Source organism: Paenibacillus typhae, from assembly GCF_900099765.1.
GTDB lineage: Bacteria > Bacillota > Bacilli > Paenibacillales > Paenibacillaceae > Paenibacillus_AQ > Paenibacillus_AQ typhae.
This window is the reverse complement of record NZ_FNDX01000050.1, coordinates 1-42,776: the sequence shown is the minus strand read 5'-3', so window position 1 is coordinate 42,776 and position 42,776 is coordinate 1. Positions and strand designations below refer to the sequence as shown.

The 42,776-nt window shown below is 50.9% G+C and carries 45 protein-coding genes and 1 riboswitch; of the genes, 39 read left to right on the top strand and 6 right to left on the bottom strand.

Annotated elements, in window-relative coordinates; translation table 11 throughout:
• The first annotated feature begins 4 nt into the window (after positions 1-4).
• The 29 genes from BLR64_RS26035 to BLR64_RS25895 all read left to right on the top strand — a co-directional run bounded on the left by BLR64_RS26035 (position 5) and on the right by BLR64_RS25895 (position 23,226).
• Positions 5-238, top strand: coding sequence for a group II intron maturase-specific domain-containing protein (locus BLR64_RS26035; RefSeq protein WP_090718575.1), 234 nt, complete (start codon positions 5-7; stop codon positions 236-238).
• A 168-nt stretch (positions 239-406) separates the two neighbouring features.
• Positions 407-1,621 (top strand): D-alanyl-D-alanine carboxypeptidase family protein, encoded by a 1,215-nt coding sequence (locus BLR64_RS26030; RefSeq protein ID WP_415841192.1) that lies wholly within the window; start codon positions 407-409, stop codon positions 1,619-1,621.
• 171 nt (positions 1,622-1,792) lie between these two features.
• Positions 1,793-2,146 carry an anti-sigma F factor antagonist gene (spoIIAA, locus tag BLR64_RS26025; protein ID WP_090719102.1) on the top strand — a complete coding sequence of 118 codons (354 nt, stop codon included), beginning with the start codon at positions 1,793-1,795 and terminating at the stop codon, positions 2,144-2,146.
• Positions 2,143-2,598: an anti-sigma F factor gene (gene spoIIAB / locus BLR64_RS26020; protein ID WP_090719100.1), complete on the top strand. Its 456-nt coding sequence runs from the start codon at positions 2,143-2,145 to the stop codon at positions 2,596-2,598. Before spoIIAA ends, spoIIAB begins: the two co-directional genes overlap by 4 nt.
• A gap of 11 nt (positions 2,599-2,609) precedes the next feature.
• Positions 2,610-3,365, top strand: a complete 756-nt coding sequence (gene sigF, locus BLR64_RS26015; RefSeq protein WP_090719098.1) for an RNA polymerase sporulation sigma factor SigF — start codon at positions 2,610-2,612, stop codon at positions 3,363-3,365.
• A 455-nt stretch (positions 3,366-3,820) separates the two neighbouring features.
• Complete coding sequence (locus BLR64_RS26010; protein WP_090719095.1) at positions 3,821-4,267, top strand: hypothetical protein; 447 nt, start codon at positions 3,821-3,823, stop codon at positions 4,265-4,267.
• 479 nt (positions 4,268-4,746) lie between these two features.
• Positions 4,747-5,115, top strand: coding sequence for a DUF7674 family protein (locus BLR64_RS26005; protein ID WP_090719093.1), 369 nt, complete (start codon positions 4,747-4,749; stop codon positions 5,113-5,115).
• Positions 5,116-5,225: 110 nt separating this feature from the next.
• Positions 5,226-5,687, top strand: a complete 462-nt coding sequence (locus BLR64_RS26000) for a hypothetical protein (RefSeq protein ID WP_090719091.1) — start codon at positions 5,226-5,228, stop codon at positions 5,685-5,687.
• Between the two features lie 88 nt (positions 5,688-5,775).
• Complete coding sequence (locus BLR64_RS25995) at positions 5,776-6,090, top strand: hypothetical protein (RefSeq protein WP_090719089.1); 315 nt, start codon at positions 5,776-5,778, stop codon at positions 6,088-6,090.
• Positions 6,091-6,116: 26 nt separating this feature from the next.
• Positions 6,117-6,500 carry a 1,4-dihydroxy-6-naphthoate synthase gene (locus BLR64_RS25990; RefSeq protein WP_090719087.1) on the top strand — a complete coding sequence of 128 codons (384 nt, stop codon included), beginning with the start codon at positions 6,117-6,119 and terminating at the stop codon, positions 6,498-6,500.
• Positions 6,501-6,531: 31 nt separating this feature from the next.
• A complete protein-coding gene (locus BLR64_RS25985) occupies positions 6,532-7,107 on the top strand; it encodes a hypothetical protein (protein WP_090719086.1) in 576 nt (191 codons plus the stop codon).
• On the top strand, positions 7,104-7,595 hold the full coding sequence (locus BLR64_RS25980; RefSeq protein WP_090719085.1) for a pentapeptide repeat-containing protein: 492 nt from the start codon (positions 7,104-7,106) through the stop codon (positions 7,593-7,595). Before BLR64_RS25985 ends, BLR64_RS25980 begins: the two co-directional genes overlap by 4 nt.
• Positions 7,596-7,863: 268 nt before the next feature.
• Positions 7,864-8,268: an Imm10 family immunity protein gene (locus BLR64_RS25975; RefSeq protein ID WP_090719083.1), complete on the top strand. Its 405-nt coding sequence runs from the start codon at positions 7,864-7,866 to the stop codon at positions 8,266-8,268.
• Entirely contained in the window at positions 8,265-9,161 is an 897-nt protein-coding gene (locus BLR64_RS25970; protein WP_090719081.1) for a YxiJ family protein, read from the top strand. The genes BLR64_RS25975 and BLR64_RS25970 overlap by 4 nt, the downstream gene beginning before the upstream one ends.
• Positions 9,162-9,189: 28 nt before the next feature.
• Positions 9,190-9,645, top strand: a complete 456-nt coding sequence (locus BLR64_RS25965; RefSeq protein ID WP_090719079.1) for a hypothetical protein — start codon at positions 9,190-9,192, stop codon at positions 9,643-9,645.
• A 585-nt stretch (positions 9,646-10,230) separates the two neighbouring features.
• A protein-coding gene (locus tag BLR64_RS25960) for an IS5 family transposase (protein ID WP_090719077.1) occupies positions 10,231-11,006 on the top strand; the annotation gives its coding sequence in 2 pieces (ribosomal slippage) (positions 10,231-10,555 and positions 10,555-11,006; 777 coding nt in all).
• Positions 11,007-11,108: 102 nt separating this feature from the next.
• Positions 11,109-11,432, top strand: coding sequence for a hypothetical protein (locus BLR64_RS25955; protein WP_090719075.1), 324 nt, complete (start codon positions 11,109-11,111; stop codon positions 11,430-11,432).
• Entirely contained in the window at positions 11,429-11,869 is a 441-nt protein-coding gene (locus BLR64_RS25950; protein WP_090719073.1) for a hypothetical protein, read from the top strand. Before BLR64_RS25955 ends, BLR64_RS25950 begins: the two co-directional genes overlap by 4 nt.
• A gap of 312 nt (positions 11,870-12,181) precedes the next feature.
• The gene (locus BLR64_RS25945; protein ID WP_090719071.1) at positions 12,182-13,765 is read left to right on the top strand and encodes a sigma-70 family RNA polymerase sigma factor; all 1,584 of its coding nucleotides are present in this window, start codon (positions 12,182-12,184) and stop codon (positions 13,763-13,765) included.
• A 28-nt stretch (positions 13,766-13,793) separates the two neighbouring features.
• Entirely contained in the window at positions 13,794-14,558 is a 765-nt protein-coding gene (locus BLR64_RS25940; RefSeq protein ID WP_090719069.1) for a metallophosphoesterase family protein, read from the top strand.
• Positions 14,559-14,596: 38 nt separating this feature from the next.
• Positions 14,597-15,106 (top strand): hypothetical protein, encoded by a 510-nt coding sequence (locus BLR64_RS25935; protein WP_090719067.1) that lies wholly within the window; start codon positions 14,597-14,599, stop codon positions 15,104-15,106.
• A 30-nt stretch (positions 15,107-15,136) separates the two neighbouring features.
• A complete protein-coding gene (locus tag BLR64_RS25930; RefSeq protein WP_090719065.1) occupies positions 15,137-15,373 on the top strand; it encodes a hypothetical protein in 237 nt (78 codons plus the stop codon).
• 111 nt (positions 15,374-15,484) lie between these two features.
• Positions 15,485-15,796, top strand: a complete 312-nt coding sequence (locus tag BLR64_RS25925) for a hypothetical protein (RefSeq protein ID WP_090719063.1) — start codon at positions 15,485-15,487, stop codon at positions 15,794-15,796.
• Positions 15,797-16,004: 208 nt separating this feature from the next.
• Positions 16,005-17,063, top strand: a complete 1,059-nt coding sequence (locus BLR64_RS25920; protein WP_208607236.1) for a FecCD family ABC transporter permease — start codon at positions 16,005-16,007, stop codon at positions 17,061-17,063.
• 2 nt (positions 17,064-17,065) lie between these two features.
• A complete protein-coding gene (locus BLR64_RS25915) occupies positions 17,066-18,103 on the top strand; it encodes a FecCD family ABC transporter permease (RefSeq protein ID WP_090719059.1) in 1,038 nt (345 codons plus the stop codon).
• 37 nt (positions 18,104-18,140) lie between these two features.
• Positions 18,141-19,181, top strand: a complete 1,041-nt coding sequence (locus tag BLR64_RS25910) for an NAD(P)/FAD-dependent oxidoreductase (protein ID WP_090719105.1) — start codon at positions 18,141-18,143, stop codon at positions 19,179-19,181.
• Positions 19,182-19,344: 163 nt separating this feature from the next.
• On the top strand, positions 19,345-20,904 hold the full coding sequence (locus tag BLR64_RS25905) for a spore germination protein (protein WP_090719057.1): 1,560 nt from the start codon (positions 19,345-19,347) through the stop codon (positions 20,902-20,904).
• On the top strand, positions 20,894-22,099 hold the full coding sequence (locus tag BLR64_RS25900) for a Ger(x)C family spore germination protein (RefSeq protein WP_090719055.1): 1,206 nt from the start codon (positions 20,894-20,896) through the stop codon (positions 22,097-22,099). The genes BLR64_RS25905 and BLR64_RS25900 overlap by 11 nt, the downstream gene beginning before the upstream one ends.
• 29 nt (positions 22,100-22,128) lie before the next feature.
• Positions 22,129-23,226, top strand: a complete 1,098-nt coding sequence (locus tag BLR64_RS25895; protein ID WP_090719053.1) for a GerAB/ArcD/ProY family transporter — start codon at positions 22,129-22,131, stop codon at positions 23,224-23,226.
• A gap of 5 nt (positions 23,227-23,231) precedes the next feature.
• Here BLR64_RS25895 and BLR64_RS25890 read toward each other — a convergent pair whose 3' ends face one another.
• Positions 23,232-23,459, bottom strand: coding sequence for a YczF family membrane protein (locus BLR64_RS25890; protein ID WP_090719051.1), 228 nt, complete (start codon positions 23,457-23,459; stop codon positions 23,232-23,234).
• A 147-nt stretch (positions 23,460-23,606) separates the two neighbouring features.
• Here BLR64_RS25890 and BLR64_RS25885 point away from each other — a divergent pair, with 147 nt between their 5' ends.
• From BLR64_RS25885 to BLR64_RS25875, 3 genes are all read left to right on the top strand, one after another.
• Positions 23,607-23,966 (top strand): (2Fe-2S) ferredoxin domain-containing protein, encoded by a 360-nt coding sequence (locus BLR64_RS25885; protein WP_090719049.1) that lies wholly within the window; start codon positions 23,607-23,609, stop codon positions 23,964-23,966.
• Positions 23,967-24,157: 191 nt separating this feature from the next.
• Complete coding sequence (locus BLR64_RS25880) at positions 24,158-25,333, top strand: AI-2E family transporter (RefSeq protein ID WP_090719047.1); 1,176 nt, start codon at positions 24,158-24,160, stop codon at positions 25,331-25,333.
• A 21-nt stretch (positions 25,334-25,354) separates the two neighbouring features.
• Positions 25,355-26,839 (top strand): carboxylesterase/lipase family protein, encoded by a 1,485-nt coding sequence (locus tag BLR64_RS25875; RefSeq protein WP_090719044.1) that lies wholly within the window; start codon positions 25,355-25,357, stop codon positions 26,837-26,839.
• A gap of 124 nt (positions 26,840-26,963) precedes the next feature.
• On the opposite strand, the gene BLR64_RS25870 is transcribed toward BLR64_RS25875, so the two are convergent.
• The 3 genes from BLR64_RS25870 to BLR64_RS25860 all read right to left on the bottom strand — a co-directional run bounded on the left by BLR64_RS25870 (position 26,964) and on the right by BLR64_RS25860 (position 30,278).
• A complete protein-coding gene (locus BLR64_RS25870) occupies positions 26,964-27,842 on the bottom strand; it encodes a formylglycine-generating enzyme family protein (RefSeq protein ID WP_090719042.1) in 879 nt (292 codons plus the stop codon).
• Positions 27,843-27,944: 102 nt separating this feature from the next.
• Entirely contained in the window at positions 27,945-28,580 is a 636-nt protein-coding gene (locus BLR64_RS25865; protein ID WP_090719040.1) for a glycoside hydrolase family 11 protein, read from the bottom strand.
• Between the two features lie 525 nt (positions 28,581-29,105).
• Entirely contained in the window at positions 29,106-30,278 is a 1,173-nt protein-coding gene (locus BLR64_RS25860) for a substrate-binding domain-containing protein (protein ID WP_090719038.1), read from the bottom strand.
• A 203-nt stretch (positions 30,279-30,481) separates the two neighbouring features.
• Positions 30,482-30,631, top strand: a riboswitch (FMN riboswitch).
• A gap of 125 nt (positions 30,632-30,756) precedes the next feature.
• Between BLR64_RS25860 and BLR64_RS25855 the strand changes: the two genes are divergently transcribed.
• The 6 genes from BLR64_RS25855 (at position 30,757) to BLR64_RS25830 (ending at position 37,599) form a co-directional block, all read left to right on the top strand.
• Complete coding sequence (locus BLR64_RS25855) at positions 30,757-31,725, top strand: DMT family transporter (RefSeq protein WP_090719036.1); 969 nt, start codon at positions 30,757-30,759, stop codon at positions 31,723-31,725.
• Between the two features lie 192 nt (positions 31,726-31,917).
• Positions 31,918-32,577, top strand: coding sequence for a stage V sporulation protein AA (locus tag BLR64_RS25850; protein WP_090719034.1), 660 nt, complete (start codon positions 31,918-31,920; stop codon positions 32,575-32,577).
• Entirely contained in the window at positions 32,574-32,999 is a 426-nt protein-coding gene (locus BLR64_RS25845) for a stage V sporulation protein AB (protein WP_090719032.1), read from the top strand. Before BLR64_RS25850 ends, BLR64_RS25845 begins: the two co-directional genes overlap by 4 nt.
• 813 nt (positions 33,000-33,812) lie before the next feature.
• Positions 33,813-35,489 carry a spore germination protein gene (locus BLR64_RS25840; protein WP_415841194.1) on the top strand — a complete coding sequence of 559 codons (1,677 nt, stop codon included), beginning with the start codon at positions 33,813-33,815 and terminating at the stop codon, positions 35,487-35,489.
• Positions 35,490-35,686: 197 nt separating this feature from the next.
• On the top strand, positions 35,687-37,021 hold the full coding sequence (gene lysA, locus BLR64_RS25835; RefSeq protein WP_090719030.1) for a diaminopimelate decarboxylase: 1,335 nt from the start codon (positions 35,687-35,689) through the stop codon (positions 37,019-37,021).
• A 146-nt stretch (positions 37,022-37,167) separates the two neighbouring features.
• A complete protein-coding gene (locus BLR64_RS25830; protein ID WP_090719028.1) occupies positions 37,168-37,599 on the top strand; it encodes a peptidylprolyl isomerase in 432 nt (143 codons plus the stop codon).
• A gap of 92 nt (positions 37,600-37,691) precedes the next feature.
• Here BLR64_RS25830 and BLR64_RS25825 read toward each other — a convergent pair whose 3' ends face one another.
• On the bottom strand, positions 37,692-38,447 hold the full coding sequence (locus BLR64_RS25825; protein ID WP_090719026.1) for a YwaF family protein: 756 nt from the start codon (positions 38,445-38,447) through the stop codon (positions 37,692-37,694).
• A gap of 287 nt (positions 38,448-38,734) precedes the next feature.
• Here BLR64_RS25825 and BLR64_RS25820 point away from each other — a divergent pair, with 287 nt between their 5' ends.
• Positions 38,735-42,343, top strand: coding sequence for an LPXTG cell wall anchor domain-containing protein (locus tag BLR64_RS25820; RefSeq protein ID WP_167360783.1), 3,609 nt, complete (start codon positions 38,735-38,737; stop codon positions 42,341-42,343).
• A 155-nt stretch (positions 42,344-42,498) separates the two neighbouring features.
• On the opposite strand, the gene BLR64_RS25815 is transcribed toward BLR64_RS25820, so the two are convergent.
• On the bottom strand, positions 42,499-42,776 hold a 278-nt coding region (locus BLR64_RS25815), incomplete at its 5' end, for a transposase (RefSeq protein WP_208607235.1).

Here is a 42,776-nt window from a genome sequence, read left to right as displayed (position 1 = left end):
GAGCATGCGCTTAAGATCGTTCGCGGAGCATGTAGAATGGCTCAATCCGAAGATTCAAGGATGGAGAAATTATTACTACACGAACTACAGCCAAAAGAGATTAGCGAAACTGGATTGGTATATTCTGCAACGCTTAACCCGGTGGTACGCAAAGAAGAGACAACGCGGGAGATGGATAAGTTCACGATCTGAGGTTAAGTATATGGCCAATAGGTATGGACTAAAAACGCTATTGTGATCTGCATGCACATGAATGACGAACATCGGAAAGCCGTATGAGGGAAAACCTCACGTACGGTTTGATGAGGAGGGGCTGGTTTAAACCCAGCCCTTTACTCTAGTCTAACTGGAATAATTTCCTGCTTTTCTGACCAGACTGGAATACAGTACCTGTGAGTTGAAGGTAATGTTCAGGAGGGGAACTATTTTGAGAAAAATACGTATATTGACGCTTGTGCTGTGTATGGCTGTTTCTGTACTGGGAGCGGCTGCGGGAGCATCGGCAGAGGAAAAAGCAAAAAGTACCGGCAATACCGCTGCTGCTGATCTCGCCCCGAATGCGCGTTCTGCCATCCTGATGGATGCGGGCACCGGCACTATCATTTATGAAAAGAACAGTCACGACAAGCTGCCGCCGGCCAGTATTACCAAAATCATGACAATGCTCCTGACGGTAGAGGCGTTGGATGAAGGAAGGCTGCAGCTGACCGACATGGTGCGGACCAGTGAATATGCCGCTTCGATGGGCGGTTCGCAAATCTTTCTGGAGCCGGGCGAAGAAATGAGCGTTGACGAGATGCTCAAGGGCATCGCGATGGCTTCCGGCAATGATGCCTCCGTGGCGATGGCAGAGAAGATTGCCGGGTCGGAGAGCGCTTTTGTCGACATGATGAACAGCAAGGCAGAGGAGCTCGGCCTGAAGGACACCCATTTTGCCAACTGTAACGGGCTGCCTGCGGAGAACCACTATTCTTCCGCCCACGACATCGCCGTTATCAGCCGCGAGCTGCTGAAGCATGAACGGATTATCAAATATACCGGCTCCTACCAGGACTATCTGCGCAAGGATACCGAGAAGCCGTTCTGGCTGGTTAACACGAACAAGCTGGTGCGCTTCTATACCGGCGCTGACGGCCTCAAGACCGGATATACGTCTGAAGCCAAGTTCTGCCTCTCGGCCACTGCGTCCAGAGACGGGCTGCGCGCCGTTGCCGTGGTGCTGGGTGAACCGAACACCAAGACCCGCAACAGCGAGGTGTCGGGCATGTTCGACTACCTTTTTTCCCAGTACAAGGTGCACACGATCTATAAACCCGGAGATGCCATCGGCACCCTGAAGATTGAAAAAGGCGTGAAAAAAGAGCTGCCGATTACCGCCAAGGAAACGTACAGCGTGCTGCTCAAAAAAGGCGTGACCCAGGAAGGCATCCGCAACGAAGTGGTGCTGCAGAAAGACATCAAGGCGCCCGTTGCCGCAGATCAGAGCATCGGCAAGCTGGTCGTCTACCAGGGAACGAATGTCATCAAGGAATATGAGCTGAAGGCGGGCGAGGCTGTACCGAAGGCCGGCTTCTGGAAGCTGTTCAAACGTACAGCGGGCTCGCTGTTTACGATTGATTAATAGCTTGGATTTTGTAGATTCCCCCTGTGACTTCTGTAGATTCATGGGGGTTTTCTTCTAGTTTTGTCGTGAGGCAGGAATCACTCTTTGCCGTGTAGAAAACCTTGTCCTTGTAGGGGAAAGAAGTCGTTACAGGGTGGTTTGAAAGCAACGAAGAGGAGAGTGGCAAGTATGAATTCCCATGTGGAGATGGAGCATCACCGGGGCGTGCTGATTGTCCGTTTGTATGGAGAGCTGGATCATCATGCAGCCGATTATGTTCGGATGGAAATGGATGAAGCCATTATGCGGGGCCAGGTCGAGCATCTGATTCTCAGCCTGAAGGAGCTGCAGTTCATGGACAGCTCAGGTCTCGGTGTTATTCTTGGAAGGTACAAGCTAATCCGCAGCAAGGGCGGCAAAATGGCGGTCTGCGATGCCACCGCACCTGTGAAGCGGCTGCTGGAAATGTCGGGCCTGTTCAAAATCATGTCCCTATATGACGACGAGAGTGCTGCACTCTCGGATTTGGAGGTTGCGTTATGACAAAGAATGAAGCTGCTAACTTCATGAGTGTCCAGTTTGCCGCCCTCTCGGAGAACGAATCGTTCGCGCGCGTGGTGGTTGCGGCCTTCGTCTCACGGCTTGATCCGACCATGGATGAACTGAATGACCTGAAGACGGTCGTATCGGAAGCGGTCACCAACTGCATCATCCACGGCTATGACAGCAATCCGGAAGGGATTGTCAGCATCTCGGCGAGAATCGAGCACGAAACCGTACATTTGACCATTGAGGATCAGGGTAACGGGATTGAGGACCTGGAGCTGGCACAGCAGCCGCTGTATACGTCCAAGCCGGAGCTGGAGCGGTCGGGAATGGGCTTTACGATTATGGAGAACTTCATGGATGCCTTCGAAGTGACCAGCGAGCCGGGCCGGGGCACCTCCATTTCCATGAAGAAAACAATCGTCTCCAAAAAAGCTTTATACAATTAGGGGTTGGAGCCATGGAAGCAGAATCAAAAAAAGCTCCGCCGACCTATTTGGACGATGCGGAGGTCAAACGTCTTATCGCGCTCAGTCAGGCCGGGGATAATCTGGCCCGCGACACGCTCGTAAGCTGCAACATCCGGCTCGTCTGGTCGGTGGTGCAGCGGTTTATGAACCGCGGATACGAGCCGGATGATTTGTTTCAGATCGGTTGTATCGGACTGCTCAAGTCCGTCGACAAATTCGACCTCAGCTATGAGGTCAAATTCTCTACCTATGCCGTGCCGATGATCATCGGCGAGATCCAGCGCTTCCTGCGCGACGACGGGACCCTGAAGGTCAGCCGCTCCCTCAAGGAGATGGCCAACAAGGTGCGCAAGATGAAGGACGAGATGTCCAAAACGCTGGACCGCCTGCCGACCATCGGCGAGGTTGCCGAGGCACTTGGTGTAACACCGGAAGAAATCGTGTTTGCCCAGGAGGCGAACAAGCCGCCGACCTCGATCCACGAGACCGTCTTCGAGAACGACGGCGACCCGATCACCCTGATCGACCAGATCGCCGACGAGACGCAGGAGCGCTGGTTCGACAAGCTCGCGCTGAGCGAAGCCATCGGCGCGCTCACCGAGCGTGAGCGCCTGATCGTCTACCTGCGCTACTACCGCGACCAGACCCAGTCCGAAGTCGCCAGCCGCCTCGGCATCTCGCAGGTGCAGGTGTCGAGGCTGGAGAAGAAGATCCTCGCGAACATCCGGGAGCAGATTGCCCAGTAGGCGGGGCATGGAGCGTAACGGGGTGGGAGCCGACAGGAAAAAATGTAAAAGTGGCATGTGAATGCAGGGTTGGGGCAGTGCGTTCAGGTGAGTCTAGTGCTTGTAACAACGATAATTCGAGTTGTAACGACAGGAAATACGGTATCCGGATTTGGTAGAGTGTGAGCTACCAGCAGGGGATAGGCTAAGACGCTTAAGTGATCAGCGCGTAAGTGTTAAGTCTAAAGGCAAACTGCAACTGCAAGCTGAATGAAGCAAGGTTTGGGATTTCTGTGACGGGTGCAGTATACGGTATGGTTTAAGCCGCCTCGGGAGGGGCGGTTTTTTTTGCTTTTTGGGAGCTTGATGGAGGATCAGGAATACTGCCTTTAAGGAGGATGATCAGCAAAAGGAAGGGAAAATACATTTCTTGTTGAAAAAAGTATGAAGAAAAAGAGAATTGATGAGGTGAAAGAATGACTTCTTTAATAAGGTTTATTGAAACGGGTACACTTGGTGAGATTACAATAGGAATGGAGAGGAAGGCTTTAGAACGTTTATTGGGAAAGCCGCAGGCCATCTCTTTATCCAAGAAACCAACCATTGTGAAATACGGTTCATTACAATTTTCATTTACTAGCGACAAAACAACTGAAAAACTTGTTTCCATACACATATACTTTGATGAAGTTATGGAAATTCCGGAGCAATTACTGCTTGAAGGGTGGCTACCAAATAAAAGTACAAGTCTAAAGGAGTTTGTTGGGGAAACTGAAATTTCTAATGTCAGATTTATAGAAGATAAAAAGCACACTATCAAGAATCTTCAAATAGGGCTCAAGTCAGAAGCAAACGTAATCATAATATTTATTCTTGAAGAAGGAATAGAAAAACTTAATAGCATACATTTAAGTAAACATTAATCCCCGAATGAATTGTCGGATTTTAAAAATTAAAAAAGTACCCGATAGATTTATAGATTTATCGGAGCAAATTTTAATGATCGGGTTACTACTAATAGTGTCGTACGAGGGTGAGTAAATTGTGGTAAGAGACGCCTGGGGAGGGGCGTTTTTTTTGCTTTTGGAATGAAGAGAATGGAGTTAAAGCTACCGGTTACACGCCTGGTACCTGATTCCACGCTGCATCCGCACTGATTTGACTGCTCCAGTAGCTGAAGAAGGTGCCGGAGACTGCTAACGGACCGTACAGCCCTTATTTTTACTCTGGACCACTATTCAGATTTCTAACGGACCCCAGCGCCGTTATTTCCTCCCAAACAGACGTTTTTGGCGTAAATCACCGCTGATAAGAGCATCTGAGTCCATTAGAGCTATATTATTTGCAGATACAGTATTATGATTCAAGTATTGGCAGTAAATTAACTGTGGAGTCGGTGTTAATGAATGAAAAATCAGAAGAATTTATGAGAAAAATGTTAGAGCTCTTACCGTCAACTGAGGCTACGTATAGAGAATCCATTACGTTACACGATGAGGTACTAGAAACTGTCATAATCGAGGACATCTTCATGCCTGAAATAATAAAATTGTTAAAAGAGGAGAGGAACATCAATCTGTTAGAAATCATTTTTGAATTTTTTGAAGGAATATCCAATGATGAAGATGCTCACTTAATAAACGTTTTTTCAGTTACCGTGTTAGAAATTCTCGGAAATGACAAGTTGATTTTAGAAACTGCGCGGAAATACATGGGAACTAAGACGTATCAGCTTCAAATAGAAGCTGATAAAGCATTAGGCAGAATCTAGCAGCGTTAATCCGTAAGCGAGAGTGACTCATTACACTGAAAATTTAAACTGTTGGATTGTGGACGAATGTAAGCAAACGTTGGGTAAATAAACTTGCAGGAGGCTTAAAATTGCTACTGAACAAACTAATGAAGAGCTATATAAAAGGTATTAATAAAAGCGATCACATCCAGCAAGTCGCACCCACTTGGTGTTCGTTCACACTATGGGAGGATTGTGTATTACTTGAGAACAGTCTAAAGAATGTAACCTTACCGGAGAGTTTTAGCGCGATGCGTTACGATGACCGGACATCTATAGAAGCAGATTTCAACCATCTCCATATGAATACACTATTTACGCAGGAAGTAACGCCGGTATCTTTATTACAATCAGCGCTGAGCCTATTAAATGAATGGGAGCGAAAACTAAAAGCAGAGTATCCTGAAAGAAGTTTTCATTTAATATTGTCGTACGATGGTGATGATGTTGTGGTAAGGTTTTACGGCTTAAGAGAATCTGAGTTACCATGGATAGATATTGATAATTTGGAGAATTACAAACTGGAAGGTGTGCTGGTGAAGATTATTTAAAGGAAGGTTGAACAGAACAATTCAGATGCATCGGTGTTAGGCGAGGGGAAGATAAGTGCAGCGAAGAAGGTTGCTTTGGGGGTGGATTATGATAAATATAATGAACAGGCGGATTTGGAATAAACAGAGGCGCATAAGGAAGGAAACGGAAACTAAAATAATCTCACTGCTTAAAGAACTGAACTACAAAGAAATAATAATCAATAATACCGTCGTTTATACATCTGAAGGAAAGTATTTAAAGCTAACCTTTATTAGGGGATTAAAATCATACGTTTTAGAACACGCAGACGGTTATGACGAAGCTGAGAAGAATCTTTTTGAAGATGGTGATTTGTTTCCGTTAACAATGAATGAAGCGGAGCTGCTATGTAAGATGCGTGATGAAATTATTAACTTATAATCGGACGTTGATCATGAGGTGATAAGATGCCACATCACAACTTAAATCTGTTTTGCAAAATTTATTTGGATACTGACCTTGATAGAGCTATTGTATTATCTGATATTAGCCGAGCTATTGGTGGCCAACCGGGGCCGTATTCGAGTTTAGTCCATGGTATTTGTGACCTCGATGTTATAAGAAATGATGATTTTAACGAACAAAAAAGGAAAGTACTCCCTGACGGATTTTTGTTCTCAAAATATTTAATTGAAATTGAACCGAGTAAAGGTATTCGCACAGAAACATATATTACTACAATATCACGCCTGCTCGAAAGGTTATGGGAAAGAGGTTATAAAGCAGTGGCCTCGTGTGATTTTGAAGAGTTGTTGCTTAATAAAGGCGGATACAACCAACTACAAGAATGAATGCATTCAACAACTTCCCGGAGGAACCCATATGCTGATGAACTTCAAAGACCTTGGCAGTTATCGACGTGCCCGAGTTTGGCTGGATGAACCTCCGTTTGAGGCCTACCCAGCGAGGGAGAGAGTCGAGCGCACCTTTCCCTTGATAAACTATACATGTACAAAACAATGCACGCTCACAGTAGAGCTTGTACTAGCTGCCCGGATGGTTAGCAATTACGCCTGTATAGTTATTACCTATTTTCCGTCTGATGCTGGCGAACTGGTGGTTCAAGCCGGGATCGGCTGCAACGATGATGAGATCATTGAAGATGTAATTGCTTTACAGCCAGAAGTAGTCAGACGCGGAATTCCGGAGGAGTATATTGTTGCAATGTTCGATGAAATACATACGTTATCTAAAGATCCCGCTATTCTCCTGCCATCAGGAACGATAGGAATTTATACCGGGGCTCACGGGGAAGTGGGATCAAGTCCGGTCAGCTTCCGGCAGACAATGAGTGTGCTTTTGCGGCTTATAACACTGGAAAATAAAACTCCTGAGTCAGTGCGAGAGACTATTGTAGATGAGCTCGGCAGAATGAGTCAAAGGAGGAGGGAGACATAGTAAAGATACATACATTAGCTAACGAAAATCCAATTACCGTAAATGCAGATTCACTTGTTGAAGCAAATTTAGATGGCTATGATTTGCACAGGGCAATTTTGAACAATTGTGATTTGAGGAGAGCGAGTTTCCGTAAAGCAATTTTAAGAAATGCTGATCTAGGCGGCACCAATCTTTCACAAGCGGATCTTAGCGGGGCCGCACTGATTATGTGTGAAATGAGCAATACGGTCTTGGATGGTGCCAAACTAATAAATGCAGCATGCCTCTACGCTATCTTTAAAAATGCAAGTTTGATAAAAGCAGATTTAACTGGCGCAAATGTTAGAGATGCTGATTTTCAGGGAGCGGTGCTGTTTGGCACTGTACTCAGATGTAGCGGGTTAGATCGTGCGAACCTGCGAGAAGCTTTTTTCGATGAATCGACTATTTGGCCTGAGGGATTTAACCCGTTGCAGCAAGGTGCTATTTATAAAAAGAACTTATAATGAGCCGGATCAGCTGCATGAACTAATGCAGGAGTGTGTTGATTTTATCAGAATGAGGCTGGAAACAGAACGGAAAAATTAGATGTGTCATAACAGAGCAGTGTTTTCCTTAATTGGAGAAACGCTGCTCTTTTTCTGCATACTTATCCCCATTCCCCATAATCTGACTACAAATACGAACAAGAGAAGGGTTATCCTGTATGGATGTTGAAATTATTTACAATGAATCTTTTATTTGAATAAATTAGGAACCGTGGAGGCGGAGAGGATGAGCACATTTACGGCAAACTTTATATACGCACAGGCTGATGACGAGAATGATGTTCTAATGATAGGCTTCGCTGACGACCAATATGAGCCCCAAGAGTATATTCTCCTCCAAAAAACAATGCATCCCGATGAACAGGACCTGGCGCTGGGCTTTGATAAAATCCATATTACTTACAGAGATGAATCTCAGTCGCAATACGGCGGAATCGAAAAGGTGCTGCTAAAACCTGACTCAATCGAATTTTGCCTGGACGAAACGGCTGCTGAGGTATTGGAATGTGAAACAGCTATGGTGCGGGTTCATTTTGATCCGGGGGCACTTAAATTAGAAGAGCGTAGAGTACTTTTTAAGCAGATGTTTGGAGAACTGCTTGAAATAAACGCTGAAGCAGGGCTGACATGATCTACTTTCTGTACGATTCAGACGGGCAAAAATGGTATTTTGAAGCAGATGACGAAGGCGTAGTCTATAGACAAATGCTTTTGGAAGAGGGCAAGGCGAGTCGGATTTCTAATGTGAAAAAAGATGAGTTTTTCCTGGCAGAGCATAAATTGGCTTTAGATGATCCTGAACTTGGGCCCATCCCCAAAGCCACATTCGAGGCAATCTGGGACGAACTGATCAAGGAGCAGCTGCCGGATTGGCTCGAAACCAAACGTACCTTTCCACGGGGCACCAAAGTGATTGGCTACTTAGAAGTGTTTTATCCGCATGGAGTTATTGTAAGCATTCCAGATACTAAAGCCCTTGGACTTGCCGGTTATGACGAATGTGCTGCACATGCCGGTCACCGCAGTATTCATAAAGGCTTGTTAGTTGAAGCAACGGTCAGCGGATATGATGAGGTTCATTTTTGGCTTTTATTGGAGGAGCCGCGTGTATGGGGATTTAGAGAGGAGTATAGTATGTCAGACCAATCAGCAGCTAGTAAAGAGCTGACACTAGTCTATAAAACGTTACACCGCTCATTTCCTTATCAGGATTCAGCACGCTTGAAGGAGGATTTTGCAGAAGCTTTTGCACAATTAAAAGAGGGATGGTTCGACGGAGAATTCAGTGAATATTGTTCGTTAATCGCCGGAACGGTCAGTTATGTTATGCATAACTCGATTGCTGAGATTCCTGAGAGGCAGCGTGCTTTGTTACAAAAAAGCTTTTTTGAGCGCTATCCGGCATATGCTTTTATCCAGCCAAGATTGTCAGATTATCCGACGATTTCAGCAAATCTGGAGGATCATGAGCGTGCCAGGGGGATGCTGCTTAGTCTAATACACGATATTGATGGTGGGACCTAACCGATTCGAATAAAAGGAGGCAGAGAAAGTGAATATAAAAGTTCACACGATGCAAAAGCTGCTCTCATTAAGTGTCATACTTGTTCTGCTTATCGGTATTTCACTGTACTCCGGGTATTCTTCAAGCCAAGCCGAAATAAGCTATCGGACCGATATTAAACCGATCAGCGAGCGTTTCCCAAATCTGACAGGCATCGATAAAGTTTATTGGAGCGGAAGCACCATCGGCGGTGATTTTGGGCCGACTAATTATGTGCTGCGGGGCTATGTGTTTTTGAGCCAGGCTGCCGCTGCAGCGCTTAAACAGGACTATGTCTGGGAGAACGAGCTGATCATTCCTAAACTTCAGTATGATTTTAAAGGCAGGCTTCAGCATTGGAGCAGCAGCGATGATTTTGATGCCTATATTAAGAGTTCCAGCTACACGGGCCATTTTTATTTTGACCAGAAGCAGAATGTACTTTATTTCGATGTGGAGCGGTAATATCATGAGGTACAGTTTACACATAGTTAGGAATATCGGAGGTGTAGGGAATTAAGGAGAGACTTAAATATTACGTTCCGGTGTATTTATTCGGATATTGCATATCCATATGGGGCACGGGCGTTCCTCAATGGTATTACCTGCTTCCGGTTAAACTGATCCCGTTATGCTTTATGATGATTGCAGGAAACTGCTTATATCATATCACTGTTAAAAAAATGCCTCTATACGCTGTTAAGCTCCTTATCTTAAAATACGTATTTATATCCATGCTGCTTCTGTTTACTTTTGCTTTGTTTTATCAGCTTCTGTTGACCTATTCAATTGATATATCTCCAATAATTGGAGTGTAGGTCATTATTATTAGTCTTTGCGCAAAAATAACTCATAAGAGGAAGATAATGAAGTTATATAACCTTCTAAAAGTATCTGCAGCATTAGTAACTATCTGTTTATGCACATCCTTTGGATTGATTACTGAGAGCATTCATATCAGAAAAATAAATGAAAATAACTATTCATTAGAACGTGTCTGAAAACTAAAAATTATGGGAAGATTTGAGAAAAACGAATGGAGCAGCAAACATGAGTCAAAGACGGTACGAAATAAGCGATGAACAGTGGGATCAAATTAAGGATATGTTTCCACCCTACACCACAGGACGTCCGTCAAAATTAAATGAACGAACCATGTTTAACGCTTTTCTATGGATCGCTCGAAGTGGCGCTGCCTGGCGCGATCTACCGGAAGAACGCTATGGTTCATGGAAAACGGTGTACAGTCGCTTCTGCAAGTGGCGGGATAGCGGACTGCTTGTTGCGATCTTCCAAGCCCTTCAGGTCGAACCTGATTTTGAGAACCTGAGCATTGATTCGACATCGGTCAAAGCCCATCAACACAGTGCCGGTGCAAAAAAAACGCAGACGGACACGAAGTAAATCAGCACATCGGCGTCAGCCGTGGCGGCAAGACAACCAAACTGCACACTATCGTCGATGGATTAGGAAACCCTCTGACTTTTCTTCTAACGGGAGGTCAAGTCTATGATTGCGTTCCAGCGATCGAATTGCTCCAGGAGCTAGATATTACGGGAAGTCATATTCTTGGCGACAAAGCCTATGGCTCCGAAGCGATTCGGAATTGGATTACAGCTAAACAAGCATCCTACACCATCCCGCCTAAAGCGAATAGTCAAAACCCATGGAACGTCGATTGGTATCGGTATAAAGAACGCCACTTAGTGGAGTGCTTTTTCAATAAAATCAAACACTTTCGCCGTGTGGCTACTCGCTACGATAAACTAGCCAAGTCATTCTTGGCATTTGTATACGTGGCTTCCATTTTTAAATTGACTCAATGAAGAGTTTTCAGACACGACCTAGTACTTTTTAATAAAACACACCAACCCATTTTTGAAGCAGAATACCCGGTAGAACCGACGGCCGAGCTTCTGGGCTCCCATTTGATTCAGATTACACAAAGTCTGGGCAATCCTAACCGCTATGTGTTTTATTTTGATACAGAGAATATGCGGATTTCAGATGTTTACTATAATCCGATTCTGACTGAGGATACTAATATTTTGTATGTAGATGATGAACGAAGATTGATCTATCAAGATATCTTTGATACCTCTGAAATGTACAGGGAATTCATTAGGGATTTCTCTTTGACGGCTGTTGATTCGAATGCAGTGTATCAGGCGGATATCGTAAATAACACTCTGCATATTAAATATTTTGAAGGACCGGATCTAGCAGAAAGGGAGGAAGAAATACCGCTGTGAAAAAAGCATTCATCACCTTCAGCGGGATTGTCCTGACTCTTTTCTTGCTAACTGCCTGTCAATCCAATCCACAACCGGCCGAAGAGGTGCGGATGAGCCTGAGCGATGTCAACAAGCTGCTGGATGAACACAAAATGATTTTTAAAGAAGCAAGTGCTGCGAACCCCGCCGCAATCATCAGCCAAACTGCGACTGCACAAGTCACCTTTATTTTCCCTCTTACCTACCAGACCCTGCATGTGTACGAGTTTGAGAATGCGCAGGAATTGGCCGATGAGCGGGAGGCTTTGCTTGAACGGTTTGAAGAAGCTTATTTTGACGCAGAGGTTGTGGAGATCGTACATAATAATGTGTACATGGTCACAGCTAAAGATTTAGGGGAAGAGGAGTCGGAGCTGGAGCGGCAGGTTAGGGAGATTTTTGAAGGAGAGAAGTAAGGGAGGCGTGTATGGACGAAACGATTCTAACACAAGGCTGACCGGATTGATCCGGAGCATCTAGCCGGGTTAGAGAACCTCTTTTCCGGAAAAACATTTCGCAAAGAAGCAGCTGCTTTAAGATGCAGGAAGATTAACACTACCTCCCGCGATGCAACCCCATGACCCCGGTTCACCCTGCCCCCGTTCCGTTCGCTTGCAAACTCTTTTGCCCATCCCATTCCATATGCTACATTTATTCAACACAAGGTAACCTTTTAGCCCCTAAACGGCACTTATAGATAAGAACATGTGAAAAGAGGTCCGTCAGGCATGGAAACGCGGTGGATTGAGGAAGCTCAGCAAGGGGATACGGAAGCGTTCGGGCGGCTGGTGGCGCATTTTCGCGGGATGGCGTTTGCAGTGGCGTATGACAGGCTGAGGGATACGCATCTGGCGGAGGATGCCGTGCAGGAGGCGTTTCTGGAAGCCTATACGCATATCGGCAGGCTTGAACAGCCGGCTGCTTTTCCGGGATGGTTCAAGACGATTGTTGTCAGACAGTGCCAGCGGGTGCTGCGGCGTAAACGGTATGCCAGTCTTCCACTGGAAGAGGCAGCCCATCTTACGGACGGGTCACAGACGGTAGCTGAGCTTGCCGAGCAAAAAGAGGGCGCACGGATTATCCAGCAATCGGTGGCTGAACTGAGTGACCGGCTGCGGGTGCCGCTGCAGCTCTTCTATTTCTACGGCTACTCTCTGCCGGAAATCTCCGCTTACCTGGACATCCCGCAATCCGCGCTCAAAAAGCGGCTCTTCGATGCCCGGCGCAAGCTCCGCGGAGCGCTGCCTGTCATCGACCTGGCTTCGGTGTTCAACAGCTTATATGAAGGAGGCAGGAATATGCTGCATATTGTGAACGGAGATAGTGTGGGGAATATGCTGAAACAGGGCATCGTACAGGGGGATGTGCTGGTCTGGAGGGAAGTGTATTCGGCCGGGCCGAATTTTGTGAATCCTGCAGGTGAACAGGAGCGTGCCTTCCGCGCCAAAATACTCGAACAGTCCATGGGCATCCCGTCAGCGGAATATATGGCAGGCTGTGCGGAGCAGGAGAAGAGACTACAGGATTACAGCCGCTATGAGGAAGTGGTGCTGTGGTTCGAGCATGATCTGTTTGACCAGAGCATGCTGGCCTATCTGCTGCACTGGTTCAAGGGCAAAAGTCTTGGCCGGACGAGACTCAGCCTGCTCTGCATCGGGGAATTTCCCGGAATAGAGCTGTTTCACGGGCTGGGCCAGCTGACTCCGGAGCAGCTCAGCACGTTGAATGGAACATGGCGGAGCATCGGGCCTAAGGAACTGGAGCTGGGCAGTGAGCTATGGCAAGCCTATGCCGCTTCTTCCCCTGAGCCGATGGCCGATCTGCTTGAGCTGAGAAAAGAAGAGCTGCAGGCATCTGCTCTCCCTTTTGCCTATGCAGCATTCCAGGCCCATCTGTCGCGCCTGCCTTCGGTGAAGAACGGACTGGGCATAGTGGAGCAGACAACCTTGCTCAAGATGCGATGCGGAGCTGACACTCCAATGAAGCTGTTCCGGCAGGTGACCGATGAGCTGCATGTGCTCGGAATGGGCGATCTGGAATACTGGCTTTATCTGCGGGGGATGGTTCAAGGAGCAAATCCGCTAATTCAAATTGCCGGTGCGGAGGCTGCGGACAATTGGGATTTCCGGCAGGTGCCGGATTTTCTGAACCGCAAAGTAACAGCTACAACGCTGGGCGAACAGGTGCTGGACGGTATAGAGGACCGGGTAGCTGCGCAGGGGCTTGATGTGTGGTACGGCGGACTGCATCTGCATGGCCATTCGGTACCTTGGCGGTGGGACAGCCTGGCGCAAAGACCCGTGTGCATGTAGCTTTTGATGGTATAATAAGGTTCTGATAATGACTGGGAAGGAGTGGAAGATCATCAGAACCTTAGTGATCAGCGATATTCATGGCTGTTACCGGGAATTTAACGCGCTTTTGCGAAAAGCGGGCTATAACCCGGAGCGGGACAAGCTGGTGCTAATCGGCGATTATGTGGACCGGGGGCCGAATAGCAAGGCCATAGTGGATCAGGTGATGTCCCTCCACGCGGAATATGGAGCTGTGGTCCTGAAGGGTAACCACGACAAAATGGCCTGTGATGCGCTGCTAAGTGACGATGAGGACAAGCTCGACCTGCACTGGCTGAACAACGGCGGATTTTATACGCTCGCTAGCTACGTAGGGGCAGATGCGGATTTTGTGCAGCAGGATCTGGGCTGGGCGGAGTATATCCGGATCAAGCACTGGATCAGGCAGGCGTACAAGCATCATCTGGATTTTTTGAGCTCACTGCCGCTGTATCATGAGACGGAGGACCATCTGTTTGTGCACGCGGGAATCGACCCGGCGCTGACGGACTGGAGGACGCAGAGGGAGTATGATTTTATCTGGATCAGGGAGCCGTTCTACAATCATCCGGTAACGAATACCGGCAAAACCGTTGTGTTCGGCCACACCCCAACCTTACAGTTCCAGGACGAGCCCGGCATATGGTTCAGTTCGCATGGCGACAAAATCGGTATCGACGGCGGCTGTGCTTACGGAGAGCAGATGAACTGCCTGGAGATTGGTGAGGAAGGGTATAAGAACCACAGTGTGCGGCTGGGTGAGAGCGGTTGAGCAAGGGTAACGCGATATCCATTAACAAGGAGATGAACATGGACAACCAGGTAACCGGCAATATTACATATTTCAGTGTGCTAAAGATCTGCTACAGGATCTACGGAGTCTATTTATTCGTATCGGGATTTCTGGATCTAATAAGTTATGGAGCATATTTCATTAATCTTGAGGTGTTTCTTCAGCTGCTGGTAATGGCAAAAATAGAAGATTTGATTACAGCAGTACTTACTTTGTTGAGCGGTATTGTTATAGTGGTGCTTAGCGGGAAATTAAGCGCAAGGATTGCAGATAAGCAGCAGGAGCTCTCACTGGCAGCGGAGCAGCTTCAGCATATCGTGTATTATGCGCTGCATTTCGTGCTGACTTTGGTGCTGGTTCCTTTAACCGTCTATATTTTGGCCGGAATAGCGGTTCTTTTTTACGGGGCAGCCGAAGGATTGGATTGGAGTCAAATCACTATAATTGTCATGATGCTTATCTTATGGTGCTTTTTGATTCTGGCAAAGAAAAGCTGCCGCAGGCTTGTACGGTTCTTCATGAAGTAAGCTTGCAACCAATAAACGGAGGTCATGCTGATGAAAAAAATACTGTCCCGCATCGGGCTCGGACTGCTGGTTCTGCTCATCGTATCCATCGGGGTCTGCTTTTATATCGGTGCATTTACATATGCCTTCAGGCTTATGATACTGCTGCTGTTTGTGTTTGGCGGCATGGGTGCCATTTATAAATTGAAGAATGACGAATATATGTATAACGGATATACAGGCAGCAGACGCAGTGACAGGGATGAATACGAAGAATATACACGGTAACGGACTGTACATGACAGACGGAGCAGGGGCAGGCCGATGGTCTGCCCGGGCCACGGCGTACATAGAATGGTAGAAATCATCATCTACTCTGCTGCAGCAGGAGGCTTGCGTATGGATGAGAAGATCCGGGCTCTTATGGAGTCCGTTGATGCACTTGTAACCGATATCATGGAGCCGCTGCGCCGGAAAATAATCAATGAGCCCGCCTTTGCCAGGCTCTATGCCGCGCTTGAGGAAGTAGAGCTAGTAATCAGGGAGCAGCAGCAGATTGACAGGCAATTGGCAGCACAGCTGTTTCTGGTCTACTCGCAGCTGGTCACCCAGTCCAATTATGTGTATGATAAAAGCCCCTTTGTCCCGCATATCGGCAAACTGCAGGGGATGATCCGCAAAATATTCGGCGGCGCTCTGCAAAATGTATAAGGCCCGCGCTTTACAGTGCCCCATTGTCCTCTCTGCGGCAGAGAACAATGGGGCTTGTTCGTATGCAGAGCAGCAGAAGAAACGCTGGCAATAGATTTTTTTGGGAGGACATTTGGATTTGTCCATTGCCAAACCATGGCAATCTATCTTACAATACAATACTATAATGATAATGAGAATCAATTTCAAGAGAATGGGTGAGAGGGTAATGAATCAACAGGCAACTGCCGGACAAGGGCAGACCCGGACTGCGGATCCTGTGAAGTTTCGTTCACGCCCGTGGGCGGCAACGCTGATTTTGATATGCGGTTTGATTGCCCTGGTATTCGGCATTGCCGTTTCGGTGTCATTTGGAGCGGCGGATATCAGGCTGTCCGTGGTATGGACCGCTGTATTTCATTTTAATCCGGATCTGACAGATCATCAGATTATCCGCGAGCTGCGGATGCCCCGTGTGCTCGGCGCTGCGATGGTCGGTGCAAGCTTTGCCGTTGCTGGCGCTATTATGCAGGGGATGACCCGTAATCCGCTTGCGGACTCGGGGCTTATGGGGATTAACTCCGGAGCCGGATTCGCGCTGGCGGTATGTTTTGTTTTTTTCCCGCACCTTCCGTTTATGTATCTGATTCTGTATTCCTTTATTGGCGCAGGCATGGGGGCGGGAATTGTCTATGGGATTGGCTCCCTATCCAGGGGCGGGCTGACTCCAGCCAGGCTGGTGCTGGCCGGCGCGGCCTTCAGTGCGCTGCTATCCGCGCTCAGTGAAGGGATCGCGTTATATTTTAACATCGGACAAGACCTGGCCTTCTGGTATGCCGGAGGGGTAGCCGGAACGAAATGGTTCCAGCTCAAGATTATGCTTCCTTGGATCGGCGCAGCGATGATCGGTGCAATCGTCCTGTCCAGATCAATCTCTATGCTTAGTCTCGGTGAAGATGTCGCCAGAGGGCTTGGACAGCGTACAGGGCTGGTCAAGCTGGCAGGGGCATTAATCGTGCTGATTCTGGCGGGGGCTTCGGTATCGGTCGTCGGGGCAGTGGGCTTCATTGGCCTGATTATCCCCCATCTGACGCGTTATCTGGTCGGGGTGGATTACAAGTGGATTATTCCCTGCTCGGCAGTGCTCGGCAGTCTGCTGGCGATATTTGCCGATCTGACGGCACGAATGATTATTCCCAAGCATGAGACCCCATTCGGTGCCATAATCGCCCTGATCGGCGTACCTTTCTTCCTGTATCTGGCCCGCAAGGAAAGAAGGGAGCTGTAGTCATGCAGAGAACAACAACCGTACCCTCCTACGAATCCGCCAGACGCAGGCGCGGGCTGACGATTCTGTCAGCGATAGCTGTACTTATTCTTATTGCCTTTATTATTAGTGTGAACACAGGATACATACGATTAACACCGCTGGAGCTGCTGAATACGATGCTGGGCAAGGGGACGGACAAGCAGGAGCTGATTCTGTTTGATTTCCGGCTGCCGCGGATTGTCATCTCGCTGCTGATCGGAGCAGGGCTGGCTGTTTCCGGTGCGGTTATGCAGGGCGTCTTCCGCAACGACCTGGCTGATCCCGGCATTCTCGGCATCAATGCCGGAGCTGGTCTCATGGTCATGCTGATGGTTTCCTTTTATCCGACGACCAATGCGGCTCCGGTATATTTTCTCCCGGTCATTGCGTTTGCCGGAGCCGGTCTGACTGCCGCCCTGATCTATTCGCTGGCCTACAAGCGGCATGAGGGGATCAAGCCGATCCGTCTGCTGCTGACCGGTGTTGCCGTTGCCGCCGGAATCAGCGCCGCGATGATTGTACTCACGCTGCGCCTTGATCCAGAGAAATACCAGTTTGTTGCGACCTGGCTGGCGGGCAGCATCTGGGGCACCAGCTGGAAGTTTGTATTGTCCCTGCTGCCCTGGATTGTCATTCTGGTACCTTACGTCATCTACAAGGCACGGGTAATGAATGTGCTCAACCTGGGTGAGCAGACAGCGGTCGGCCTGGGAGCTAACGTCAATAAAGAGCAGTTCAAGCTGCTGGCCGCCGCCGTGGGTCTGGCTGCCGCCAGCGTTGCCGTCAGCGGAGGGATCGGCTTCGTCGGCCTCGTCGGGCCGCATCTGGCGCGCCGCCTGGTCGGCCCCAAGCATCAGCTGATGCTGCCCGCCTCAGCTCTGCTGGGCGCTCTGCTGGTGATTACGGCCGATACGCTCGGCCGCTGGATCCTGCAGCCGTCGGAGATACCGACCGGCATCGTAGTCGCCGTCATCGGCGCACCTTATTTTTTGTATCTGTTGGCACGTACGAAGTCATAGGCTGCTCGGCCACCATTCAACCGGAGGGGATAACATGATTGATCAGGAACTGGAATTATACGACGTGACCATAATCGGCGGGGGACCTGCCGGGATGTATACGGCTTTTTACAGCGGAATGAGAGATCTCAAGACGAAGCTGATCGAAGCCAAGGAAGAGCTGGGCGGACGTATGCGGATCTATCCCGAGAAAATGATCTGGGATGTGGGCGGCGTTACCCCTACCCTCTGCGGTGATCTGATCAAGCGGCTGGAGGAGCAGGCGCGAACATTCGAGCCGACCATTGTCCTCGGGCAGCAGATTGTCAACCAGGCTCGCCAGGAAGACGGCACATTCATTCTGACCTCGGCTACAGGAGAGCAGCACTGGACCCGGACAGTCATTTTGGCCATCGGCTACGGCATTCTGCAGATGGCCAAGCTGGAGATTGAAGGGGCTGACCGTTACGAGGTAACCAATCTGCACTATACCGTGCAGGAGCTGGAGCCGTTCCGCGGCAAGCATGTACTGATCTCCGGTGGCGGTGACTCGGCGGTGGACTGGGCGAATGAGCTGGAGAGCCTCGCGGCCAGCGTTACCATTGTTCATAGAAGAGACCAGTTTGGCGGACATGAGAAGAATATCTCCCGCATGAGGGCATCGTCGGTCAAGGTACGCACACCGTATACAGTGAGTCAGCTGCACAGCAATAGCGGCGAAACTATTGATCAGGTCACAATCACCCATGCCGAATCCGGCGAGAGTGAGCAGCTGCCTGTAGATGCGGTTATTGTGAACCATGGGCTTAAAAGCGATTTCGGCCCGCTGCGTGACTGGGGTCTGGAGATGGGCGAATGGTGGGCCAAGGTCAGTCCCAAGCTGGAGACGAATCTGCCCGGTATTTTTGCCGCCGGAGATTTCGTTGATTATGACAGTAAAGTCCGCCTGATCGCGGGGACATTTACCGATGCGGTGCTGGCACTGAACAGCGCCAAGCTGTTTATGGACCCGGATGCTCCCAAATATGCTTATGTGTCTTCCCATAATGACCGGTTCAAAGAGAAAAATAAAGCGCTTGGCGTAATTGACGATCACTAGCAGACAATAACAGAATAGAGAACCATCCCGGCTGTCGGCCTGCAGGTATTGTGCGGGCAGGCAGCCTTTTTGTTGTTTTCGGAGCCTCCATACCCTCCCGTTCATTCCAATAGCTGCATAAAAAGAGTTTAGCAGGCGAATAGTAAGCAGGGAGGTGCTGAGCATGCCTAAACAACAATCACAATCCAATCCCGGGGAGATCTCAAGCAGCAGTCAGGAGAGTCCGCCCATTTTTACGGATCTTGAGGACACTCTCAAGCAAATCCATGAAAGGCTCGGCAACAGCCCGGATTTGAATGTACGTAAGTATGAGACCCTCAATCATGAAAACCATGTAGCCGTTATGTATATAAATGGGCTTGTAGATAAAGAGCTTGTAGATGAGTACGTCACTCATGCCTTGTCGTTTGAAGAAATTAGAGAGGAGGCGCCTTCAGCCGCGGACCTCTTTATCTTTGCCAAGGAAAAAGCACTGAGCATTGGTAAAGAAAAGGTGGTAGAGGACCAGAACAGCGTACTGGAAGCGTTGCTGTCCGGAGATACCATCATTCTTTTTGACAAGCTGGATAAGGGTATTAGCGTGACCACTAGCGGCGGTGAAGGCCGGTCGGTTACCGAAGCGACAACACAGGTCAACATCCGCGGGCCCAAAGACAGCTTCACCGAGTCGCTGGGGACAAACATAGCGCTGGTGCGTAAACGGATTAAAAACCCGAACCTCTGGATTGAGACGCTGACAATGGGCTCGGTAACCAAAACGGATGTATCCATTGCTCATATTCATGGCCTGGCCAAGGAAGAGACGCTGCAGCAGATCCGCAAAAAGCTGGCGGACATCCATGTCGATTCCATCCTGGAATCCGGGTATATTGAACAGCTGATCGAAGAGAATAATTACTCGCCTTTCCCTACGCTGTACAATACCGAACGCCCGGATAGTGTAGCCGGAAATCTGCTGGAGGGGAGAATTGCCATTTTTGTGGACGGTACTCCGTTTGTGCTGATACTTCCGGCTACTTTTTTTATGTTTTTTCACACCGTTGAGGACTATTACCAGCGCTATGATATTACTTCAGTTATCCGGGTGCTCCGGTTTATATGCCTGCTGGTGTCTCTGTTCGGTCCGGCGATTTTTGTTGCTGCGCTTAATTTTCATCAGGAGATGATCCCTACGCCGCTGCTGATTAACTTTGCATCCCAGCGTGAAGGGGTACCGTTCCCGGTTGTTATTGAGGTACTGCTGCTGGAGGTTACTTTTGAAATCATCCGTGAAGCCGGTATCCGGATGCCTTCGCAGATCGGTCAGACTGTCTCCATTATCGGCGGTCTTGTCCTGGGACAGGCGGCTGTCCAGGCGGGGATCGTCTCTCCGGCGATGGTCATTGTCGTCTCCCTTACGGGGATTTCCAGCTTTGCGACTCCGGCCTTCAACATGGCCCTGTCCATCCGCATTCTCCGCTTTGTTATTACCTTTGTCGCAGCCTATATAGGGCTGTATGGAATTGCTATTGTCGGTCTTATTCTGGTTGCCCATCTATGCAGCCTCCGTTCCATGGGTGTACCGTATATGTCTCCGGTTGCTCCCTTTGCGCCGGGGGACCAGAAGGATATTTTTCTGCGGGCACCGCTGCATTTCATGAAGACCCGCCGCCGTCTGCTGAAGAATGATAAAGCACCGGGAGCCACCGTTCAGAACAGCCAGGGCAGCCGTCATGAAAAGTAGGCTGGCTCTGCTGCTTGCGGTCTGTATCAGCTGCTCCCTGGTGCTGAGCGGCTGCTGGAACAGCCGGGAGCTGAATGAGCTGGCTATCGTCAGCGGAATCGGCATTGACAGCCTGGACGGCAAGCCGGGATACCGGGTGACCTTCCAGATTATTAACCCGTCCTCATCCTCGCAGACCATGGGCTCCACCAGCAATCAGCCGCCGATCGTCATTGTCTCGGCCACGGACCGTACGATCTTTGGCGCGCTCCGCAAAGCATCAAGGCGGGCCACGCGCCAGCTGTTTTTTGCCCATACCCAGCTGGTGATCATCGGGGAGTCGCTGGCCAGGACAGGAGTAACCAGTATCTTTGATATTTTCGAACGGTCGCATGAGCTGCGGCTGAATTCAGCGGTGCTGGTCTCCAAGGATACAGATGCGGCGTCCGTCCTTAAACTTCTGACAACGCTTGAGACGCTGCCATCCATGGGTCTGCTGAAGAAGATGCAGAATACGTCCCAGGTATGGGGCGAGAACCGCAGAGTTACTGTGTTTGAAGTGATTAACGGGATAACCGGGGCCAGCGATTTTACCATCAACGGGGTGCAAATTGTCGGAGATGTCGTTGAAGGCCAGAAAAAAAGCAGCCTGGAGCAGTCTGACCCTATGGTCGGGTCGCTTATGAGCGGATTAGGCGTTTTTAAAGAAGGGCAGCTGATCGGCTGGCTGAACGGACCGGAATCCAGGGGCACGCAGTGGATGCTCAATAAGCTAAATGAGACCAATGTCAATGTGGACTCTCCGGATACAGAGGAGGATATCGCCGTTAACATTTTCTACTCCAAGACAAGGGTGAAGGTGGAGTTGCAGGACGGCAAACCGGTGTTCCATGTTCATATAGCGGAAGAAGGCATTATTAATGAGACTGGGGGGTTCGTCGACTTAAGCAAGGAGAAGGAGCTGGAGGCACTTGAACAAGGCATTGAACAGAAGACTGCAGATGAAGTCAGGCAGGCGTTTGAGGCTGCACAGAAAATGAAGACGGATATTTTTAATCTGGGCAACGAATTGAAGCGTATCCATCCTGATCAATGGGAGAAGGTGAAGCAGGACTGGAGCTCTGCTTTTGCCGAAGGGGAGCTTGATCTCCGGGTGGAAGCATTCATCCGCAGTACAGGAATGCGGCTCAAGCCGTATATTCCAGCAAAAAAATAAATGACTGTCAAGGAATGGAGGTCCATTGTATGCGAAAGGAAGTCATTGGTCCGTTTCAATTGTTCGCCATGATCGTCCTGTTTGAACTGGGAACAGCGGTTGTCGTCCCCATCGGCCTGGAGAGCGGTCATGCGGTATGGATCTCCATCCTGGTTGCGCTTCCGGGCGGCATCCTGCTGTTCATGCTCTACACTTACCTGTACCGCCAGTTCCCGGATCTCGTAATCAGCGGGTATACCCGGAAAATTCTCGGAAAATGGATCGGCTGGCCGCTCAGCCTGCTGTATCTGCCGGTTCTGACTTACAACGGTGGCAGAAACTTGCGGGAGGCGGGCGATCTGCTGATCTCCTCTTCGTATGACCGGACACCGATTTTTATCATCAACTCCATTATGATCATTGCTGTAATGTACATCCTGTATCAGGGCATTGAGGTGTTTTCAAGAACCTCGGAAATTTACTTCTGGCTGATTGTAATCATGGGAATGATTTCGAACTTCGTTGTCATCATTGCCGGACTGGTTCAGTTTAAAAACCTGTTTCCGGTACATCCGGGCGAATGGATTGAGGTGTACAAATCGGCGTATCCGAATATCTGGATTTTCCCATATGGGGAGCTGGTGTGCTTTACTGCTGTCTTGCCCCATTTCAAAACAAAGAATAAGATCGGCAGAACCGGCGCGGGTGCGATTACCCTGAGTGCCCTGATGCTCAGCTTTACACATGCGATTGAAATGTCGGTGCTGGGTCCGGATATTTACAGCCGCACTACCTTCCCGATGTTTACGATGATTACACTGGTCAATGTAGCCAATTTTTTGCAGAGGCTTGATGCGCTTGTAATCCTGACGCTGATCATCGGGGTCTTTTTCAAAATGTCCATCTATTGCTATGCGGCGGTATCAATCACGGCGGATTTGTTTCATGTCAAGGAACCCCGGAAGCTGGTTATTCCAGTGTGCTCGGTGGTGCTCTACAGCTCATTTGTCAGCGCGGAGAATTACCCTGTCCATATGAATGACGGAAAGGTATTTCTGGAGAATATCCTGCCCTTCCTGTGCGCCGTCATTCCCGTTCTGCTGTTCGTTGTGCACCTGGTCCGGCGCAGGTTCGGCTGGTACCGTTAGGGGAGTTATTTGCGGGAAGGTTTGCGGGATTTGAACAAATCTGCAGCGGCAAAAAAGACGGGAAGGCCGGCGAACCCGATCATACAGCAGGCTTCCTGTAGGGTTGTCGTGGCAAACACGGAGGTAATCGAATGAAGAGACCCGGGCAGGCTGGTCCCCGCAATCATATCCACACTAACAATCATCCCCAGCGTCAGCAGGGCGAGTACCATATAAATTCCGATGATTTTCATACCTCTGATTCCTCCTGTTCCTGTAATTAGGAGTTCCGCGGGGCGGAAACTAAAGGTATTATCCCCATCGTTAGAGAAAGGTAGTCAGGGCAGTTTAATCTAATCTGCGATCAGGGTAAAAGGGAGTAATAAAAGGAGGAATAGCCTGTGACAACCTGGAATCTGCAAGGGACAGTGAACCACCTGCTGATCTGTAACGGCAGCAGCTGCAAAAAGAACAAGGGTGAGGAGGTAGCCGAAGCAATCGAAGATGAAATTGATAAACAGGGTGCCGGAGGCATCATCCATACAACTGTTACCCGCTGCAACGGCAGATGCTCCGATGCGTGTGTGGTCATCTCCTACCCGGACGGTGTGTGGTACCGGGAGATGACGCCTAAATCGGGCAAGGCCCTTGTGCGCAGGCTGCTGGAAGGGGAACGGCTGGAGGATCATATCGTTTATATGTATGACGGGCAGCTCATCGCGGCTTCATCCAAGGGTACCAAGGGCAAGAAGAAAAAATAACGGAGTACCGTCACTATAATGAGCGTGGCGATGAATGCCATTCATAGCACAGCTCAGACTGGAAACAGCGGCTGATTAGCAAGATACATAGTCACCCTTGAAATTTGACTTGCAGGCCATGCGTTGACTATGCTTATAGCAGTGAATGATATCACCAGATCAGATAGGGTTGTTGCCAGGGGGAGTGTAAAATGGAGAGGCTGCAGGTATGGCCTGAACGGTTTAAAAGATTTTTTTTGAATAACAGATTTGTTGTGTCCTTATTAATTGTTCTTTTGATCGGTATCAACATTCTGGTGTTATCGAAGGTTCCGTTTATTTTCAAGCCGGTGTCCGCGCTTCTGCATACGGTGGCTGCACCGCTGCTGCTGTCAGGGATCGCCTATTATTTGCTGAATCCGCTGGTAGACCGTATGGAGACAAGAAGCAAGATTAAACGGGCCTACGGGATCGTTATCCTGTATCTGGCTATTGCGGGAATTGTCACGCTTATCCTGCTGACGGTTATTCCCATAATCCGCACCCAGCTGGTCGGCCTTATTGATAATTTCCCGAAATACAGCACCCAGATTCAGGAGGAATTCATTAACCTGACCGGCAGTGAGCTGTTCGGGCGGATTCAGGAAAACGTAGGGGTAGGTACGAGTCTTGATTTTGGGGACCTGACAAACAAAGCGACTACATGGGCCACCTCATTTCTGAATAATGCAGTGAACGGGGTCGGCAATTTCGTCGGTGCGCTGACTGAGGTTGTTCTGGCCGTGGTTACGACACCGTTCATCCTGTTCTATCTGCTGCGTGACGGCAAACGTCTGCCTGATTATCTGATGCGGTTCATCCCTAACGCCCTGCAGCCGCAGACCCGCCTAGTCATGAAGGAAATGAACAGCCAGGTGGCGTCTTATATCCGGGGACAGATCATTGTCAGCTGCTGTATCGGTGCGCTGCTGTACATAGGTTATCTGATTATCGGGCTGGAGTATTCGCTGGTACTGGCGATTGTGGCTGCCTGTACGGCAGTCGTCCCTTATCTGGGCCCGGCCATTGCGATTACACCGGCGTTGATTGTAGCGCTGGTTACTTCGCCCTTTATGCTGCTGAAGATGATATTCGTCTGGACGGCTGTCCAGCTTATTGAAGGCAAATTCATCTCGCCGCAGATCATGGGCAAATCGCTGAAGATTCATCCGATTACGATTATTTTTGTCATTATTTTTGCCGGAAAAATGTTCGGTGTACTCGGCATTATTCTGGCGGTTCCGGGGTATGCCGTACTCAAGGTTATCGTTACCCATATCTTTCAATGGTTCCGGTTCCGTTCCGGGCTATACAGTGTAGAGGCAGAAAAAGAAGAAGCCAAGGAGTAGGCCTGAAAGGATGATAAGCAAATGATAAGACCCGTTGCGGATACGATATACGGAAAAGTACAGGGGGCTCAAAGCGGCGGAGTGAACGTCTGGCGCGGCATTCCATTTGCTGCACCGCCTGTCGGGGAGCTGCGTTTCCGTGCTCCCCAGCCGCCGGAGCCCTGGGATACCGTAAGGGAGGCTGTGGAATTCGGGCCGGCAGCACATCAGCCGCCAAGCTCCAGCAGCATCCGCTTCGGCGGGACACAGCCGGTCTTCTCGGAGGATTGCCTGTATCTGAACGTCTGGGCGCCGGCGGGCGGGCAGGAGCTGCTACCGGTAATGGTCTGGATTCACGGCGGCACCTTCCTGACGGGAGCGGGCAGCCAGCCGATGTTCAACGGCGCAAGCATGGCAGAAGCGGGAAACGTCATTGTTGTTACTGTCAATTACCGGCTGGGGCCGTTCGGGTTCCTGCACCTGTCTCCGTTTGGCCCGTTTGAGTCCAACCTCGGGCTCCTGGATCAGATCGCTGCACTGCAGTGGGTGCAGGATAACATCGCCGCGTTCGGCGGCGACCCTAAGCGGGTGACGGTATTCGGCGAGTCAGCCGGAAGCATGAGCATTGCCGCCCTGCTGGCGATGCCTGCCGCGAAGGGGCTGTTCGCCGGTGCCATCATGCAGAGCGGCGCGGCACAGACACTGAAGCCGCAGCAGGGCGCGCAAATTGCTGAGGCCTTTCTGGCCGAGCTTGGCGGTGACGTGAACCTGCTGCAGGCGGTACCTGCGCAGGACATTCTGACCGCAGCCGCGAAGATGGCCTACAGGCTGTCCGGCGATTCGCTCAGCTTGCTGTTCCAGCCGATTATTGATCCGCAGACCCTGCCGGTTGAGCCGGCTGAAGCGGTGGCCGGCGGCGCAGCCGGCGGGATTCCGCTGATGATCGGAACGAATCTGCACGAGGGCCATCTTTTCTTCAGGGGAGACCGGGAAGGGGCGGGCTTTGACCAGTCGCTGAAGGCACTGGAGCTGATGCTGGGTGTCGATAACCTGGCGGAGCTGGCCAGCCATTATCCTAAGAATTGGGAAGGGCAGGCCGCGTTAATGACGGACCTGTACTTCTGGGACAGCTCTATCGCTTTTGCCGAGCGGCAGCTGCCGCATGCTCCTGTCTGGATGTACAGATTCGACTGGACCATTCCCGGCCATCCGCTGCTGGACAAGGCTATCCATGGGGCGGAGATTTATTATGTCTTTAATACGATAGACCTGCTGCATCAGTATGGGGTGTCCGTCAGCCCTGAGATGGCTGCGCTAGCCGCACAAATGCAGGGGGCATGGACCGCCTTTGCGCACCGCAGCAGCCCGGAAGCAGCCGGCTTGGACTGGCCTGCCTACGCTAAGGGCGAGCGGGCCACGATGATCTTCGGGCACAACATCTATGTGCAGACCGACCCCGACCGGGAAAAGCGCAAACGGCTGCTGTCAGCCCTCCCTGCTTCCCGGCAAACTTCGGACCCGGAGTAATGAACGTGAATCGAAAGAGCCGAAGTTGAGTGAAAACGATAACCGCCAGGCCTATGCCTGGCGGTTATTTTGCGCATTAGGCACTTGAGAGCTACAGTAAGAAAATAAAGTCACAGACCGGATTTTATGTTCCGGCTTCGATGCCCTTCACCACCCGAAAGCCCTGATCCGGTCCGTACCCGTTGGCCTCGAACTTGCCGCGGAACGAAACCGCGTTATTGCTTACGTCACCGATCCAGCCACCGCCCTTTACGATCCTGTAGGTGCCGCCGCCGGCGTCCCCTTCGCTGTACCAGTCCCAGCACCACTCCCGTACATTCCCGGACATATCGTAGAGCCCCAGCTCATTCGGTTTTTTGCCTCCGCCGATTTTGGTGCTGTTGTTGTTTTGTTCGATGACCGGCCAGAGCCAGTCCCCTGTCAAATAACGGTCGCCGGCATTCCGCCAGTACCAGGCTACATCATCCGCGTTATTGCTGCCGCTGTAGGTATAGCTTTGGCTTAACCCGCCGCCGCTTGCTGCATATTCCCATTCTGCCTCTGTCGGCAGCCGGTAACCGTCGGCTCCTGCATTCGGCTTTACCATCCATTTCAGTGTATCGTTACTGCTTTGATTGGCCGGGTCCCGGGTCTCCTTGTCTATCAGATAATAGGGTTCTAAGCCCTCTTGGATGCTCCGTTTATTGCAATACTCCACAGCATCATACCAGCTTACCATTTCCACCGGCAGACGGCTGCCTTTGTACAAGGACGGATTGCCACCCATAACCTCCATCCATTCTTGCTGTGTAACCTCATATTTACCGATATAGAAATCAGAGACAGAGACGTCATGCCCAGCGTAATTGGACTTGGTGCTAATGAAGGTTCCGCCTTGAATGAATACAAAGCTGTCCTCCCGTGGAGGATCCTCACTTGGCTCAGGAGGAGCGGATTGCTGCTGCGAACAGGCGCAGAGCAGGGCCAATAAGGCGATTGCAGGGATAAGCCACAGCTTGCTCATGAACCATTCTCCTTTATTTGCCGCAGACTGCCGTGCTCTTCGCCGGCAGCAAGCCGTCCGGCGGTAAAGCCGGACGGTCGTCGGTCAACTGTGATTATCCCCTTACCATACCGTTACATTGGAACTGCCGCTGCTCTGGTAGCCTTCCGTTGCCAGCACCTGGTAGGACCAGCTGCTGCCGAGATTCATGCCTTTGCTTTTCCAGGCGTTCACATGGTTGGCAAAGGTAATCGCGACGTTGCTGCCGGTCGCCCGTTTCGACTGACGGACACTCCAGAACTGGGTGAACGTCGCAGTGCCGTCGATAGAAGGCGCATTGGTCCGAGTTGTTGTATAGATATCATAGGTGCCTCCGTCACTGGTTACGCTGCCTTTGTAAGTGCCTGTAGGCCGGTAGGTGCCCCAGCTGTCTACAACGTAGTATTCGATCAGTGCGTTACGGGTCCACCCGTAAAGGGTTAAATAAGCATTGCCAGAGGGCGACCATACACCGGCATTGTAGTTGATTGTCCGGGAGGCCGATCCGGTATTCCAGCCTTTACCTACTACAAAATTACCTGTATTAGACCAATTCACACTGTAATTACCACCAGTACCATTGGTAGCGTTTACAGTTCCTCCGCCATCAGTCCAGTTCTGCCAGTAATCGGTCGCTTCCGCACCTGCCGCTGCTGTAAACATGCCAAAAGCGATTGAAGCGGTAAGAAGTGTTGTCACTACTTTTTTAAATTTGAACATGGGTATTACCTCCTAGAGTTTAATTGTTTTTTCAATGCCTGATAATGTGCTTCCGGAATGCGGCCTTGCGCATATTCCTTGCTATCACATCTGCAAAGTCTCCTGGAGTACATGCCTTGATGAATCCCTGGCGTTCAAACTCTTCCGCTGCCGCCTCCTTTCATTCTGGCGAATCTTTGAGCATATTTGCTTGAATACGAGATGATTATAGAATAACAGCGTTGTCATTTCTATTTACCAAATTAAAGGTGTTACCCGATTTTTTACATATGTTTCAAACAGATAAATTCAAATTGAGAGAGTGAAAGCTACAGTTTCACGATTTGTAAAAAAATTTCATTTTCTTTCGCGCAAAAAAAGGGGAGTGTTCCGGACAGCCGGAACATTCCCTTTTAATAAAATATCAGAAAGTATAAACTTGCACATCTATACAGGTCTGATATTTCCCGCAGAAACGGTTGCCGCCTTTTTAAGAACGGCGAAGCCGTTTCTACTTGTCATTGTTTAGAATGGAACACTTATCAGTCAGTTAACAGGTACATAGCCGGTCTTGGCCACCAGCTCCTGTCCCTCCGGAGACACGATCCAGTCCAGGAAGGCCTGCATTTTGGCGGAAGGAGGACCCGCTGTTACCGCATAAAAGTTAACGGTATACGGATATGCACCGCTGCGGATGCTTTCCTTATCCGGCTCAACACCGTCAATGGCAAGCAGCTTGAGCTCGTCGCTCCGGTTCATCTGAGAGGCGTAGTAAAGGAAGCTGAAGCCGATGGCATTTTTATAATTGCGGTAACTGGAAGTCCGGGAGATAATCCCGCTCATGAGATCCATCACATCTTCAGACGGCGCCTGCATCAGGGTGCGGTCCTTCATGATTTTTTGGAGCATCGACTGGCTGCCACTGCCTTCATCGCGCTGAAAGGCCCTGATCCGGTCATTCCGGCCGCCGGCCTGCTTCCAGTTCGTAAGCTCCCCGGAGTAGATGTCCATAATCTGCTCTGTGGTCAGGCTGCTGACAGGATTGCGTTTGTTGACAAAAAAGACAAAGGCTTCACGGCCGATCGGTGTAAGCACCAGCTCGCGGCCGGCCAGCTTGGCATCCTTCTCCTGTGCAAGCGAGGGAGCCGCGGTAAAGATAATGTCCGTCTCACCGGAGAGCAGCCGCTGATATGCGTAAGAGGTGGAAGAACACACGACCGGATTATCTGCAAAATCATACGGGTCATACTCATCCTCCGGGTAGACGGCCTGCACAAATGCGGAGTAGAGCGGATACAGTGCAGTCGCTCCGTCCAGCCGCGGCGGATTATCTGTAATCTTATAGGAAGCCGGCTGTTCCAGCACGGCAACTTTGGACTCGGGATGAAACGGCTGATATTGCTGCAGGGACACTTCCTGCTCGCTTACCTGGGCCAGGCTGTTCACATAGGCTTTGTTCAGCTCATATCCGCCGGTTGCCAGCAGGCAGAGCCCCAGAAATGATGCAAAGGCAATCCCCCGGGTACGGGATGTGAACCAGCCGAAAATGGAGCATACGATATAAGCGCACAGCACAGCAGCAACCACAGCCGAGAGCGGAGCATAGAACCGGAACCCGCCCAGCAGTGCAACAATGAAATAGCCGACAAATGCCAGCAAGGCAATAGGAACTACGGCTACAATAGAAAACAGCAAATTTAACCAGATTGATCTCTTCACAGCGACCCTCTTTCTAAAGAATGAAGTGTGGAAAAAAGATAATTTTATTATACCTTAATAATCCAGTATTTTCTTCCAAAAATCTCAAACTCCCGGACTGGATCTGCTATGCTGATATGAAACAAAGCAGAAATTTTCATAAAAAGACTGGACGAAATGGCAGAACAGAGTTATTCTGAGATTGTGAAAAAAATAACGGAATACAAGATTCTCGGGGTAAGGTGAAATTCCTGACCGGCGGTGATGTTCAAAGCGAACTAAGCCCGCGACTCAATTACTGCATGTACTGCGGGATTGATTGATCTGGTGACAATCCAGAGCCGACGGTAAAGTCCGGATGGGAGAGGATCATAGATAAAGGCAACAGGTGTATTCCTGATGTCTTTATTGAAAATGCCCCCGATAACTGCTGTAACAGGGTAGTTCGGGGGCTTTTTGGTCTCTTATCGAGGGTTTGTATCGACAAGGAGAATGAATTATGAGTAACGTATCAGCTTCATCATCGGGAATGCGTACATCGCCAGTCCGCAGCGGCTTCTGGCTGGTTGTGCTGGGGGCGGCGCTCTGGGGCGTTGACCCGCTGTTCCGGATTATTTTATTGAAATCATTGACCTCTTCTCAAATTGTTCTGCTGGAGCATGTAGTGCTCTTTCTCGCAGCCGCACCGGTCCTGTGGCGTCACCGTGCCGAGCTGAAGGCCATCCGGCTCCGTCAGGCGGGCGCGCTGCTCGTTGTGTCCTGGGGCGGTTCCGCCGTGGCAACAATCCTCTTCACCAAAGCATTGTCCAGCGGGGATCTGAACGCCGTACTGCTATTGCAGAAGCTCCAGCCCGTGTTCGCTATCGGACTTGCGGCCGTTATTCTGAAGGAACGCCTGCCGCGCAACTTCGGCCTGCTGATTGTTCTTGCACTGGCCGGTACTTATCTGCTGACCTTCGGCTGGACGGTTCCTTTCGGCCATGTCAATAACTTTGTCAACGTAGGCAGCCTGATGGCCATGGGTGCTGCTGCCCTGTGGGGCGGCTCGACCGTTATGGGCCGTTATCTGCTTGGCTCTATGAGCTATGAGACCGTAACCTCCCTGCGCTTCATTCTGGCGCTTCCATTGCTGTTCACCCTCACTACACTGGAAGGTGCTCCATGGCAGGTAAGCGGCGGACTGGGAGCCACCTCGCTTGTAGCGATCAACCTGCTGCTGCAGGCGCTGCTGCCGGGACTGCTCAGTATGCTGCTCTACTACAAAGGACTGAACACGACAAAGGCTTCTTTTGCCACACTGGCCGAGCTAAGCTTCCCGATGACCGGGATTCTGATCAATTGGGTGGTCTATCACCAGCTGGTTACCATGGCGCAGGTTGTCGGGTTTGCTCTGATCTGGACGGCTCTGTTCTACATTTCCAGCCAGCAGGCCAAACAGCAGCAGACAGAATTGAAGCAGGCAGCTTAACCACATACGCCTGAGGAGAGTAACTCCAGGGCTTTCTGCAATATGAGGATGTCTTCATACAGCCGCAATGGCTGGGAAGGCATCTTTTTTTGTGTTTTTTCAAAGATGAAATCTGCTTCTCTGGAGTAAAAATAAGGCGTTTCTCCCATACTACCGTTATTCTGCTGTCATCCTTTGAGGAGGTGCATGAAGATGAAGGATAAGCCGGCACCTGCGATTTACATACAGCTGAAGAACAGGATCACGGTGCCCAAAGGCCGGGGAGTTATGCTGCGGGATGTGGCCTACCTGATTGCTGCTGCGGACATTAGGGAGCAGCTGGACTCGATTCTTCTGCTCCAGCCGGAGCAAAGCGACGGAAATCTGATTCTGATTGATCTGCTGACCATTATTCCGCGGATTCATGAGCTTGTTCCGGGGGCCGACATCCAGCCGATCGGAGAGGGGCGGACCATTGTACAGATTGAAGGCCCCATAGAGGCACGCAAGCCGTCCATTGCCCTGTTTATGCTCGTCTGGCTGCTGCTGTTCTTCGGCTCGGCGCTGACTATCATGAATTTCCATGCCGATGTCAGCATGCAGGAGGTGCATGTGCGGATCGTGGAAATGCTGACAGGGCGGCGTGACGAGCATCCCTATGTCTTTCAGATAGCCTATTCGCTGGGAATCGGGTTCGGGATGGTGGTTTTTTTTAATCACCTGTTCAAGAAAAAATGGAACGAGGAGCCCACACCGCTTGAAGTGGAAATGTTCCTGTACCAAAAAAATATTGATCATTATGTAGTACATGAGGAATACAGCAAGCTGGAGCACCGTCAAGGCCCTTCCGCGAAAGGAGGGGGAACCCCATGACAGCTCCGCTCTCCCTCGGGCTCAATCTGCTGCTGGGGGTAGCAGCCGGAATCGCCGTCGGCGGGGGGGTAATTGCCCTTTTTATCGTATTGGATATGGTTCCGCGCCTGGCCCAGCTGACTTCCTCCTATAATAAGGTGCACTGGTATGAGGGAGCGATGGTCGGCGGCTCGCTGCTTGGTACGGTGAGTGATTTCTGGAACTGGAAAATCGCGGCCGGTCCGCTGGCTGAGCTTGGAGTGGGCCTGCTTGACGGGGTTTTTGTCGGCATGCTGGCCGCTGCCCTGACAGAGGTACTGAATGTGCTGCCCATTTTGGCCAAACGGCTGCATATGACGCATTATCTTTTCGGCCTGCTGATGGCAATGGTCTGCGGAAAGGTTGCAGGGTCATTGTTCGATTGGTTTGTGTACCAGCGTTAATCCGGCTGCTATAAGGTACTGCTTCGAAAAAATCAGCGGCATATTGAACTTTTAGGAGGTTATGGAGTGATGAGGTATATACACAGCGGGGATCAAGTGGAGACTGGCCGCAACAAAGCTTCTGCTCCCGGGCATGCGGATTTGCAGGGAAACGGTTCGGAGGGGGAAGAACAGATACACACGGAACAGCCGGAGCATAAAGGGGAGGCGGACGGCAGTACTGATATTGGCGTAGATGCAGGGGCAACCGGCTACGGGGATCATGATCTGCAGGCCTCTGATGGAGCAGGTACTCCGGACCAGGAGGGGCAAAAGACAGAAGGGGAGGAGGAGCCGGAGGTTTCCGGCGTATCTGATTCCGCGGAGGGTGCAGCACAGGGAAGTGCTCCACAGGAGGATGTCCCGCAGGAGGATGCCCAACCGGAGAATGTCCAACCGGAGAATGCCCGCCAGGAGGAAGACTCCGCTGCGCCACAGGGGGCTCCATCCCCGGGTAAGCCGCAGCCGGAGAGTGCTGGGAGTGAAGAGCAGCGCAGCAGCGGGCAGGAGGAACAGACAGACATCCGGCAAGAGGGCGATGAGGGGCAGGAGGCTGAGGAAGGGACAGGCGGCGGCCTGAAGGGCTTTTTGTCCACTTTGTTTGGTGATGACAGTGATCAGTCAGAAACCTCCGGTACGGATGATTCAGGTACACAGGGGGCGGAAACCTCCGGTATACAAGACCCCGGAGCCGCAGGTAATCAGGATGCCGAGATATCCGGTGAGCTTGGCACAGAGGAGCCGGAAAGCGGCAAAAAGGGCTTTTTCGCCAGACTGTTCGGCGAGGAGCCGGACGAGGAGGAGCCGGGAGCGGAGCAGGATAAGGAGGAGAATAACAGACCGCAGGCCCGGGAGACCGGGAAGAAGCAGCGGAAGCAGGCTGCGGAGCCGCAGGAGAAAAAAGAGGATCCGATGCAGAAGAAACGGGATTCTGAGCGCTCGGACTCACTGGAGCAGTCGATTATTTACTGGCAGGGAAATGATGATATTCCGGAACATCTGGAGGATACCAAAAAGACGCTGACAGAGGTGCTGGGTCTTGGTTCTTCTTTTGACATCGTGTTCCGGGAAATGACCTTCGGGGGACGCAAGGCGGCTCTGCTGTGCATCAGCGGCTTTGCCAAGGACACAATCATCGATGAAATATTGAAGCGGCTGACCTATCTGACGCCTGATGAGGTATCTACCGGTGCGCTGAGCAGCTTTATGACCGAATACATCCCCCATGTGCAGGTGGAAAAGGGGGAGCTGCTGAGCGAGAGCATTAACAAGGTGCTATCGGGCATGAGCGTGTTCTTCATTGAGGGCGAAAAACAGGTCATCGTTATGGATACCCGTGCTTATCCGGCACGCGGGCCGGATGAGCCCTCGATTGAGCGGGTGGTGCGCGGGGCCCGTGACGGTTTTACCGAAACACTGCTGAGCAATGTGGCGCTGGTGCGCAGAAGGCTCCGCGATCCCGGATTGAAATATGAAATGCACCAGGTCGGCCGGCGAACACGGACGGATGTCTGTGTAGCTTATATCGACGATATCGTGGACAAGACGCAAGTACAGGCGGTTACCGACAAAATCAAAAGCATAGACATCGACGGCATACCGCTGGCTGACAAGCAGCTGGAGGAGGCGATTGTCGGCAGAGGCTGGAATCCTTATCCGCTTGTAAGGTATTCGGAACGCCCCGATACCGTGGCTTCGCATTTGCTGGAAGGCCGGGTTGTGATCTTTGTGGATACCTCACCGAGCGTCATTGTGCTGCCGACAACCTTCTTTGATCTCTGCCAGCATGCCGAGGAGAACCGCCAGACCCCGTTCATGGGGACTTATCTGCGCTGGGTCCGGTTCATCGGCGTATTCGCCTCCATGTTTCTGCTTCCGCTGTGGATGCTGATGGTCATCCATCCGGAGCTCAAGCCGGCGATGCTGGAGTTCATCGGCCCGCAGAAAATGGCGAAGATTCCGATTCTGGGCCAGTTTCTGATCGTTGAGCTGGGGGTCGATCTGCTGCGCATGGCCGCCGTGCACACGCCGACACCGCTGGGTTCGGCTATGGGTCTGATCGCCGCCATACTGGTCGGGGACATTGCCGTACAGACCGGACTTTTTGTCAACGAGGTAGTATTATATATGGCGGTGGCCTCAATCGGGATGTTCGCGACCCCGAGCTATGAGCTGGGTCTGGCCAACCGGATTGTCAGGCTTGCGCTGCTGCTGGCCGTAGCTGCATTTCAGGTACAGGGCTTTATGATCGGCTCTACGCTGCTGGTCATTCTGCTGACCACTCACCGGTCCTATAACTCCTCATATTTGTGGCCGTTTATACCATTTAATGCAAAAGCTATGGGGGCTATTCTGGTGCGTCAGCCGGTGCTCAGCTCCAAATCAAGGCCGTCTTTCAACAAAACACGGGATAATACCAGAATGCCGCCTGTTCAGGAGAACGAAAAATAGGCGTACAAAAAATACAAATCAACTGCAAATTAGTCCATTCTATGACGTTCCCTCTGTCTGTTATACTGAATACACTAAATAGCCCCTGTGAAGTCCGGGTTAGAGCCTGGAGCCTGTTTTTGGAACACCGGGGATTAAATTTCATACAATAGACAGGGTGGAATCAAGACGTTCCACGGAAATTGGAGGACTGGACAATGTTTTTACACGGGACGAGCCGGATTAATGATGCAGGACATCTGGAAATCGGCGGATGTGATGTGACCGAACTGAAGGCGGAATATGGTACCCCGCTATATATAATGGACGAGCAATTGATCCGTCAGCGCTGCCGCGAGTATATGGATGCCTTCAGAGCGTCCGGATTGGGATTCCAGGTTGCATATGCCAGTAAGGCGTTCTCAATCATGGCTATGTGCCGCCTTGTTGACGAAGAGGGGCTGTCGCTGGACGTAGTATCGGACGGGGAGCTGTACACGGCACTCCAGGCCGGATTCCCGGCCGAGCGTATTCATTTCCACGGAAACAACAAGACGCCGGATGAGATCGAAATGGCGATTGAAGCGGGTATCGGCTGCTTTGTAGTTGATAATCTCGTGGAACTGAGCCTTTTGCAGGCCATTGCTTCCAGCAAGGAAGTAACCGTAAATGTGCTGCTGCGCGTAACCCCGGGCGTTGAAGCTCATGCTCACCATGCCTATGCTTCGACCGGCCAGACTGATTCCAAGTTCGGCTTTGACATCGGCAACGGCTCTGCCTATGCTGCTGTACAGCAGGCGTCGGACAAAGCCAATCTGCAGCTGCTTGGCGTTCATTCGCATATCGGCTCACAGATTTTTGAAACCGAAGGCTTTCAGCTGGCTGTTGAACGGATCGCTGATTTCACCCGCAAGGTGAAAGAAGAGCTGAACATTGATTTCCCTGTCGTCAATCTTGGCGGAGGCTTCGGCATCCGTTATGTAGACGGTGATACACCTCTTCTGGTATCGGAATATGTCGCAGCCATTACAGATGCAGTGAAGACACATTTTGCCGGAATCGGCAGCTCGCTGCCGCAGATCTGGGTAGAGCCGGGCCGCAGCATCGTAGGCGATGCCGGAACTACGCTATACACAGTGGGAACGAACAAGGAGATTCCGGGTGTGCGCAAATATGTGGCCGTTGACGGCGGCATGACAGACAATCCGCGTCCGGCGCTCTATGAATCCAAATATGAGGCGCTCCTGGCTAACCGGGCTACTGAAGCTAACGAAGAAACAGTCTCCATCGCCGGCAAATGCTGCGAGAGCGGCGACATGCTGATCTGGGATGTTGAGCTTCCTGCTGTTCAGAGCGGTGATTTGCTCGCGGTTGCCTGCACCGGCGCGTACAACTATTCGATGGCCAGCAATTACAACCGGATCCGCCGTCCGGCCGTAATCTTCGTACAGAATGGCGAGAGCGATCTGGTTGTGCGCCGTGAGAGTCATGGTGACATCGTTGTCAACGATATTGTACCTGAACGCATTGCCAAGAAGGCTGTAACGAAGTAGGTTTCGTGGCTCCGGCAGCAGCCCTTCCGGCTGAGCGCGTTTGCAAAGCAAGCGGGAACCCTCCCGCTTGCTTTGCTTTGTGCGCAGTTTCATAGTAAACTAATAAACGTGTTCACATCTGAACTTTTGAAAGGGGTCATTTACATATGGCAAAGCAAGCGAAAATTACACTCGAAAACGGCGGCGTAGTGCTGATCGATCTGTTTGAAAACGATGCTCCTAATACTGTGGCAAACTTCGAGAAGCTGGCTAACGACGGCTTCTATAACGGTCTGGTATTCCACCGCGTTATCCCTGGTTTCGTGGCTCAGGGCGGCTGTCCTAACGGTACGGGCACAGGCGGTCCTGGTTACACAATCAACTGCGAGATCAACCCTAACAAGCATGAGCGCGGAACACTGGCTATGGCGCATGCCGGCAGAAACACTGGCGGAAGCCAGTTCTACATCTGCTACGCACCGCAGCCGCACCTTGACGGAGTACACACTGTATTCGGTAAAGTTGTACAAGGCATGGAGCTGGTTGACAGCTTCCAGGGACGCGACAAAATGACTTCGGTCGAAATTATCGAAGCTTAATCCTTCCGTTTCAGGGACAACGCTCTTTTCGGATGATGAAACAGCACCGCACTGGTTTTTCCAGGGCGGTGCTGTTTTTTGTACAACCGTGTTTATATATTTCTGCTCCGGGATGTATTCCGGCTTCTGATCATCTCCGGCAGCTTGAAGAAGATCAGGAACATCATGAGGAAAATGACGAGAGCAAATACTTCCTCCACCAACAGGTAATAAGGATAAGGGCCAAAGTAGTCGAGAACGGAGAAGGTGCCGGGCTTATGAGCCAAAAACATGTAGTTGGCCCCGAGCAGCTTATCAAGCGCAAAAACAATGACGGCGATCAGGTTAAGGCAGAGCATCGTGAACAGCAGCGACCGCCAGGTCGGCCGGAATCCGTAAGCCCAGGTCATGAACAGGGAGGACAGCACGATTGCCGCGTGAGCCGTAAAGAACAGCAGGAAACGGATATGAGGAAAAGGATAGACCAGATTAGGCGTCAGAAGGGCGATACAGGCCCCGCCGATCCCGGCAAAATACAGAAAAGAGTAGAGCAGCCGGCTGCGGGTCAGCAGCATAACCGCCGACAGCAGCAATGTAATTCCGCACAGCTCCAGCGGCAGTGACTGGCGGCTGCTCCAGATGCCGTGAGACAGGTACCATGCATGGAGCCCGGCTTCTGAAGCCAGCAGGACGATAATCAGCAGCCAGCGGACCTGGTTTCGTAGAAGCGGGCGGGTGCGCAGTGCAAACCTTGCGGCGAACAGCAGCAGGCAAAGTGCAGCGGCGCAAGCCAGGGTCAGGAAATGCGGAGCCGTGAACATAATGAAATCGCTCTCGTGTTTTCGTCCAAAAAAGGTAGTCAGATCCACTAATTTCGCTCCCTCGTTCTAAAGCTTGCTTTTCAAAAAATAAATATTCCTGTTTTAAACATTTTTTGATTCTAAGCTTATATAGTTAGGTGATATAAGTATATAACGCTCAAGCTGACCAGAAAAGGAAGGAATTCTGCTTGTTTACATAAGATGGACGGTTTTTGACCGATATACATAACTGGCCTTGGGGCGGAGTGTGCCATTACCAGCGGGATTCGGCGCCATCTTAAACAGAATCCTAAGTGAGAGCTAAAATGAATTTCAGGAATGGGGGATACCGGGGAATGATAAAAAAGAGGTTCAGTCTGGCTATTGCGGTTCTAATGCTGTTTGTGCAATACGCTTATGGAATCGGGTTTATTACACAGGTTAAGGCAGAAGCGATCGAACATGAGACGGACATCATTACCAGTGTGTCCATGGCCGTATACGGACCTGACGGAAGCACCGTTACGGACAGCGTCTATGATGTGAACTCGAATGTAACGCTGGACTATACATGGGCGCTTCCCGACGGACACAGCTACAGCGCCGGAGACACCTTTACCTTCAAGCTGCCTGAACAGTTCAAGCTGTACAATGACATCAGCGGCACCCTTGTCTCGGATGACGGGCAGGCGGGCGATTTTACTGTCAGCCAAGCTACACATGAAGTAGCGATGACCTTCAGCAGTTACATTGAGAATCATGGCAATGTGCACGGAACGCTGCGGGTGAACACCAAGTTTGACCGCACCAAGGTCAGCGGAAGCACGACCGAGCAGATTATTTTCCCGGTTAACGGAGGAGCTCAGACCATAACGGTTACGTTCAAGCCTGAGGTCGGCTCAACGATTGCCAAGACAGGCACCGCCAGCGGCTTCAATGCCGACAGGATTGACTGGACCGTTGATGTGAATAAAAGACTGGAGCCGGTAACCAATGCCATGCTAACCGACCCTATCCCGGCCGGCCTGTCGCTGGACAGCACTGTGACGCTGGCTGTCTACCAGCTGAATGTGCAGCTTGACGGCACAGTACAGCAGGGGGCTTTGGTGGATGGCAGCAAGTATGCTGCCGAAGTTGCCGGCGGAGTGCTTACCGTACGTTTTGCCGATCCTGTTATTAACGGAGCTTACCGCATCACGTATACAACCGGAATTATCGGGGATGAGGCCAGCTATACGAATACCGCCACCTTTACAGGAGACGGGCGTGATCCGGCCAGTGCTTCGGCGACAGTCCATGTGGAGCGCGGCGGCAGCCTGAAAAAGCAGGCGATCCATTATGACTGGGGCATTCAGGTCATTACCTGGGCTATCGAATACAATTACAACCTGAAGAGCATCCCCCAGCAGAGCGCAGTTCTCACGGATTTGTTCGACGATACCCAGCAGCTTGTGCCCGGTTCGCTTAAAGTATATCCGGTGACGCTGGATTCTTCAGGAAAAGCGACCAAGGGGACCGCGTTAACCGAGAATACGGATTACACAGTAACTGCCATTGCTGGAGTGGAAAACAAGCAGGGCTTCAAACTGCAATTCAATACCGGCATCAGTTCCGCATACCGGATTGAATACAAAACCGAAGCGGTTGGGCGGGTATTCAAGGACCATACCGTTACCAATACCGTTTCAGACAGCACATACAGCCAATCGGCAACGCAGCTTGTAAGGCCTATTATCGTCTACAAAACATTCTCCGGGGCAAATTATTCAGCACATACTGCGAACTGGAAAATTACACTGAACGGCGATAACCATCCGATGAAGGATGTTGTGGTTACAGACTTCTTTCCTCAGGGCGGCCAAAAGCTGATTCCGGAAACAATCGTTGTACGGAACAGCAGCAATACAGTACTTGATCAATCAGCATATACGCTGGAATACGCATCACCGGTATTGCCTAATGCCGGCTTCACAATTAAATTCAAAAACCCGATTAACGGGTCCTACACCATCAGCTACACTACCTATTTCAGTAATGACTGGCTGACCGGAAACACCGACGATTTTATTAACACAGCCAAGATTGATTGGACCGATATTGAAGGTATTAAGCAGAGTACAAGTGCGGACGGTAGGTTTATTCCGCGCAGTGAGTGGAAGAACAACGGTTTCAAAGCCGGTGTGTATAATGCCTCCAGCAAGGAGCTGACCTGGACGGTAGGCGTCAATTATACCGCCAAAGAGGTAAAGCTTCCTGTTGTATCCGATGTGCTGACCGCCGGGCAGAGACTGGTTCCGGATTCACTGAAGGTTTATAAGCTGAATGTGGATGCCAAGGGAGATTATACGCTGGGGGCCGAACTGGGCAGCAGCGCGTACTCCTACTACGCAGGTAACGATGGTAAGCTTAGAATCGTGTTCGCAAAAAGCATCAGCGAAGCATATGCCGTTGTCTTTAAGACTACTCTGGCCGGCCAGCTTATCGGCAGCACTGTAGTCAACACGGCACATCTGCTGGACGGTGAGAAAAAGGTATCCAGGGATCTGACCGCATCGGTATCGATTCCGCACGGCGGAGAATATGTCCTGAAGAGCGGGCTGCAGAACGGGGAAAAGATCGACTGGACCCTTGCAGTGAACCGCAGCCAGTCCCATGTTAAGGATGCCAAGATTATTGATACGCCAAGTATCAATCAGATTCTGCTGCCGGATTCTTTCCGTCTCTATGAAGGAATAGCTGCTGTGAACGGTGATATTACGAAGAGCAGGACTGAATTGGTAAAAGGTGTGGACTACACCCTGCAGGTACTGGCCGATGACGATGGCAGACAGAGCTTTGAACTAAGCTTTGCCCGTGACATCGACAGGGCTTATATCCTGGAGTATCAGTCGCTGATTGCAGCGAAGACAGGCGATAAGGTGACCAACACCGCGAAATTCACCGGAAATAATGTTGTTAATGTTGAAAAGAATACAACGACAGAGGTCATTGTCGGTGTATCCAGCGGCTCGGGCACAGGCAGCGGGGAGCGGGGCACACTGACCGTCAGCAAGCTGGACGCCCAGAACACGGGTAAGGTGCTGGCAGGCGCGACCTTTGAGCTGTACCGTCTGAACGGGACTGAGCGCGTATTGGTTAACACCCGTACGACAGACGCGGCAGGCAGTGCAGTGTTCAACAATATCTGGCTTGGCAGCTATATTCTGATTGAGACAGCGGCGCCGAGCGGGTATGTACTGGATACAAGAGAATATCCGGTGACCATAAGCTCGGTGGCAGGGATTAACCTGACCGTATACAATACTGCCGTACAGCCGACAGCTACACCAACTCCGACGGTAACGCCATCACCGACAGCTGTACCGACGGAAACACCAGCTCCAACGGTAACGCCATCACCGACGGCCGCTCCAACCGAAACGCCGGCTGCAACCGGATCACCGGCGCCGACAGCATCACCAGTACCAACGGTATCACCGGTACCTACAGAGTCAGCGGCACCTACCGCAACGACATCACCTGGACCGGGAGCAACACCTGCTCCGACACCGGCAATTCCGGGAGGAACACCGGGTACGTCGCCTCCGGGTACTGAAGTGCCGGGTGTAATTATTGTAGATGATGAGATTCCGGGCGGTCCGGCAATCACTCCTCCGGCAGCAACACCGGGGCCGTCAGCTTCACCGGAATCCCCTGGTGGGGGAACTGTAGAAATTCCGGTTGACGATGAGATTCCGCTTGGCGGAGGCGACCCTGACAGCGGCAGTCCTGATACGGATACTCCGGTTGTCGATATCGATGATGACAGTATTCCAAGAGGGACTGTAACGGATCCCGGGGTTGACGGCCAGCTGCCGCAGACCGGCGAGAGCAGTCCGCTCCCGATCTATCTGGCAGGGCTTGGCTTGATTGCGGCAGGTCTTGTGCTGAACCGGGTGTTCAGAGGCAGACGTAATCAGGAGTAATTCATTCAAATGCGCTGATCCCATGGTCAGCTACAGCAGAAAGCCTGCGGCGATATATGCCGCAGGCTTTCAGATTGTCGAGAAACCCAGGTCTTTAAATGACATGGGTTTCTTTTGTATTTCAATAACGACCTGCAAACGGGAAAATGAGGGGATTAACCCCGTTTTTCCCGGCGATCCAGGTGGATCGCCATCTTCTTCATGTTCTGCACAGCTGCCGTCATCAGCGCTTGTTCCCTGACATTTGGTAGTCCGCGCAACCGGCAATAGCGAAACCCATGGAGCTCTTTAGCATCCGCGAAGCTTCGCTCAATGGTTTCTTTTCGTTTGCGATACAACTGCTTGCCTGACTTGCTGAGCCGGTTGTTCCGGACCCAATCCTTGCTGTCCTCCCAGACATGCCGGGTTACCACTTTTCGGTGGTTTTTGGACT

Excerpts from the sequence above, each read along its gene's own strand:
- BLR64_RS26035 (WP_090718575.1), top strand. The coding sequence starts at position 5 with ATGCGCTTAAGATCGTTCGCGGAGCATGTAGAATGGCTCAATCCGAAG.
- BLR64_RS26030 (WP_415841192.1), top strand. The coding sequence starts at position 407 with ATGTTCAGGAGGGGAACTATTTTGAGAAAAATACGTATATTGACGCTT.
- spoIIAA (WP_090719102.1), top strand. The coding sequence starts at position 1,793 with ATGAATTCCCATGTGGAGATGGAGCATCACCGGGGCGTGCTGATTGTC.
- spoIIAB (WP_090719100.1), top strand. The coding sequence starts at position 2,143 with ATGACAAAGAATGAAGCTGCTAACTTCATGAGTGTCCAGTTTGCCGCC.
- sigF (WP_090719098.1), top strand. The coding sequence starts at position 2,610 with ATGGAAGCAGAATCAAAAAAAGCTCCGCCGACCTATTTGGACGATGCG.
- BLR64_RS26010 (WP_090719095.1), top strand. The coding sequence starts at position 3,821 with ATGACTTCTTTAATAAGGTTTATTGAAACGGGTACACTTGGTGAGATT.
- BLR64_RS26005 (WP_090719093.1), top strand. The coding sequence starts at position 4,747 with ATGAATGAAAAATCAGAAGAATTTATGAGAAAAATGTTAGAGCTCTTA.
- BLR64_RS25995 (WP_090719089.1), top strand. The coding sequence starts at position 5,776 with ATGATAAATATAATGAACAGGCGGATTTGGAATAAACAGAGGCGCATA.
- BLR64_RS25990 (WP_090719087.1), top strand. The coding sequence starts at position 6,117 with ATGCCACATCACAACTTAAATCTGTTTTGCAAAATTTATTTGGATACT.
- BLR64_RS25985 (WP_090719086.1), top strand. The coding sequence starts at position 6,532 with ATGCTGATGAACTTCAAAGACCTTGGCAGTTATCGACGTGCCCGAGTT.
- BLR64_RS25975 (WP_090719083.1), top strand. The coding sequence starts at position 7,864 with ATGAGCACATTTACGGCAAACTTTATATACGCACAGGCTGATGACGAG.
- BLR64_RS25970 (WP_090719081.1), top strand. The coding sequence starts at position 8,265 with ATGATCTACTTTCTGTACGATTCAGACGGGCAAAAATGGTATTTTGAA.
- BLR64_RS25945 (WP_090719071.1), top strand. The coding sequence starts at position 12,182 with ATGGAAACGCGGTGGATTGAGGAAGCTCAGCAAGGGGATACGGAAGCG.
- BLR64_RS25940 (WP_090719069.1), top strand. The coding sequence starts at position 13,794 with ATGACTGGGAAGGAGTGGAAGATCATCAGAACCTTAGTGATCAGCGAT.
- BLR64_RS25935 (WP_090719067.1), top strand. The coding sequence starts at position 14,597 with ATGGACAACCAGGTAACCGGCAATATTACATATTTCAGTGTGCTAAAG.
- BLR64_RS25930 (WP_090719065.1), top strand. The coding sequence starts at position 15,137 with ATGAAAAAAATACTGTCCCGCATCGGGCTCGGACTGCTGGTTCTGCTC.
- BLR64_RS25925 (WP_090719063.1), top strand. The coding sequence starts at position 15,485 with ATGGATGAGAAGATCCGGGCTCTTATGGAGTCCGTTGATGCACTTGTA.
- BLR64_RS25920 (WP_208607236.1), top strand. The coding sequence starts at position 16,005 with ATGAATCAACAGGCAACTGCCGGACAAGGGCAGACCCGGACTGCGGAT.
- BLR64_RS25915 (WP_090719059.1), top strand. The coding sequence starts at position 17,066 with ATGCAGAGAACAACAACCGTACCCTCCTACGAATCCGCCAGACGCAGG.
- BLR64_RS25905 (WP_090719057.1), top strand. The coding sequence starts at position 19,345 with ATGCCTAAACAACAATCACAATCCAATCCCGGGGAGATCTCAAGCAGC.
- BLR64_RS25900 (WP_090719055.1), top strand. The coding sequence starts at position 20,894 with ATGAAAAGTAGGCTGGCTCTGCTGCTTGCGGTCTGTATCAGCTGCTCC.
- BLR64_RS25895 (WP_090719053.1), top strand. The coding sequence starts at position 22,129 with ATGCGAAAGGAAGTCATTGGTCCGTTTCAATTGTTCGCCATGATCGTC.
- BLR64_RS25890 (WP_090719051.1), bottom strand. The coding sequence starts at position 23,459 with ATGAAAATCATCGGAATTTATATGGTACTCGCCCTGCTGACGCTGGGG.
- BLR64_RS25880 (WP_090719047.1), top strand. The coding sequence starts at position 24,158 with ATGGAGAGGCTGCAGGTATGGCCTGAACGGTTTAAAAGATTTTTTTTG.
- BLR64_RS25875 (WP_090719044.1), top strand. The coding sequence starts at position 25,355 with ATGATAAGACCCGTTGCGGATACGATATACGGAAAAGTACAGGGGGCT.
- BLR64_RS25870 (WP_090719042.1), bottom strand. The coding sequence starts at position 27,842 with ATGAGCAAGCTGTGGCTTATCCCTGCAATCGCCTTATTGGCCCTGCTC.
- BLR64_RS25865 (WP_090719040.1), bottom strand. The coding sequence starts at position 28,580 with ATGTTCAAATTTAAAAAAGTAGTGACAACACTTCTTACCGCTTCAATC.
- BLR64_RS25855 (WP_090719036.1), top strand. The coding sequence starts at position 30,757 with ATGAGTAACGTATCAGCTTCATCATCGGGAATGCGTACATCGCCAGTC.
- BLR64_RS25850 (WP_090719034.1), top strand. The coding sequence starts at position 31,918 with ATGAAGGATAAGCCGGCACCTGCGATTTACATACAGCTGAAGAACAGG.
- BLR64_RS25845 (WP_090719032.1), top strand. The coding sequence starts at position 32,574 with ATGACAGCTCCGCTCTCCCTCGGGCTCAATCTGCTGCTGGGGGTAGCA.
- lysA (WP_090719030.1), top strand. The coding sequence starts at position 35,687 with ATGTTTTTACACGGGACGAGCCGGATTAATGATGCAGGACATCTGGAA.
- BLR64_RS25830 (WP_090719028.1), top strand. The coding sequence starts at position 37,168 with ATGGCAAAGCAAGCGAAAATTACACTCGAAAACGGCGGCGTAGTGCTG.
- BLR64_RS25820 (WP_167360783.1), top strand. The coding sequence starts at position 38,735 with ATGATAAAAAAGAGGTTCAGTCTGGCTATTGCGGTTCTAATGCTGTTT.